The sequence below is a fragment of the Streptomyces sp. NPDC085944 genome (genome assembly GCF_040686295.1).
Taxonomy (GTDB): Bacteria; Actinomycetota; Actinomycetes; order Streptomycetales; family Streptomycetaceae; genus Streptomyces; species Streptomyces salinarius.
In genome coordinates, this window is the sequence record NZ_JBFBJX010000006.1 from 69,953 (window position 1) to 127,623 (window position 57,671).

The following is a 57,671-nucleotide window of genomic DNA, read 5'->3' on the forward strand; positions in this document are numbered from 1 at the left end:
CACGGCCCGAACGACGCCGTTCCCGGCAACGCGGCCCCGGCGCCCGACCTGTTCGGCAAGGCCCCGCACGCGGCCGCCGCGCCCGGCGCCGCCCACGGCCCGAACGACGCCGTTCCCGGCAACGCGGCCCCGGCGCCCGACCTGTTCGGCAAGGCCCCGCACGCGGCCGCCGCGCCCGGCGCCGCCCACCACGCCCACGGCGTCGGCCACGGCACCGGCGCCACCCAGGACCCCGACCGGACGGACATCCTCCCGTCGGCCGCTCCCACCCGCGCCTTCCCCGCGCCGACACCCGCAGCCGCACCCCCGTCCGGCCCCGCCACCGCCGCACTCCGCGACCCGTGGCAGGAGCTGCCGGACACGGACGGCGACGCGGGCACCGGCACCGGCGGTCACACCCACGATCCGCACGAGGTCACGGTCCAGCTCGACGCCGTCCACCTCGGCGACGGCCAACTCCTGCGCGCCGACGGCGGACACCGCAAGAGCGGCCCCGAGCCCTCCGAAGGCCCGGTGTTCGTCGACGCCTCGGGCCGCCGCAGCCGCCTGTACCGCCGCCTCGGCATCATCGTCGCCATCGCCTGCGCGGTCTACGCCGTCGTCATCGTCTCCACGCTGCTCTCCGGCAACTCCGACGCGCCCTGGATGCCCGTACCGGGCCAGGAGGAGGGCGCCCCGGCCGGCCAGGTCGACACCACCCCGCTGCCCTCGGAGTCGGCGCAGCCCTCCGGTGCCGCCGCCCCGCGGACCAGCCCCTCGGCCGACGCCGGCACGGCGACGGCACCGGGTGCCGAGGCGCCGGCGTCCGGTACGTCCGGTGTCGCCGGCGGCAGCGCGGAGCAGCCCGGTGCGAGCACCGGCCCGCAGTCCTCGGCGTCCGGCACGGGCGGGAACCCGGGCGGTTCCGGCGCGACCGGCCCCGACCCGGCACAGTCGACGCAGGCGTCGACCCCCGCCACCACCGGCGCGTCGACCCCGGCGGGCGGCAGCGACACCCCCGCCGGTCCGACCGAGCCCACCGGGGGCTCCACCACGGACGCCGGCCCGGGCGAGGGCGGCACCGACCCCAACGGCGCGGGCGGCGCGGACCCGGTCGCGGGTCCGGCCGGCGCACCCGTCGTGGCCGCCGGCCCAGCCGGCACCGCGTCGTCCTCTTCTGATTCCTCCGACTCCTCCGATTCCGCCGCTTCTTCCGATTCCCTTTCCCTGTCCCCGGAGAACACCCTCTGATGGCATCCCGCACCCGCCGTCACGGGGCCGCGCGCAGCGCCCGTGAGGGCTCCCGCCGTCGCCTGCCGTTGCGCCTGCTGCTTCCGCTGCTCGTCCTGGTCGCCCTCGTGGCGATGCTCATGCTGCGCGGATACGTGCACAGCGAGATCCTCGCCGACCACCGTGTCCAGCCGCCCGCCGCCACCACCGACGTACCCGAGAGGATCCTCGAGGGCGGTCCGGTCATCGACACGCGCGGCGGCCGCACCGAGAGCCTCAGCGTGCCCGACCACCGGCTCGTCCTCACCTTCGACGACGGCCCGGACCCGACCTGGACGCCGCGCGTCCTCGACGTGCTGAAGAAGCACGACGCGCACGCGGTCTTCTTCGTCACCGGCACCATGGCCTCCCGCTACCCCGACCTGGTCCAGCGCATGGTCGACGAGGGCCACGAGGTGGGCCTGCACACCTTCAACCACCCCGACCTCTCCTTCCAGTCCGACAAGCGCATCGACTGGGAGCTGTCGCAGAACCAGCTGGCCATCACCGGCGCGGCCGGCGTGCGCACCTCGCTGTTCCGTCCGCCGTACTCCTCCTTCGCCGACGCCATGGACAACAAGTCGTGGCCGGTCACCGAGTACATCGGCGGCCGCGGCTATCTCGTCGTCGTCAACAACACCGACAGCGAGGACTGGCAGCAGCCCGGCGTCGACGAGATCATCCGCCGGGCCACCCCGAAGCACGGCAAGGGCGCCATCGTCCTGATGCACGACTCCGGCGGCGACCGGCACCAGACCGTGCAGGCCCTGGACCGGTTCCTGCCCGACCTGAAGGAGAAGGGCTACGAGTTCGACAACCTCACCGAGGCCCTGGACGCGCCCAGCGCCATGACCCCGGTGACCGGCGCCGAACTGTGGAAGGGCAAGGCGTGGGTCTTCCTGGTCCAGGCCTCGGAGAAGGTCACCGACGGCCTGGTGGTGGGCCTGGCGGTCATCGGCACGCTGGTCATCGGGCGCTTCGGCCTGATGCTGTTCCTGTCCGGCGCCCACGCCCGCCGGGTGCGCCGCAGACGCTTCCGCTGGGGCCCGGCGGTCACCGAACCGGTGACGGTGCTGGTCCCGGCGTACAACGAGGCCAAGTGCATCGAGAACACGGTGCGTTCCCTGGTGGCCAGCGACCACCCGGTCGAGGTCATCGTCATCGACGACGGCTCCAGCGACGGCACCGCACGCATCGTGGAAGGGCTCGGCCTGCCGGGCGTCCGGGTGATCCGGCAGCTCAACGCGGGCAAGCCGGCCGCGCTCAACCGGGGCCTGGCCAACGCCCGGTACGACATCGTCGTGATGATGGACGGCGACACCGTCTTCGAGCCCTCCACCGTCCGCGAACTCGTCCAGCCCTTCGGCGACCCGAAGGTGGGCGCCGTGGCCGGCAACGCGAAGGTCGGCAACAAGGACAGCCTCATCGGCGCCTGGCAGCACATCGAGTACGTGATGGGCTTCAACCTGGACCGCCGGATGTACGACGTCCTCGGCTGCATGCCCACCATTCCCGGCGCGGTCGGTGCCTTCCGCCGTTCCGCCCTGGAACCCATCGGCGGCATGAGCGACGACACGCTCGCCGAGGACACCGACGTCACCATGGCGCTGCACCGGGCCGGCTGGCGGGTGGTCTACGCCGAGAACGCCCGCGCCTGGACCGAGGCCCCGGAATCCGTCAGCCAGCTGTGGTCCCAGCGCTACCGCTGGTCGTACGGCACGATGCAGGCCATCTGGAAGCACCGCCGCGCGGTGATCGAGAAGGGCCCTTCGGGCCGCTTCGGCCGGGTGGGCCTGCCCTTCGTCTCGCTGTTCATGGTCGTGGCCCCGCTGCTGGCCCCGCTGATCGACGTCTTCCTGCTCTACGGCCTCGTCTTCGGCCCGACCGACAAGACGATCGTGGCGTGGCTGGGCGTCCTCGCCATCCAGGCGGTGTGCGCGGCGTACGCCTTCCGGCTCGACCGGGAGAAGCTGACCCCGCTCATCTCGCTGCCCCTCCAGCAGATCCTGTACCGCCAGATCATGTACGTGGTGCTGCTCCAGTCCTGGATCACGGCGCTCACCGGCGGCCGGCTGCGCTGGCAGAAGCTGCGGCGCAGCGGCGGCGTGTCCGCGCCGCCGCCCGGTGCCGACGGCGTACCGCCCCAGCGGCGCTCCGGCGCCATGGACGGGAGGCGGCCGGTCGGATGACCACCCCGCCCTCCGACCCGACGCGGCCGTACCCCGCCGCGCCCGTCCCGCCCCCAGCACCCGTCCCGGCCGTCTCCGCGCCGGCCGCCACCCGGAGAGCCCCGCACGTGACCGCACCACCGTCCCCGTACCCGCCCGCCGGCGCGGACCCGGCCGCCCTGCCCGCCCAGTCCGCGTCCTCCGCTCCGGTGGACCCGGCCGCGCCCCGGCAGGAGCAGGCCCGGCGCGGTCCCGTCCGGGACCGGTACTTCGACCTGCTGCGGGCGGTGGCCCTCTTCCGCGTGGTCCTCTACCACCTGATGGGCTGGGCCTGGCTGCCGGTGGTGTTCCCGTCCATGGGTGTCATGTTCGCCCTCGCGGGCAACCTGATGGCCCGCAGCCTCAAGCGTCCGGCCGTCCAGGTCGTCCGCAGCCGCATGCGCCGCCTGCTGCCGCCGCTGTGGCTGCTGGGTGCCGTGGGCGTGACCGGCATGGTGCTCCAGGGCTGGGGACCCGGCGAGGACGGGCACCCGGGCTGGTGGTGGTTCCACCTCCTCTACTGGATCCTGCCGCTGAGCGACCCGCCGTTCGCCGAGAGCGTGCCGGGCATCCACGGCATCCTGGGCGAGGACTGGGCCGCGGAACTCGGCGGACCGCTCTGGTACATCCGCGCCTACCTCTGGTACGTCCTGCTCTCCCCGGTCCTGCTGCGCGCGCTGCGCGCCCTGCCCTGGCTGACGATCCTGGCGCCGCTCGCCCTGTCGGCCGCCTTCCAGTTCGGCTACCTCAACCTGCCGGGCGAGCGCTTCCCGTCCGCGCTCACCGACTTCAGCACCTTCGGCGCCTGCTGGATCCTCGGCATGGCCCACCAGGAAGGCGTCCTGAAACGGCTGCCGCGCTACGTGGTGCCCTCGGTGGCGCCGGTGATCGCCGCACTGGGCCTCTGGTACGCCTTCCGGGAGGGCTTCAAGACCGGGTACGACCTGGACTCCATCCCCTTCGCCCAGGCCGTCTGGTCCTTCGCGACGGTGCTGCTGCTCCTGCACGTCAGCCCGTCGTGGACCGAGTGGCCGCGCCGACTGCGCCGCTGGGACCGGCTGATCACCCTGCTCAACTCCCGCGCGGTGACGATCTACCTGTGGCACAACGTCTGCATCCTCGTCGCGGCCACGCTCTGGGACCAGCTGTGGGGCTTCGACGTCATGTACGAGAACGTCCCCTGGCTGCTGGAGAGCCCCTGGCCGGTCCTGGCCATCGCCTGGCTGCTCATCGGGAGCTGCATCGTCTGGTTCGGCTGGATGGAGGACGTGGCGGCCAAGCGCAGGCCCCAGCTGTGGCCGGACGGCGGCAAGCGCCCGGCACCGAAGCGGTCCGGCGCCCGCGCCGGGCACCGGGGCTGACGCGCACCGGGGCTGACGCGTGTCGGCCCTCCGTGCGAGACTGCCCCGGTTGCGGAAGTGAACAGGGTGGCGTGAGCCGGTCAGGGGGAGCAGCGCGATGAGCAAGCGGCAGACACAGAAGATGCTGCAGTTGATGGCGAGCGGGGAGCCGGTCCAGCTCACCAGCCGGATGTCGTCCGTGAAGAAGCTCGCCAAGCTGGCCTTCGTCGCCCAGCAGTTCGGGTACGAGTACGCCGACGTCCGCCAGAGCGGCGGGAACAACACCGCGCTCACCATGCTGCTCGTCCCCGACCCCAGTCCGCAGGCCCGCACCCGGGCCGCGCAGAACTGGGCGCAGTACCCGAACGCCGGCGACGGCGTGTCGCTGCCGCCGCTCGTGCCGGACGCCTTCGAACTCCTCAAGGCCCGCATCAACTTCGACCTCACCGGCAAGAACGCGCAGAAGAACATGGGCTACGGCGCGCTCGGTGGCACCGTGGCCTGTGTGGTCATCGCCTTCCGCGAGGGCGGCTCGTCCGACGACTTCCTCATCTCCGGGATCATCTGGCTGGTCCTCATGGCGGCCTTGGGCATCGGCTTCCTCGTCACCCGCAAGCGCAACGCCACGTTCGCGGCCCGGCTCCAGGCGGCCGGGTTCATGCCGATGACCGACGAGACGGGCCGGGTGCGGTACCTGCCGCCCGGCGGCCGGCTGCCGGGGCACGGCAACCCGTTCGCCGGCACCGCGCCCGGCGGCTACGGTCAGTCGGCCCCCGGCCAGTACGCTCCACAGCCGCAGCAGCAGCCGTACGGCGGGCCGCAGCAGGCCCCGCAGCCGTACGCGCCGCAGCAGGCGCCGCAGGCCCAGCAGCCCTACGTGCCCCCGCAGGGACAGCAGCCGTACGCGCCGCAGCAGGCGCCGCAGGCGTACGCCCAGCCGCAGCAGCAGCCCTACGCACCCCCGCAGCCGTACCCGCCGCAGGGCTACCCGCAGCAGAACCCGCACTGGCAGCCCCAGCCCCCGCAGGGCTGACCGCGATCTCTCACCGGCCACCGGCGCCGGGTGAGAGCGACGTTCCCTCCCGGTCATCCACAGCCCCACCGGCCCGAAACGCGTTCTGCCTAGCGTCGGCGCAACCGAGCTGTGGAGCACCGTGGAGGCGCGATGAAAGCCCGTGGCGGACACTGGATCGAGCACTGGGATCCGGAGAACGAGACCTTCTGGAAGGAGACGGGCCGGCGAACGGCCCGGCGGAACCTGCTCTTCTCCGTGCTCTCCGAGCACATCGGGTTCTCCGTCTGGACCCTGTGGTCCGTGCTGGTGCTCTTCATGGGCCCGGAGTACGGGCTGACACCGGCCGACAAGTTTCTGCTGACGTCCGTGGTGACCCTGGTCGGTGCCGTCGTGCGGGTGCCGTACACCTTCGCCGTCGCGGTCTTCGGCGGCCGCAACTGGACGATCGTCTCGGCGAGCCTGCTCCTCATCCCGACGGTCGCGGCCTTCGTGGTGATGGAGCCCGGGACATCCTTCTCGACCTTCCTGTTGGTCGGGCTGCTGGCCGGGATCGGAGGCGGCAACTTCGCCTCGTCCATGACCAACATCAACGCCTTCTTCCCGCTCAGGGAGAAGGGCTGGGCGCTGGGCCTCAACGCCGGCGGCGGGAACGTCGGTGTGCCGGTCATCCAACTCGTCGCCCTGGCGATCATCGGGGCGAGCGGCGGACCCCGGGTGCTGCTCGGCGTCTACATTCCGCTGATCCTCGTCGCCGTCGTCCTCGCCGCGCGCTTCATGGACAACCTCACCACGGTGAAGAACGACACCGGAGCCGCCAAGGACGCGGCCAAGGACGCCCACACCTGGATCATGTCGGTGCTGTACGTCGGTACCTTCGGCTCGTTCATCGGCTACAGCTTCGCCTTCGGACAGGTGCTGACCACCCAGTTCGGGCGGACGCCGCTCCAGGCCGCGTACCTCACGTTCATCGGCCCGCTGCTCGGCTCCCTCGTCCGGCCGCTGGGCGGCATGCTCGCCGACCGGTACGGCGGTTCGAGGATCACCCTGTGGAACTTCGTCGCCATGGCCGCCGCCACCGCGGTGCTCGTCCTGGCCAGTATGGAGAAGTCGCTGGCGCTGTTCGTGACCGTGTTCGTGGCCCTGTTCGTGCTCAGCGGGCTCGGCAACGGCTCCGCGTTCAAGATGATTCCCGGCATCTTCCACTCCAAGGCGCTGGCCCGTGGCCTGACGGGGGAGGAGGCCGTGCGGCACGGACGACGCCTGTCCGGTGCGTCGATGGGGCTGATCGGTGCGGTGGGCGGCCTCGGGGGCGTCGGGATCAACCTCGCCTTCCGCCAGTCCTTCCTGTCCTCCGGATCCGGAACCGGTGCCTTCGTCGCCTTCCTGGCCTTCTACGCCGTGTGCATCGTGGTGACGTGGGCGGTATACCTTCGTCGGCCCGCCGTGCGCGGTGGGACCGAGGCGTCAGCGGCGAAGACGGAAGCACAGCTCGGCTATGCCGAGGTGTGACGTAACACTGGTGACATGAAGCGGAACCGAGCCTGTTACGCACGGTTGACAGGCTCGGTCGTCCACGTGACTGAGCACGTGGGTGTGAACGGATCGGAGCGCGGCGAGCCATGGACGACGTAAGCGAGGTGGGCGGCGTGGGCGACGGGCCGCAGCGACCCGACCACGGCCCGCTGGCCGGGTTCACCGTGGGTGTGACCGCCGCCCGCCGGGCCGACGAACTGGGCGCGCTGCTCCAGCGGCGCGGAGCCGCCGTCCTGCACGCTCCGGCGCTGCGGATCGTGCCGCTCGCCGACGACGGCGAGCTGATGGCCGCGACCAAGCGGATCGTCGACCGGGCACCGGACGTCGTCGTCGCCACCACCGCCATCGGGTTCCGTGGCTGGGTCGAGGCCGCCGACGGCTGGGGCCTCGGGGACGCCCTGCTGGAGCGGCTGCGCACGGTGGAGCTGCTGGCCCGCGGGCCCAAGGTCAAGGGCGCGGTCCGGGCCGCGGGACTGACGGAGCGGTGGTCGCCCGCCTCGGAATCCATGGCCGAGGTCCTGGACCGGCTCCTGGAGCAGGGCGTGGCGGGCCGCCGGATCGCCGTACAGCTGCACGGAGAACCGCTGCCGGGGTTCGTGGAGGCGCTGCGGGAGGGCGGCGCCGAGGTGCTGGGCGTGCCCGTGTACCGGTGGCTGCCGCCGGAGGACCTCGGGCCCGTGGACCGGCTGCTGGACGCCGCCGTGTCGCGGGGCGTGGACGCCGTGACGTTCACCAGCGCGCCGGCCGCGGTGTCCCTGCTGGGGCGGGCCGAGGAGCGGGGCATGCTGCCGGAGCTGCTCGCCGCGTTCGGCCACGACGTGCTGCCCGCCTGCGTCGGACCGGTGACCGCGGTGCCGCTCCAGGCGCACGGCGTCGCCACGGTCCAGCCCGAACGCTTCCGGCTCGGGCCCCTCGTCCAGCTGCTGTGCCAGGAGCTGCCGGCCCGCGCCCGTGCCCTGCCGGTCGCCGGGCACCGCCTGGAGATCCGGGGGCACGCCGTACTGGTCGCCGGGGAGCTGCGGGCGGTGCCGCCCGCCGGCATGTCCCTGCTGCGCGCCCTCGCCCGGCGCCCCGGCTGGGTCGTGCCCCGTGCGGAGCTGCTGCGCGCCCTGCCGGGCACCGGCCGCGACGAGCACGCCGTCGAGACGGCCATGGCCCGCCTGCGCACCGCCCTCGGCACTCCGAAACTGATCCAGACGGTGGTGAAACGCGGCTACCGCCTCGCCCTGGACCCGACGACGACCACCAAGTACACGACCGACTGACCCGTCGGCCGCGTACGGCGGGAAGGGGTCGGGTCAGGGGTGTCCGCCCGCAGCGGTTGGCGCGTCCGCGCCGGGGGACATCTGTGGTCGACCGATTCCGCGCCGTTCCGAGGACGGACACCCCCCGGCCCGGCCCCGACCCACCACGCCCCCCGAGGCGCTACGCGCACCCCCACCCGACCCGCGCAGGCGCCGCAGGCGTCCCGCACCAACGTCGCAGGCACCCGCACAGGCCGCACCCGCGCACCGACGCTCGCCGCACCCGCGACCGGGACACCTTCCGCGGTGCTCACCGGGGCGTCCCGTGCGCGGCCTCCCGCCGTACCGCCGCCGGAGCGGTCCATGACGTGGTCCGTACCCGAGCCGCCGCCCCCGCCGCCAGGCAGCCCGTCGCCAGCGTCGACAGGACGGCGCGTACCGCGTTCCAGGCCAGCCACGGGTCCTCGAACCGCTCCCGCAGCGCCGCCGGATCGCCGGGTCGGGCCAGGGCGTCGTTCAGGGGGACGTTGCCGGCCACGGTGACCAGGAAGGCGAGCGCGTACGCCGTCGCGCCCGCCCAGACCCACCAGCGGCCCGGCGCCCGGCGCGACTGCCACCCCGCCAGGCCCGCGAGCACCAATGCGCCCAGGAAGACCGGCAGGAACACCGGGTTCTCGATCACCTCGTTGATGTCGCGCATCACGTCGACGTACACCCGGTCGTCGCTGCGCGCCAGCGCCGGCATCACGGCACAGGCGAAGACGTAGAAGGTCCCGGCCATCAGGCCCGTGGCGACCGTGGCCGCGACCAGTACTCCACCGGCGGTGCGCAGCCGCCGTACCCCGTTGATTTCTGCCATGCGTCCAGTCAACGGGCGCCGCGGTGCGCCGGACATGGCCCGGACGCGCGGGCGCATGCGCGAGCGTCCACGCGGGGGCGGTACGAGGGGTTCCGGGCGCGCGGGCGGGCAGGCACTGTAGAGGGAGCGGTCCCCCTGCTCCCCTCTCCGGCCCGCCCCACGTACGGGCAACCCAAGGCGGTGACAGGAACATGGCACTGGGTACGGCCACCGACCCGTACGAGCTGCGGTTCGACACCGGGCGGTCCTGTCTGGACCTCATCGCCACCACCCACCCCGTGGAACGCCTCGGCTCCCTGGACGCGCTGCGCGCCTGGATCACCGGCTCCGGCCTCGTCCCGCCCGGCACCCCGCTGACCCACGCCGACCCCACCTGGCTGACCGGCTTCCGCGAACTGCGCGCCGAGACCGCGAGGTTGGTGCGCACCCGGCCGGTACCCCGAACCACCGCGTACGACCTCGCACTCGCCCGCGTCAACGAATTCGCCCTCGCCGCACCCCCCGCACCCCGCGCCGTCCCCGGCGCGGACGGCGCGCTGGTGCGGGAGCTGACCGGGCCGCCGCCGTGCGCCGCGCTGCTCGGCGCCCTCGCCCGGGACGCCGTGGAACTCCTCACCGACCCCGTCGCGCGGGCGAGCCTCAGGCAGTGCGCGGGCGACAACTGCCCCATCGTGTACGTGGACACCTCCCGCGGCCGCCGCCGGCGCTGGTGCTCCAGCGAGATCTGCGGCAACCGCGAGCGCGTCGCCCGGCACCGCCGCCGCGCCGCCCTGGCCCGGTAAGTCCCCGTAGATTCCCCCGCGTCCCGTTCGTCACACCGCCCCCGGAAAATCTCTCATCTCCTTTTGAACACGCCGCACTTCGCGTCCGTACCGAATGGGCGAGCGACCGACTGGGGGAACCCCCGGACATCGGAGGTGGGCGTGCGCAAGGATTCCGTCGTGGCCAATGAACGTGGTGCGAGGGCCCGACATCGCATGTCGCAGTCGTCCTCGGAACCCGACGAGGAGCTGATGCGCGCGCTGTACCGCGAGCACGCCGGCCCCTTGCTCGCCTACGTGCTGCGGCTGGTCGCGGGGGACCGCCAGCGCGCCGAGGACGTCGTCCAGGAGACGCTCATCCGTGCCTGGAAGAACGCCGGTCAGCTCAACCGTGCGACCGGATCGGTACGCCCCTGGCTGGTGACGGTCGCCCGGCGCATCGTCATCGACGGCCACCGCAGCCGGCAGGCCCGGCCGCAGGAGGTCGATCCGTCGCCGCTGGAGGTCATCCCCGCGGAGGACGAGATCGACAAGGCGCTGTGGCTGATGACGCTGTCGGACGCGCTCGACGACCTGACCCCGGCCCACCGGGAGGTACTCGTCGAGACGTACTTCAAAGGGCGTACCGTCAATGAGGCGGCGCAGACACTGGGCATACCCAGCGGCACCGTTCGCTCCCGGGTGTTCTACGCCCTGCGTTCGATGAAGCTGGCACTGGAGGAGCGGGGGGTGACGGCGTGATGAGCGGGTACGGGGGAGTTCAGGGATTCGGCCCGGGGGACACGGGTAACTCTGTCCCCATGCAGGGATCACCGGCGCCGAACGAGCACGAGACCGTCGGCGCCTACGCCCTCGGGATCCTCGACGACGCCGAGGCGACGGCCTTCGAGGCCCACCTCGCCACCTGCGAGTGGTGCGCCCAGCAGCTCGACGAGCTGGCCGGCCTGGAGCCGATGATGGCCGCGCTCGCGGACCTGCCGGGCACCGGCACGCCCGCGATCGCCGAGTCGCTCACCGCGAAGCCCGGCCCGCGGCTCTCGGAGAAGCTCGTCGACGAGGTCGCCGAACGCCGCGCGAGCAAACGCCGCCGCAACTTCTACCTGGTGGGCACCGCCGCCGCGCTGATCATCGGCGGCCCGTTCGCCGCCGTGGCGACCACGGGCGGCGGGGGCGGCGGCGACGACGGCGGCCGCCGGACGGAGGCGACGCAGCAGGCCGCGAGCCCCGCCGAGTCCGCCTTCGCCGCCATGCCGGACCGGGTCACCGCCACCGACCCGGCCACGCAGGTCAGCGCCACCGTGGCGCTGGAGAAAAAGGCCTGGGGCACCGAGACGGTCCTGGAGCTGAAGAACCTCAAGGGCCCCCGGAAGTGCTCCCTGATCGCCGTCGGCAAGAACGGCGAGCGGGAGACGCTCAGCTCCTGGACGGTCCCCGACTGGGGCTACGGCATCCCGGACGCCACCACCGAGAAGGCCAAGAAGCCGCTCTACGTGCACGGCGGCGCCGCCTTCGAACCCAACCAGATCTCCCACTTCGAGGTCATGACCTTCGACGGGAAGCGACTGGTGGAGGTCGACGCGTAGCGCGGGCCACAGGCGCGCCGTAGCTTCCCGGGCCCCCTTCGCGTATTTTTGACGGCTGCCCAGCACGTCAGAAGGGGGCCCGGTGGCCGCACAGGCTCAACAGGAATCAGCGGTCGACTCGGAGCACGACCCCGTACGACTCGTACGAGGCGACTCCGCGCGGGAGGACTCCACACGCGAGGACTCCGTACGGGACCGAGAGATCGGCGTGGAACAGGCACACCTGGACCGGGTGTACCGACGTCTCGAGGAGAAGATCCACGAGGCGGAGTTCCTCATGCACGACGCCGCCCAGCGCGGCCACGTCGGCACGCCCGGCGCCCTCGCCGAGCGCGACGCCCAGGTCTTCCGGGCCGGTATCCACCTCAACCGCCTGAACAACGAGTTCGAGGACTTCCTCTTCGGCCGCATCGACCTGCTCCTCGGCAAGGACGGCAAGAAGGGCCCGGACGGCGCGTACACGGCCGTCGAGCCCGCCGAGGGCGCCCTCGGGCCCGACGGCACCGCGGACATCGCCGAGACCCTGCACATCGGCCGCATCGGCGTCCTCGACGAGGACTACGCGCCGCTGGTCATCGACTGGCGGGCGCCCGCCGCCGCCCCCTTCTACCGGTCCACGCCGGTCGACCCGGGCCGGGTCGTGCGCCGCCGGGTGATCCGCTCCAAGGGGCGGCGCGTCCTCGGCGTCGAGGACGACCTGATGCGGCCCGAGATCACGGCCCGCCTGGAAGGCGAGGAGCTGGCGGTCGTCGGCGACGGCGCCCTGATGGCCGCCCTCGGACAGGCCCGCACCCACTCCATGCGGGACATCGTGGCCTCCATCCAGGCCGAGCAGGACCAGGTGATCCGTGCCCCCGCCGCCTCCGTGACCTACGTCGAGGGCGGCCCCGGCACCGGCAAGACCGCCGTCGCCCTGCACCGGGCCGCCTACCTGCTCTACCAGGACCGGCGCCGGTACGCGGGCGGCATCCTCATCGTCTCGCCGACGCCGCTGCTCGTGGCGTACACCGAGGGCGTACTGCCCTCCCTCGGGGAAGAGGGCCAGGTCGCCATCCGCGCGATCGGCTCCCTGGTCGACGGCGCGGAGGCCACGCTGTACGACTCCCCGGCCACCGCCCGCGCCAAGGGCTCCGCCCGCATGCTGAGGGTGCTGCGCAAGGCCGCGCGCGGGACGCTGGAGCCCGCCGACTCGCCGACCCTGCTCAGGGTCGTCGCCTTCGGCCGCCGCCTCGAACTGGAGGCCGGGGAACTGGCCGGAATCCGCCGCACCGTCCTCGGCGGCACCGCCCCCGTCAACCTGCTGCGCCCCCGCGCCCGCCGGCTGCTCCTGGACGCCCTGTGGCAGAAGTCGGGCGCCGGGGCCCGGCACACCGACCCCGAGCTCGCCGCCGAGCTGCGCTCCTCCTTCGACGAGGACGTCAGCTCCGAGGACTCCTTCGTCGCCTTCCTCGACGCCTGGTGGCCCGAGCTGACCCCGGGCGCCGTGCTGGCCGCCATGGCGGACGAGCGGCGCCTGGGCCGCTGGGCCCGGCGCGTGCTGAACGCGGGGGAGGTCCGCAAGGTGGCCCGCTCGCTGCGGCGCGAGGGCCACTCCGTGCACGACATCGCCCTGCTCGACGAGCTCCAGGCGATCGTCGGCACCCCGGCCCGCCCCCGCAAGCGGCGCGAGCAGGACCCGCTGGACCAGCTCACCGGGCTGGAGGAGCTGATGCCGCAGCGCGAGGAGACCCAGTGGGAGCGCGCCGAGCGCCTCGCCCAGGAACGCACCGAGTACGCGCACGTCATCGTCGACGAGGCGCAGGACCTCACGCCCATGCAGTGGCGGATGGTCGGCCGCCGCGGCCGGCACGCCACCTGGACCGTCGTCGGCGACCCGGCCCAGTCCTCCTGGTCCGACCCCGACGAGGCCGCCGCCGCCCGTGACGATGCCCTCGGCACCCGCCCGCGCCGCCGCTTCGAGCTGACCGTGAACTACCGCAACCCGGCCGAGATCGCCGAGTTGGCGGCCAAGGTCCTCGCCCTCGCCATGCCCGGCTCGCAGTCCCCGTCGGCCGTGCGCTCGACCGGCGTGGAACCGCGCTTCGCGGTGGTGGAGGACTCCCTCGCCGAGACGGTCCGCGGGGAGGCGGCCCGGCTGCTCGGCCTCGTCGACGGCACCGTCGGCGTCGTCGTCGCCATGAACCGGCGCGAGGAGGCCCGGCGCTGGCTGGACGGGCTCGGCGACCGCGTGGTGCCGCTGGGCAGCCTGGAGGCCAAGGGCCTGGAGTACGACGCCACGGTCGTCGTCTCCCCGGCCGAGATCGCCGACGAGTCGCCCGCCGGGCTGCGCGTGCTGTACGTCGCCCTGACCCGGGCCACGCAGCAGCTGACGGTCGTCTCCTGCGAGCGGGACGAGCCGGACGCCTCGGGAGTGCCGGACCTGCTGCGAGACTGAGCGCGCGCGGACGCGGCCGGGAGGACGGGTCCGCGCACGCGAGAGGCCCGCGCCGTCGGACGGCGCGGGCCTCTCGCTCTTCGCTTCTTCGTTTAGGTGGCACCGACCCGCCATGCTCGCCTCGCGGCAAGTGGTCGCTCGTAGCGACGAAGGTTGGGCCCGGGGGCTTGGATCGAGCCGGTGCCACGTCCAAGGTAACAAACGATCCCCGCAAGACAATTCCCGTCCCGCGGGTTCCTTTCACCGCCCGGACCCGTCCGGGCCGCCACTTCCGCCGACCCCTTCCCCCGACGGGCTACTTCTCGTATGGTGGAAGTCGTTTTCCGAAATCGGTGCGAACAAAAAGTTCGCAATCCGGGGCGGCTACCGCGTACTCGGTGGTAGGTGCGACGATCGGACGGCACAACCCAGTTACACGGTGAAAGCAGAGGAAGTCGGCCATGGCAACGGCGCCCAGCGTCTCCTACTCGATGACGGTCCGGCTGGAGGTGCCCGCGGGCGGAACCGCCGTCTCGCAGCTCACCACCGCGGTGGAGTCCGCCGGCGGCTCGGTCACCGGCCTCGACGTCACGGCCTCCGGCCACGACAAGCTGCGTATCGACGTCACCATCGCGGCCGGCTCGACCTCCCACGCCGAAGAGATCGTGGAGCAGCTCCGCGGCATCGAGGGCGTCAGCCTGGGCAAGGTCTCCGACCGTACCTTCCTCATGCACCTCGGCGGCAAGATCGAGATGGCGTCCAAGCACCCCATCCGCAACCGCGACGACCTGTCCATGGTCTACACGCCCGGCGTGGCCCGCGTCTGCATGGCCATCGCCGAGAACCCCGAGGACGCCCGCCGCCTGACCATCAAGCGCAACTCCGTTGCGGTCGTGACGGACGGCTCCGCCGTCCTCGGCCTCGGCAACATCGGCCCGAAGGCCGCGCTGCCGGTGATGGAGGGCAAGGCGGCCCTGTTCAAGCGGTTCGCCGGCATCGACGCCTGGCCGCTCTGCCTCGACACCCAGGACACCGACGCGATCGTCGAGATCGTCAAGGCCATCGCCCCCGGGTTCGCCGGCATCAACCTCGAGGACATCTCCGCCCCCCGCTGCTTCGAGATCGAGGCCCGGCTGCGCGAGGCCCTCGACATCCCCGTCTTCCACGACGACCAGCACGGCACCGCCATCGTCGTCCTCGCCGCGCTGACCAACGCCCTGCGCGTGGTGGACAAGCCGATCGAGAACGTACGGGTCGTCATGTCCGGCGCCGGCGCGGCCGGTACGGCCATCCTGAAGCTGCTGCTGGCCGCGGGCGTCAAGAACGCCGTGGTCGCCGACATCCACGGCGTCGTGCACGCCGGCCGCGCCGACCTGGTCGACGCCGCCCCTCGGTCCGCGCTGCGCTGGATCGCCGACAACACCAACCCCGAGGGCCTCACCGGCACCCTCAAGGAGGCCGTGCACGGCGCCGACGTCTTCATCGGCGTCTCCGCCCCCAACGTCCTCGACGGCGACGACGTGGCCGCCATGGCCGACGGCGCGATCGTGTTCGCGCTCGCGAACCCGGACCCCGAGGTGGACCCGGCGGTCGCCCGCGAGACGGCCGCGGTCGTCGCCACGGGCCGCTCCGACTTCCCGAACCAGATCAACAACGTGCTGGTCTTCCCCGGTGTGTTCCGCGGTCTGCTGGACGCCCAGTCCCGCACCGTCAACACCGAGATGATGCTGGCCGCCGCGCACGCCCTCGCGGACGTGGTGAGCGAGGACGAGCTCAACCCGAACTACGTCATCCCCAGCGTCTTCAACGACAAGGTCGCCGGTGCCGTCGCGGGCGCCGTGCGGGAGGCGGCGAAGGCCGCCGGAGTGGTCGCCTAGGTCCCCTGGGCCCGGGCAGGCGGCCCGTACGTGGTGGCGAGGATCACCACGTACGGGCCGCCGCTCCGGCGCGTCGCGGGATGTCGGGCCTCGGATCGCCCTCTAGGGTTGCGCAAGGCTCAGGCCCTCTCGGCGTGTGACTCCCAAGGGTGCTCTCACGACCTCCTGGGGGTGCCGGATTGGCTTTACCGCCGCAGGTGGAGGCAGGATGCCTCCCTGGGCGCGAGGGTCTGACGACCGACCCGGGTCCGGGGAATGTCAGAGGGCCCTGGCAGCATCGGCATCGCTGTGCCCAACATGCGGCTCCGCCGCGTGGCACGCCTCAACGGCAAGAAGAACACGGGAGTAACAACATGAACCGCAGTGAGCTGGTGGCCGCGCTGGCCGACCGCGCCGAGGTGACCCGCAAGGACGCCGACGCCGTGCTGGCCGCGTTCGCCGAGGTTGTCGGCGACATCGTCTCCAAGGGCGACGAGAAGGTCACCATCCCCGGCTTCCTGACCTTCGAGCGCACCCACCGTGCCGCTCGCACCGCCCGCAACCCGCAGACCGGCGACCCGATCCAGATCCCGGCCGGCTACAGCGTCAAGGTGTCCGCGGGCTCCAAGCTCAAGGAAGCCGCCAAGGGTAAGTAGGCGCGTAGGCGCTCCGCTTTTGCGTGCAGGGGACTGCGCGGATCGTTCGTTCGGGGTGCGGTCGTTTCGCGGCTGCGGGCCCGTTGTGGCTGGTCGCGCAGTTCCCCGCGCCCCTTCGGGGCGCTCGTCTCAACGCCGGTGGGGCGGTCACCCGGACTCGGGTGACCGCCCCACCGGCGTGTCCATGGGTTGCTAGCCCAGCGCCTTGCCCGGGAGTTCCACCTTCGCGCCCAGCTCGACGAGCTTGTCCATGAAGTTCTCGTAGCCGCGGTTGATCAGGTCGATGCCGTGGACGCGGGACGTGCCCTGGGCCGCGAGGGCGGCGATCAGGTACGAGAAGCCGCCGCGCAGGTCGGGGATGACCAGGTCGGCGCCCTCCAGCTTGGTCGGCCCGGAGACCACGGCCGAGTGCAGGAAGTTGCGCTGGCCGAAGCGGCAGTCCGAGCCGCCGAGGCACTCGCGGTAGAGCTGGATGTGGGCGCCCATCTGGTTGAGCGCCGAGGTGAAGCCCAGCCGGGACTCGTACACCGTCTCGTGGACGATGGACAGGCCGGTGGCCTGCGTCAGGGCGACCACCAGGGGCTGCTGCCAGTCCGTCTGGAAGCCGGGGTGCACGTCCGTCTCCAGGGCGATGGACTTCAGCCGGCCGCCCGGGTGCCAGAAGCGGATGCCCTCGTCGTCGATCTCGAACGCGCCGCCCACCTTCCGGAAGGTGTTCAGGAACGTCATCATCGAGCGCTGCTGGGCCCCGCGGACATAGACGTTGCCCTCGGTGGCCAGCGCCGCGGAGGCCCAGGAGGCGGCCTCCAGGCGGTCCGAGAGGGCACGGTGGGTGTAGCCGCCCAGCTCGTCCACGCCGGTGACGCGGATCGTGCGGTCGGTGTCCATGGCGATGATCGCGCCCATTTTCTGCAGGACGCAGATCAGGTCCTCGATCTCCGGCTCCACGGCCGCGTTGGACAGCTCCGTGACGCCCTCGGCGAGCACGGCGGTCAGCAGCACCTGCTCGGTGGCGCCGACGGACGGGTACGGCAGCCGGATCTTCGTGCCGCGCAGCCGCTGCGGGGCTTCCAGGTACTGGCCGTCCGCCCGCTTCTCGATCTTCGCGCCGAACTGCCGCAGCACGTCGAAGTGGAAGTCGATGGGCCGGCCGCCGATGTCGCAGCCGCCCAGGCCCGGAATGAAGGCGTGCCCGAGACGGTGCAGCAGCGGGCCGCAGAACAGGATCGGGATGCGCGACGAGCCCGCGTGGGCATCGATGTCGGCGACGTTCGCGCTCTCCACATGGGTGGGGTCCATGACCAGCTCGCCGGGCTCCTCGCCCGGACGGACGGTCACCCCGTGCAGCTGCAGCAGTCCGCGTACGACCCGCACGTCGCGGATGTCCGGCACGTTGCGCAGCCGGCTCGGCGCACTGCCCAGCAGGGCGGCCACCATGGCCTTCGGCACGAGGTTCTTCGCACCGCGGACCCGGATCTCGCCCTCCAGCGGGGTTCCGCCGTGGACAAGCAGTACGTCATCAGCGCCGTTGACGGTCATGAATCTCGCGTTCCGTGGGGTTGGGCAGGGGCCAGAAGGGAAAGGGTAATCGTCTTGTACCCCCCTTCAGGGCGCCTCCGCACGGTCCGGCAACGTCATGGATTTGTCACAACACGTGGCGTTCACGGGCGCGTACAGGGGGTCACGGCCGAGGGGCGTGCGCGGGTGCGTGTTCACCCCCGTGCCTCCGATTGCCTCCCCACGGGAGGGGAACATGCGGGATCATGTCTGGCATGACCGAGGTGTCCTCGCTCACGGGGCGGCTGCTCGTGGCAACGCCCGCCCTGGCGGACCCGAACTTCGAGCGTGCGGTGGTGCTCCTCCTCGACCACGACGAGGAGGGCTCCCTCGGTGTCGTCCTCAACCGTCCCACCCCGGTCGACGTGGGCGACATCCTGGAGGACTGGGCGGACCTGGCCGGCGAGCCGGGCGTCGTCTTCCAGGGCGGTCCGGTCTCGCTGGACTCGGCCCTCGGCGTCGCCGTCGTCCCCGGCGGGGCGACCGGCGAGCGGGCGCCGCTGGGCTGGCGCCGGGTGCACGGCGCGATCGGCCTGGTCGACCTGGAGGCACCGCCGGAACTGCTGGCGCCGGCCGTGGGCGCCCTGCGGATCTTCGCCGGGTACGCGGGCTGGGGGCCCGGTCAGCTGGAGGACGAGCTGACCGAGGGCGCCTGGTACGTGGTCGAGTCCGAGCCCGGCGACGTCTCCTCGCCGTTCCCCGAGAGACTCTGGCGCGAGGTGCTGCGCCGCCAGCGGGGCGACCTGGCGATGGTGGCGACGTACCCGGACGACCCGTCGCTCAACTGAAGCGTGTGAGCTTCAGTACCCTTGGCGGTTATGAGCACTCTCGAGCCCGAGCGCGGGACAGGTACGGGAACCCTCGTCGAGCCGACGCCGCAGACGTCCCACGGCGACGGCGACCACGAGCGCTTCGCGCATTACGTCCAGAAGGACAAGATCATGGCGAGCGCCCTCGACGGCACCCCCGTCGTGGCGCTGTGCGGCAAGGTCTGGGTACCGGGCCGCGACCCGAAGAAGTATCCCGTCTGCCCCATGTGCAAGGAGATCTACGAGTCCATGAGCGGCGGCGGGGACGAGGGCAAGGGCGGCGACAAGAAGTAGCGCCCCTGCCCGTACGGACCTCTTGAGACTTCCCGAAGGCCCCCGGAGTGTGCCCGCGCGCACTCCGGGGGCCTTCGTGCGTCGTGGCCGGGGCGGGGCTCCGACGGTGCTGATCCACAAAGAGGTTTACGAACTGGTTCAGACCTCTTGTGGACAGGTTCATGTCTCCCTACGCTCCTGGGTGTTGTGCAGAGCGAAACCGTCATTGCATATGTTGCAACGCACGCCCGGAGGAAGACTCCATGAAGCTCGCCCCCCGCCTGGCCGTACTGCTGGCCGCGGCCGTCGTCGCCGCGACCGCCTGCGCCCCCCAGACGTCCGACAACTCCTCCTCCGGCAAGGACGAGAAGAGCGGCACGCTGCGCGTCTGGCTGTTCCAGGAGGTCAACAACAAGCCCAAGGAGAAGGTCGTCGACGCGGTCCTCGCCGACTTCGAGAAGGCGCACGACGACACGAAGGTCACCGTCGAGTACATCCCGGTCGAGACCCGCGCCCAGCGCATCAAGGCCGCCTTCAACGACCCGAAGAGCGCCCCCGACGTCATCGAGTACGGCAACACCGACACCGCCGGATACGTCAAGGACGGCGGACTCGCCGACATATCGAAGGAGTTCGCGGCCTGGGACGAGGCCAAGGACACCGACCCCACCGCCCGCCAGTCGGTCACCGTGGACGGCAAGGTCTACGGCGCCCCCTACTTCGTCGGCGTCCGAGCCCTCTACTACCGCACCGACGTCTTCGACGAACTCGGCCTCGAACCTCCCAAGTCGCTGGCGGAGCTGGCGTCCACCGCCAAGAAGGTGCACGCCGCCAAGCCCGACCTCTACGGCATCGCGGTCGGCGGCGCCTACACCTACGGCGCGATGCCGTTCATCTGGGCCAACGGCGGCGAACTCGCCACCGGCAAGGGCGGCTCGTACGCCGCCGCCGTCGACAGCGCCGCCGCCCGGAAGGGCATCGAGGCGTACACCGCACTGTTCGGCGACGACAACTGCCCCGCCGCCAAGTGCGCCGGCATGGGCGGCAACGACACCGTCACCGCCTTCGCCTCCGGCAAGGCGGCCATGGCCATCGGCGGCGACTTCAGCCACCAGGCCGTGGAGGCCGGCCAGGTCAAGGGCAAGTACGCGGTCGTGCCGCTGCCCGGGGCCGAGCCCGGCTCCATCGCCCCCGCCTTCGCGGGCGGCAACAACATCGGCGTCCTGAAGAGCACCTCGCACCGCACCCTCGCCGTCGACCTGACGAAGCGGCTCGCGTCGAAGAAGGCGCAGGGCGACCTGTTCGACGCGATGGGCTTCCTGCCGACCTTCGCGGACGTACGGCAGCAGGTCGCGGCGAAGGAGCCGTTCGTGAAGCCGTTCGTCGACACGCTCGCCGCGGGCACGAAGTTCGTGCCCGCCTCTCCCGCGTGGGCGACGATCGACTCCTCGCAGGTGCTGCCGACGATGTTCCAGGAGGTGGTGAGCGGCAAGAAGGACGTGGGGGCCGCGGCTGGGGATGCGGCTCGGAAGATGGACGACGCGTTCGGCTCCGCCGGATGACGGGTTCGCCTGTGAGCTCGGGGGGTGCGGTGCGTGTGCGAGTGCGGCGCCGTCGTGGCATGTCGCGCAGTTCCCCGCGCCCCTTTCGGGGCTCCTCCAGTACCCCTTGGATCTACCTCGCGCCTGCTCTTGTCGTCCTTGGTGGATTGCTCGTCTACCCCGTTTACCAGCTCGGGTTGATCTCCTTCCTGGAGTACACGCAGGCGCAGGTCAGTGGTGGGGAGCCGACGACCTTCCAAGGGTTCGGGAACTATGCCGAGCTGTTCGGGGACGGGGAGTTCTGGCGGGTGCTGCTCGCCACCGTCGTCTTCGCCGCCGCGTGCGTCGTGTCGACGTTGGCGGTCGGGTGCGCCCTCGCCGTGCTGCTCACGCGGGTGCGGGCCGTGCCGCGGCTGGCGCTGATGCTGGCGGGGCTGGGGGCGTGGGCGACGCCGGCGGTCACCGGGTCGACGGTGTGGCTGCTGCTGTTCGACCCGGACTTCGGGCCCGTCAACCGGATCCTGGGCCTCGGCGACCACTCCTGGACGTACGGGCGCTACAGCGCCTTCCTGCTCGTGCTGCTCGAAGTGGTCTGGTGCTCCTTCCCGTTCGTCATGGTGACCGTCTACGCCGGGATACGGGCCGTGCCGGCCGAGGTCCTGGAGGCGGCCGCGCTCGACGGGGCCTCGCAGTGGAGGATCTGGCGCTCGGTGCTCGCGCCGATGCTCCGGCCGATCCTGGTGGTCGTGACCATCCAGTCGGTCATCTGGGACTTCAAGGTCTTCACCCAGATCTACGTCATGACGAACGGCGGCGGCATCGCCGGCCAGAACCTCGTCCTCAACGTCTACGCCTACCAGAAGGCCTTCGCGTCCTCGCAGTACAGCCTCGGCTCCGCGATCGGGGTCGTCATGCTGCTGATGCTGCTGGCCGTGACGCTGGTCTACCTGCGCCTGCTGCGCCGCCAGGGGGAGGAGCTGTGAATCTTTCGCGCGCGCGTGTGCGCCGTCCGTGGCGGCTCGCGGCCGAGGCGTCCGCGCTGCTGATCGCCGTGGTGGTCGCCTTCCCGCTCTACTGGATGGTGCTGAGCGCCTTCAAACCGGCCGGGGAGATCGAGTCGAGCGAGCCCCGGCCCTGGACGCTGACCCCCTCGCTGGATTCCTTCCGGCGCGTCTTCGCACAGCAGGAATTCGGCCGCTACTTTCTCAACAGCCTGATCGTGGCGGGTTCCGTCGTGATCGCCTCGGCGCTGATCGCGTTCCTCGCGGCGACCGCCGTGACGCGTTTCCGGTTCCGTTTCCGGACCACCCTGCTGATCATGTTCCTGGTGGCCCAGATGGTGCCCGTGGAGGCACTCACGATCCCGCTGTTCTTCCTCATGCGGGACTTCGGCCAGCTGAACACGCTGGGTTCGCTGATCCTGCCCCACATCGCCTTCTCGCTGCCCTTCGCGATCTGGATGCTGCGGGGCTTCGTGAAAGCCGTGCCGGAGGCCCTGGAGGAGGCCGCCCACATCGACGGGGCGAGCCGGAGCCGCTTTCTCTGGCAGATCCTTTTCCCGCTGGTCTTCCCGGGGCTGGTGGCCACCAGCGTCTTCTCCTTCATCTCCACCTGGAACGACTTCCTGTTCGCCAAGTCGTTCATCATCAGCGACACCTCCCAGTCGACGCTGCCGATGGCGCTGCTGGTCTTCTACAAGCCGGACGATCCCGACTGGGGCGGCGTCATGGCCGCGTCCACGGTGATGACGATTCCGGTGCTGGTCTTCTTCATACTCGTGCAACGACGACTCGTCTCCGGCCTCGGCGGAGCGGTAAAGGACTGACGTGAGCGACGTTCTTCCCCAGCCACAGCAGGTCTCCCTTCAGGAGGACGACTTCTTCGACCTCGGCCCGGACACCGCTCTGGTGGCCGGCGAAGGCACCGGGCGCACCGAGCGCTGGCTGCGCGCCACGCTGGGCGCCGCCACCGGTCTGCCGCTGGCCCCCTCGGCGGGCGGCGGCGGCGCCATCCGCCTCGCCCTCGACGCCGGCCTGCCCGACGAGGGCTACCGCCTGGTCGTCGCCCCGGAGGGCGTGCACCTCACCGGCGGCGACGCGGCCGGCCTCTTCTGGGGCGCCCAGACCCTGCGCCAGCTGCTCGGCCCGGACGCCTTCCGGCGCGCCCCGCTGCCCGAGGGCCGCTGGCGGCTGCCGCTGGCCCGCATCGAGGACGCGCCCCGTTTCCGCTGGCGCGGACTGATGCTGGACGTCGCCCGGCACTTCATGCCCAAGGACGGCGTCCTGCGCTACCTGGACCTGATGGCCGCGCACAAACTCAACGTCCTGCACTTCCACCTGACGGACGACCAGGGCTGGCGCGTCGAGATCAAACGCCACCCGAAGCTCACCGAGACCGGCTCCTGGCGCGCGCGCACGAAATACGGCCACCGCGCCTCGCCGCTGTGGGAGGACAAACCCCACGGCGGTTACTACACCCAGGACGACATCCGGGAGATCGTCGCCTACGCCGCCGAACGGCACATCACCGTCGTCCCCGAAATCGACGTACCCGGGCACTCGCAGGCCGCCATCGCCGCGTATCCCGAACTCGGCAACACGGACGTGATCGACACCACGGCGCTCTCCGTGTGGGACACCTGGGGCGTCTCCCCGAACGTACTCGCGCCCACGGACGCCGTGCTGCGCTTCTACGAGGGCGTGTTCGAGGAACTGCTGGAGCTTTTTCCCTCGGAGTTCGTCCACATCGGCGGCGACGAATGCCCGAAGGAGCAGTGGCGGAGTTCGGCCACCGCACAGGCGCGCATCGAGGAACTCGCCCTCGCGAACGAGGACGAACTCCAGGCCTGGATCATCCAGCACTTCGACACCTGGCTCACCGAACGCGGGCGCCGGCTCATCGGCTGGGACGAAATCCTGGAGGGCGGCCTGGCCAAGGGCGCGGCCGTGGCGTCCTGGCGCGGTTACGCGGGCGGGGTCGCCGCCGCGCGCGCGGGGCACGACGTCGTGATGTGCCCCGAGCAGCAGGTGTACCTGGACCACCGGCAGGCCCCGGGCGAGGACGAACCGGTGCCGATCGGTTTCGTGCGCACCCTGGAGGACGTCTACCGGTTCGAACCGGTTCCCGCCGAACTGACACCGGACGAGTCCGGACACGTGATCGGCACCCAGGCCAACGTGTGGACCGAGGTGATGGAGAACCAGGGGCGCGTGGACTACCAGGTGTTCCCGAGGCTCGCCGCCTTCGCCGAGGTGGCCTGGAGCGCGCTGCCGGCCCCCGCCGAGCGGGACTACGCCGCCTTCGAGCGGCGGATGGCCGCCCACTACCGGCGCCTGGACGCCCTGGGCGTCGACTACCGGCCGCCCGCCGGCCCGCTGCCCTGGCAGCGGCGGCCCGGTGTGCTCGGCCGGCCGATCGACGGGCCGCCGCCGAACAAGTAGGAAGACTCCGCCACACAGCGACAACCAGACCGCGAAACGCTCCCAAACGTCACCGAAGGTTGGCAACTCGCGCGCATGGCGCCCAGCTCCGATCGTCGGAGATCCCGCACGAAAACGGTCCATCTCGCCGACGAGGCGGGCGAATGCCTCCTATGGGACCCCTGCGTTCGGGCCCTGCGAAGATGTGCCAGAGTTGCCACGTCCGCCCTGTGAGGTCGTACGGTACGGCCACATGGGCGGGACCAGGTGGGACAGCGGGAAGGGGCAGTCGGTTTGACCACGCACGCACCGCAGGCGGCGCAGGCCGTCACGCTGCCCACGACACTGGACGAGGCCGTGGCGGCGCTCGCCGCGATGCCCGCGGCCGTTCCGGTCGCGGGCGGCACCGACCTGATGGCGGCCGTCAACTCCGGCCTGCTCAGGCCCGCCGCGCTGGTGGGTCTCGGCCGGATCAGCGAGATCCGCGGCTGGCAGTACCAGGACGGCCACGCGCTGCTCGGCGCGGGCCTCACCCACGCCCGCATGGGCCGCCCCGACTTCGCGGCGCTCATCCCGGCGCTCGCCGCCGCCGCGCGCGCCGCCGGACCGCCGCAGATCCGCAACGCGGGCACCCTGGGCGGCAACATCGCCTCGGCCGCCCCCACCGGGGACGCGCTGCCGGTGCTGGCCGCCCTGGAGGCGACGCTGATCATCGCGGGCCAGGACGGCGCCCGGCGCGAGGTGCCGGTCTCGCACCTGCTGGCGGGCATGGAGATGCTCCGCGCGGGCGAGGTGATCGGCTACGTGCGCGTGCCGCTGCTGCACGCGCCGCAGGTCTTCCTGAAGGCGACCGGCCGCACCGGTCCCGGCCGCGCGACGGCCTCCGTGGCGCTGGTCCTCGACCCGGCGCGGCGCGGCGTACGGTGCGCCGTGGGCGCCATCGCGCCGATGCCGCTGCGGCCCCTGGAGGCCGAGCAGTGGGTGGCCTCGCTCATCGACTGGGACAACGGCCGCGCCATCGTCCCCGAGGCCCTGCACGGCTTCGGCGAGTACGTCGCCGCGGCCTGCATCCCCGACGAGGCCCCGGCCGAGGACGGCTCCGTGCCGCCGCTGCCGCCCGCCGTACTGCACCTGCGGCGCACCGTCGCCGCGCTGGCCCGACGAGCACTGGGGAGGGCGCTGTCGTGACCGACGACCGGCATGGCGACGAATACCGGGACGAGTACGGGGACGAGTACGGCGATCAGCACGCCGGGGGCACGCCGCCGAGCGGCGGACGCTGGGACCCGCTGCCCCAGGGCGACTACGACGACGGCGCCACCGCCTTCGTGAAACTCCCCGAGGGCGGCGTGGACGCGCTCCTCGCCTCCTCCGACAGTCCGCTCGCCGCACCCGGCCACGGCTACGTGCCGCCCCAGATCACGGTCGCGCCCGCCACCACCGCGGGAACCGACCCGGCCGCCACGGGCTCCTGGGCGATGCCCTCGACGCCGTCCGCACCCGTGGACGGCACCCAGTGGCAGGCGCCGGACGCCGGACAGGGGTACGGCGACTACGCCGCCCACCACGACCCGTACGGCGGGGCGGCGCCCTACGGCACGCACACCGGGCAGGGCGCCCCCGGGCAGGACGACCGGTTCGCCTACCAGCCCGGGCCCACCGGACAGTGGGACTTCTCGCAGGCCGCGCAGGCCGCGCAGGCCTCCGAGGCCGACCCGGAGGCCCCGGCGGCCGCGCCCGCGCCGGGCCAGGACGTGACCGGGCAGTGGTCCATCCCCGTCGCCGGCGGTGACCTGCCGGACGAGTCGGGCGAGTTCACCACGTCGTCCCTGGCCGAGCAGTGGGGCACCGGTGCGCCCGCCACCCTCCCCGGCGGCGCTCCCGCGCCCTGGGCGACGCAGCCCGCCGGGCAGCCGTGGGGCGAACGCCGGGAGGACAGCGGGCCGGACACCGATGAACGGTCCGCCGAGGACCGGCGCCCACCGTCGCCCCAGCCCGCCGGTCGGCCCTGGGGCGACAGGGGTCAATCCGCCTCGACCGGCGGGGAGCACCCCTCCGGACCCCCGCACGTCCCGGCCTCCGACGGCGGCGCGAACGGGCTCGGCCCGGACGGGGGCCGGTACGCGTCCGATTCCGCTTCCGCCGACGGCCCGCACGTCTCCGGTCCCGCCGGGGACTTGCGTGGGTCCGCTTCCGACGAGGGCCGGTACGCGTCCGGTTCCGCCCAGGGCTTGCGTGGGTCCGCTTCCGACGAGGGTGCGCCGGCCTCCGCTCCCGACGGGGGCCCGTACGCGTCCGGTCCGGCCGGGGACCTGCGTGGGTCCGCTTCCGACGAGGGTGTGCCGGCTTCCGGTCCCGTCGCCGGTGTGCACGGGGCCGGTCCCGACGGGGGCCCGTACGCGTCCGGTCCGGCCGGGGACCTGCGTGGGTCCGCTTCCGACGAGGGTGCGCCGGTCTCCGGTCCCGTCGAGGGCCCGTACGCGTCCGGTCCCGCCGCCGGTGTGCACGCGCCCGGTCCCGCCGAGGGTGCGCGGGGGCCCGCGTCCGCCGACGGCGTGCCCCGGCCCGGCCACGACGGGGGCCGGTACGCCGCCGAATCCGCCGACGACCCGCACGCCCTCGGCCACGCCGACGGACTGCACCGGGCCGGCGCCGCTGACGGTGTGCAGACCTCCGGCCCCGCGAACGCCATGCACGCGCCGGGTCACGACGACGGCGTGCGACGGTCCGATTCCGGCGCCGTCGCGTACCCGTCCGACCCCGCCGACGGGACGGTCGAGACGGCCACCGGGCCGGTCGGCGGGACCGAGACGGTGGCCAACGAGCCCGGTGGGGCCGAGGAGGCCCCTGAAGGCCGCGCAGAAGGCTCGGCAGGCTCCGGTGAGGAGACGAGGGGCGAACCCCGCCCGGAGGCCCCCGACGGCCCCCTGCCGGGCCCGGCATCGACCGCCGGGAGCGGGCCGACGCCCGAGGGCGCGCGGGAGCACGGGCGGGAGCCGGCGTCCGGGCCCGGGCAGGAGCCCGCGGGAGCGCCGCATCCGGAGCCCACGACCGGTCGTCCGACCGGCACGACGGGCCCGCAGAGTGTCGCCGCCGAGGTGTCCGGCACCGCGGACGCCGAGGCGGACGCGGCCGACGGCCGCACCGGCCCGGACGGGAGCCGGTCCGACGCCACCGATCCCGAAGCCGTCCCCGCCCCCACCGCCGCCGAGGAGCCCCCGGCCCCCTTCGGCCCGCAGGACGAACACCCCCTCGCCTCCTACGTGCTGCGCGTCAACGGCGCCGACCGGCCCGTCACCGACGCCTGGATCGGCGAGTCGCTGCTCTACGTCCTGCGCGAGCGGCTCGGCCTCGCGGGCGCCAAGGACGGCTGCTCGCAGGGCGAGTGCGGTGCCTGCAACGTGCAGGTCGACGGACGGCTCGTCGCCTCCTGCCTGGTCCCGGCCGTGACCTCGGCCGGCAGCGAGGTGCGTACCGTCGAGGGCCTGGCCACCGACGGACAGCCCTCGGACGTACAGCGGGCGCTCGCCCGGCGCGGCGCGGTGCAGTGCGGCTTCTGCGTGCCCGGCATGGCGATGACCGTGCACAACCTCCTCGAGGGCAACCCGGCGCCGACCGAGCTGGAGGCCCGCCAGGCCCTGTGCGGCAATCTGTGCCGCTGCTCCGGCTACCGGGGCGTCCTGGAGGCCGTCCAGGAGGTCGTCGCCGAACGCGAGGCGCACGGCGACGCCGAGGCACACGCGGGCGCGGACCCCGACGAGCCCCGCATCCCGCACCAGGCCGGTCCCGGCGCGGGCGGCGTCAACCCGTCGGCGTTCGAGTCCCAGCCGCCACCGGACGCGCAGGACGCGACGGGACCGCACGACAGCCACCCGCTCCACGGCGAGCACGGCAACCACGGCCAGGACGGAGGCCACGCGTGAGCAATGACGCCGCGACTGCGGAGGCCGAGGGAACCGCCGAGACGGCCACCCCCGTCCCCGAGCCGATCCCGCACGGCCTCGGCGCGTCCCTGCCGCCCGCCGACGCCCGCGCCAAGACCGAGGGCACCTTCCCGTACGCCGCCGACCTGTGGGCCGAGGGCCTGCTGTGGGCGGCCGTACTGCGCTCACCGCACCCGCACGCGCGCATCGTGTCCATCGACACCACCCACGCGCGCGAGATGCCCGGCGTACGGGCCGTCGTCACCCACGAGGACGTGCCCGGCACCCCGCTGCACGGCCGCGGCGGCCACGCCGACCGCCCGGTCTTCGCCTCCGACGTCGTACGCCACCACGGCGAGCCCCTCGCCGCCGTCGCCGCCGACCACCCGGACACCGCGCGGATGGCCGCCGCCGCCGTCATCGTCGAGTACGAGGTGCTCGATCCGGTCACCGACCCGGAGCAGGCCTTCGAGGCCGAGCCGCTGCATCCCGACGGCAACCTGATCCGGCACATCCCGCTGCGCCACGGCGACCCGGAGGCGGCCGGCGAGGTCGTCGTCGAGGGCCTGTACCGCATCGGCCGCCAGGACCCGGCCCCCATAGGAGCCGAGGCCGGTCTGGCCGTGCCGCGCCCCGACGGAGGCGTGGAGCTGTACCTGGCCTCCACCGACCCGCACGGCGACCGGGACATCGCCGCCGCCTGCTACGGCCTGTCGCCCGAACAGGTGAAGATCGTCGTCACCGGGGTGCCGGGCGCCACCGCGGACCGCGAGGACCAGGGCTTCCAACTGCCGCTCGGCCTGCTGGCGCTGAAGACCGGCTGCCCGGTGAAACTGACCGCCACGCGCGAGGAGTCCTTCCTCGGGCACACCCACCGCCACCCCACCCTCCTGCGCTACCGCCACCACGCGGACGTCGAGGGCCGGGTCGTGAAGGTCGAGGCGCAGATCCTCCTCGACGCGGGCGCCTACGCCGACACCTCCTCCGACGCCCTGGCCGCCGCGGTGGCCTTCGCCTGCGGTCCGTACGTCGTGCCCAACGCCTTCATCGAGGGCTGGGCGGTACGCACCAACAACCCGCCCTCCGGCCACGTGCGCGGAGAGGGTGCCATGCAGGTGTGCGCCGCGTACGAGGCGCAGATGGACAAGATCGCCAAGAAGCTCGGTCTGGACCCGGCCGAGGTGCGGCTGCGCAACGTCCTGGCCACCGGCGACGTCCTCCCCACCGGCCAGACCGTCACCTGCCCGGCCCCCGTGGCCGAACTCCTCCAGGCGGTCCGCGACTTCCCCCTCCCCGCCCTGCCCAAGGACACGCCCGAGGACGAGTGGCTGCTGCCCGGCGGCCCCGAGGGCGCGGGCGAACCGGGCGCGGTGCGCCGGGGCGTCGGCTACGGCATCGGCATGGTGCACATGCTCGGCGCCGAGGGCGCGGACGAGGTCTCCACGGCCACCGTGAAGGTCCAGGGCGGCGTGGCGACGGTGCTGTGCGCGGCCGTGGAGACCGGCCAGGGCTTCACGACCCTGGCCCGGCAGATCGTCCAGGAGACCCTGGGCGTGGACGAGGTCCACGTGGCCCCCGTGGACACCGACCAGCCCCCGGCCGGCGCGGGCTGCAGAGGCCGCCACACCTGGGTGTCGGGCGGCGCCGTGGAACGCGCGGCCAAGATGGTCCGCACCCAGCTCCTGCAGCCGCTGGCCCACCAGTTCGGCATGTCCACGGAGCTGCTGCAGATCGCCGACGGCAAGATCACCTCGTACGACGGCGTGCTGTCGACGACGGTCGCCGAGGCGCTGGACGGCAAGGAGCTGTGGGCCACCGCCCAGTGCCGCCCGCACCCGACCGAGCCGCTGGACGAGGCCGGGCAGGGCGACGCGTTCGTCGGCATGGCCTTCTGCGCGATCCGCGCGGTGGTGGACGTGGACATCGAGATCGGCTCGGTACGGGTCGTGGAACTGGCCGTCGCCCAGGACGTGGGCCGCGTCCTGAACCCGGCCCAGCTGACCGCGCGTATCGAGGCGGGCGTCACCCAGGGCGTCGGTATCGCGCTCACGGAGAACCTCCGCACCCCGCGCGGCCTGATCCGCCACCCCGACCTCACCGGCTACGCCCTGCCGACCGCGCTGGACGCTCCGGACATCCGGATCGTAAAGCTCGTGGAGGAGCGGGACGTGGTCGCCCCCTTCGGCGCCAAGGCCGTCAGCGCGGTCCCGGTGGTGGCGTCCCCGGCGGCCGTCGCCTCCGCGGTGCGCGCGGCCACCGGACGCCCGGTCAACCGGCTCCCGATCCGCCCGCAGGCGGCGGTGGCGACCGGTCACTGAGCGGACATCGCGCCGCTCACGCGCGTGAGGCAACGCGACACGGGCCGGACGCGTCCTACGGGGCGAACGGGGTCCGTGCGCAGGCGCGTTGTCAGTGGTGGCGCGTAGTCTCCGAAGGAGTGCGAACGGCAGCCGTCGGCACACGGACGGCTCTACAGCTCGGGGGAGACGATGCAGGCGGACACCGGCGGTACGACGACGATGCGGGACGCGGTGGCAGACGTCGGGGCACCGGCCCCCTCGCTGCTGACCCGGGTCCGCCTCGCGACGACGGTGGAGGACCCGGCGTGGACACGCGGCGCCGCCCGACGGGGGTCGGCAGGCTGCGACCGGCCGTCCCTGTGGAACACGTCGGCGTTGATGAGCTGCCTGCTCCTCGCGGTGAGCCACCGCACGGAGCCGGGGACCTCCCCGGAGCTGCCGCCCCGCTTCCTGGACCGCGAGTTCGGCCGCCACCGGGTGACGCGCTTCGAGGACATCGACTTCCCGAGCACCCTCACCCACGAGCCCACCCGCCGCTTCCTGCGCGACACGGGCCTGCCCGAGGACGCCCGCCCCTTCCGCCTCGACCCGGACGACCTGCCGCTGCCGACGCTGGCGGAGTACGGTGAGGACCACCCCGAGCACCCGCTCCCGCCCGACGCGGACCATCTCGTCCGCCTGGGACGGCTGACGGACGGCACCCACGTGGTCGTCAACGGCACGACGGGCGCCGTCCTCACCTGGAGAACCTCCGACGGCACCCTGCACCCCCTGGTGGCGGACGTGACCGCCCTCGCCCTCACCCTGTGGGCACTGCGCCGGGCGGGACGGTTGGAGACCGTGGTGGGAATCGAGCCCGCGTAACTCGCTGCGCACAGGACGGTCGTACGACCAAGGTCCCGGTCCCGGCCCGTCTCCCGACAGGGGTCAAGGCGGGCATTGGCCCTTACTCTGGCGACCATGACCGTCCCTGAGCCCCGCGACACCGACATCGCCGTCCCCGCCGAGCCCTTCCTCGCCACCGCCGTCCCGGACGAGACCGTGCTGAGCCGTGCCTACCGGGCGCTGAGCATCGGCATCGTCTCCGTCATCGTGCTGATCGCCTTCGAGGCGACGGCGGTCGGTACCGCGATGCCGGTGGCGGCGCGGGAGCTGGACGGGGTGTCGCTGTACGCGTTCGCGTTCTCGGGGTACTTCACGACCAGCCTGTTCGGGATGGTGCTGTCCGGTCAGTGGTCCGACCGGCGCGGGCCGCTGGCGCCGCTGACGACCGGGATCGCCGCCTTCGCGGCCGGACTGGTGCTGTCCGGGACGGCCGGGGCGATGTGGCTCTTCATCCTCGGCCGGGCCGTGCAGGGGCTCGGCGGCGGGCTCGTGATCGTCGCGCTGTACGTCGTCGTGGGGCGGGCCTACCCGGAGCGGCTGCGACCGGCGATCATGGCGGCCTTCGCGGCGGGCTGGGTCGTGCCGTCCGTCGTCGGGCCGCTGGCCGCCGGCGCGGTGACCGAGCACCTGGGCTGGCGCTGGGTGTTCGTCGGCATCCCCGTGCTGGTCGTCGTCCCGCTGGCCCTCGCGCTGCCGCAGATACGCAGCCGCGCGGCGGGTCCCGTCGGGGCAGGGGACGCGTCGGCCTCCTTCGACCGGCGCCGCATCCGTCTCGCCCTGGCCATCTCGCTGGGCGCGGGCCTGCTCCAGTACGCCGCCCAGGACCTGCGCCCGATCGCCCTGCTGCCCGCAGCGGTGGGCGTGGCGCTGCTCGTGCCCGCCGTGCTCGGGCTGCTGCCGCGCGGCACCTACCGGGCGGCGCGCGGGCTGCCCTCCGTGGTGCTGCTGCGCGGGGTGGCCGCGGGGTCGTTCATCGCCGCCGAGTCCTTCGTCCCGCTGATGCTGGTCACCCAGCGCGGGCTCAGCCCGACCCTCGCCGGACTCTCCCTGGCGGCGGGCGGCGCGACCTGGGCCGGGGGCTCGTGGCTGCAGTCCCGGCCGCGCCTGGAGCCGTACCGGGAGCGCCTGATGAGCCTCGGCATGGTGCTGGTCGCGGCGGCCGTCGCCACGGCGCCCAGCGTGCTGATCGACGCCGTACCGGCGTGGACGGTGGCCGTCGCCTGGGGCTTCGGCTGCTTCGGCATGGGGCTGGTGATCTCCTCCACCAGCGTGCTGCTGCTCAAGCTCTCCGCCCCCGAGGAGGCCGGCGCCAACTCCGCCGCCCTCCAGATCTCCGACGGGCTCTCCAACGTCGTCCTCCTGTCCGTCGGCGGCGCGGCCTTCGCGGCCCTCGGCGGCGGCACCGTCAGTCATGCGGCAGCCAAGGCCGGTGAGGCCACCGGCTCCCACCCGGCGGCGTTCGCGGCGGTGTTCCTGCCGATGGCGGCGGTGGCGCTGGCGGGGGCGTGGGTGGCGACACGGCTGCGGCAGAGGTGAGACGCGGGTGGCGAAGCGGCTGCGGGAGAGGTGAGCCGTGGGTGCGAAGCGGCTGCGGCGGGGGGTGAGCCGTGGGTGCACGCCCGGGGCGGTTGTGACGTCCGTCCCACCCGGGGGTGACCCGCCCCCGTGCGCGCGTTGATCGCGTCGGCCCGCCGGTAGGGTGGCCCGGTTGTCATACGTGGCCGAGCCGTTCTACCCCCTTCGGAGACCGTGACTACCACCGCCAGCTCCAGCACCTCGCACCACCTGTCCCCGGCCTTCCCCGGCCGTGCCCCCTGGGGCACCGCCGGCAAGCTGCGGGCCTGGCAGCAGGGGGCGATGGAGAAGTACCTCCAGGACCAGCCCCGGGACTTCCTGGCCGTCGCCACCCCCGGCGCCGGAAAGACGACCTTCGCGCTGACGCTGGCGTCCTGGCTGCTGCACCACCACGTCGTGCAGCAGGTGACCGTCGTCGCGCCGACCGAGCACCTGAAGAAGCAGTGGGCCGAGGCCGCCGCGCGGATAGGGATCAAGCTCGACCCCGAGTACAGCGCGGGCCCGCTCAGCCGCGAGTACCAGGGCATCGCCATCACCTACGCGGGCGTCGGCGTACGCCCCATGCTGCACCGCAACCGCGTCGAGCAGCGCAAGACCCTGGTCATCCTCGACGAGATCCACCACGCAGGTGACTCCAAGTCCTGGGGCGAGGCCTGCCTGGAGGCGTTCGAACCCGCCACCCGCCGCCTCGCGCTCACCGGCACGCCCTTCCGCTCGGACACCAACCCGATCCCCTTCGTCACGTACGAGGAGGGCAACGACGGCATCCGCCGCTCCGCCGCCGACTACACGTACGGGTACGGCTCCGCGCTCGGCGACGGCGTCGTGCGCCCCGTCATCTTCATGAGCTACAGCGGCAACATGCGCTGGCGCACGAAGGCGGGCGACGAGATCGCGGCGCGGCTCGGCGAGCCGATGACCAAGGACGCCGTCAGTCAGGCCTGGCGTACCGCGCTCGATCCGCGCGGCGAGTGGATGCCTGCCGTGCTGCGCGCCGCCGACCAGCGGCTGACCGAGGTCAGGAAGGCCGTCCCGGACGCCGGGGCGCTCGTCATCGCGGCCGACCAGGACTCGGCCCGCGCCTACGCCAAGCTGATCCGCGAGATCACCGGCGACAAGGCCACGGTCGTGCTGTCCGACGACGCGGGCGCCTCGAAGAACATCGACGCGTTCAGTCAGGGCACCGACCGGTGGATGGTCGCCGTGCGCATGGTGTCCGAGGGCGTCGACGTCCCCCGCCTCGCGGTCGGCGTCTACGCGACCACCATCTCCACCCCGCTCTTCTTCGCCCAGGCCGTCGGCCGTTTCGTACGGTCCCGGCGGCGCGGCGAGACCGCCTCCGTCTTCCTCCCCACCGTCCCGGACCTGCTCACCTTCGCCAACGAGATGGAGCGTGAGCGCGACCACGTCCTCGACAGGCCCAAGAAGGAGGGCGAGGAGGACCCCTACGCCGAGTCCGAGAAGGAGATGGAGGAGGCGAACCGGGAGCAGGACGAGGACACCGGCGAGCAGGAGCAGTTCGCCTTCGAGGCGCTGGAGTCCGAGGCCACCTTCGACCGGGTCATGTACAACGGCGCCGAGTTCGGCATGCAGGCCCACCCGGGGAGTGAGGAGGAGCAGGACTACCTCGGCATCCCGGGGCTGCTGGAGCCCGACCAGGTGCAGTTGCTGCTGCAGAAGCGGCAGGCCCGGCAGATCGCGCACAGCCGGAAGAAGCCCGACGAAGAGGCCGACCTGCTCGAACTGCCCGCCGACCGCCGCCCCGTCGTCTCCCACAAGGAGCTGATGGAGCTGCGCAAGCAGCTCAACACCATGGTCGGCGCCTATGTCCACCAGAGCGGCAAGCCGCACGGCGTCATCCACACCGAGCTGCGCCGCGTGTGCGGCGGCCCGCCCAGCGCCGAGGCGACCGGCGGACAGCTGCGCCAGCGCATCGCCAAGGTCCAGGAGTGGGCGACACGCATGAAGTGACGCCGTGCGGCGCCGGAGGCGTGTGCGGTACGTACCGGGACAAACACCGGCAGTCGATAACGGTTGGTGCCCGGATTCTGGACGGAGCCTTCCGCTGAGCGGACCTGGTCGTTACTGTCCCGCTACGCACACGCCCCGTGGCAGCGCCGCCGCGGAGCGCAGCCGTGAAAGCGACTGGGCCCGCGACAAAGCAGGGCCGTCAGCCGATCGGCGGCCTCTCCAGCGCGTCACTGACGGGACTCGGTGACGCATCCCCGCGAAGAGGGTCGCCGACCTCACCACTAAGGAGTGGGCGTCGTGACCGCGGAGACCTCTCAGACGCTCGACCGGGGACTGCGGGTCCTCAAACTGCTGGCCGATACGGACCACGGGCTGACCGTCACCGAGCTGTCCCACAAGCTGGGCGTGAACCGGACCGTCGTGTACCGGTTGCTCGCCACCTTGGAGCAGCACGCACTCGTACGCCGCGACCTGGGCGGCCGCGCCCGCGTCGGGCTCGGCGTACTGGGCCTGGGTCGCCAGGTCCATCCCCTCGTCCGCGAGGCGGCGATGCCGGCCCTGCGGGCCCTGGCGGAGGACATAGGGGCGACGGCCCACCTGACCCTGGTGGACGGCGCCGAGGCCCTGGCCGTCGCGGTCGTGGAGCCGACCTGGACCGACTACCACGTCGCCTACCGGGCGGGCTTCCGCCACCCCCTGGAGCGGGGCGCCGCAGGCAAGGCCATCCTGTCCGCCCGCCGTCCGCCCCGGCCCGCCGGCGAGGACGAGGACACCCCCGGCTACACCCTCACCCACGGCGAACTGGAGGCGGGCGCCTGCGGCGCGGCGGCCCCCCTGCTCGGCGTCACCGGCGTGGAGGGCAGCGTCGGCGTGGTCATGCTGGCGGACGTCGTCCCGGAGCGCGTCGGCGAACGCGTGATGCACGCGGCCCGCGAGGTGGCGGAGGCGCTGCGGTGACGTCCGGCGGCACGGGCCGTTGTCAGGCGCGTGTCGCGTAGAAGACGCAGGCAGGTCAGGCGCCGCTTGCCCGCCTGCGCTCCTCACGAGCCTTGCGCCGGTTCCGGCCGGCTTCTGCGGCGCGGTCCGTGGACCAGTGCCGGAACTTCCACAGGGCCACCACGAGGGGGGCCGCGACGAGACCGACGAGCAGGGAACTGCTCCACTCCTCTTCCTTGCCGAAGTGCAGGTACAGCACCCCTCCCACGAACGCCAAGAGGAACAACGACAGCAACCTGAGCGGTAACGGAAGGCTCATGTGCGCTCGGCTACCCGCGATGCCGTGTCGGTCACACCCGGAGTGCCGGCCGCGACGGGTGAGTGATGCCTGCGGCCCTCGCCGCTCCGGCCGGCCCGAGGACGCGCTCCTGATGCCGGGGCAGGCTCGCGTTAGATTGACTCCGTGCTCTCTCGTCTCACGCGTCCCCAGTTTCTCGCCGTCTGCGGTGTGCCCGTCGTGGCGCTGCTCGCGACCGCCGTGTTCGCGCCGTTGCCGTTCTCCGTGGCGCAGCCGGGGCTGACGGCCGACGTGCTGGGCAAGAACCGGGGGGACGAGGTGATCACGATCAGCGGCGCGCCGACGCACCACACCAGCGGGCAGTTGCGGATGACGACGATCGAGGCGACCGGGCCGGACGCCAGTATCCGTCTCGGGGACGTGCTCGGCAGCTGGTTCGACACCGACCGGGCCGTGATGCCGCGCGACGCCGTCTACCCGAGCGGCGACGACGTGAGCGAGATCGAGGAGTACAACCAGGAGCAGATGAAGCAGTCCCAGGACTCGGCGACCGCGGCCGCGCTCGGGTACCTCCGGATGGACCGGGACGACGTCGACGTGCGGCTGCGGCTGGAGGACGTCGGCGGGCCCAGCGCCGGGCTGCTGTTCTCGCTCGGCATCGTGGACAAGCTCGCCGCCGGGGATCTGACCGGGGGCAGGGTCGTCGCCGGGACCGGGACCATCACCGCCGACGGCAAGGTCGGCGCCGTCGGCGGGGTGCCGCTCAAGACGCAGGCCGCCCGGCGGGACGGGGCCACCGTCTTCCTGGTGCCCGAGGCGGAGTGCTCCGACGCGCAGGCCGAGCTGCCGAAGGGGCTGCGGCTGATCCCGGTCACCACCCTCAAGGGCGCGGTCGACTCGCTGAAGGCGCTGGAGAGCGGGAAGGGCGGTGTTCCCGCCTGCTGACGGCCGGGAACGCCCCTCTCACCCCTCCTTCACGAAGCCCTTCTCCTTCATCCAGTCCAGCGCCACCTGGTGCGGGTCCTCGCCGTCCACGTCGACCTTGGCGTTCAGGGTCTGCGCCACGTCGTTGGTCAGCGCCCTGGTGACCGGGTCGAGGACGGACGCGATGGCCGGCCACTTCTTCAGGGTGGCGGTGCGGACCATGGGCGCCGCGTTGTAGTTCGGGAAGAACTTCTTGTCGTCCGCCATCACCACCAGGTTCATGGACTTGATCCGCCCGTCGGTGGTGTACACCTCGCCGTACGTACAGGCGCCCTTCGCGGTCTGGGTGTAGATGATGCCGGTGTCCATCTGCGTGATGTTCCCCGCCGGGATGTCCATCCCGTACGCCTTCTCCAGGCCCGGCAGGCCGTCCGCGCGGTTGGCGAACTCGCCCTCCACGCACAGCGTCACCGCGCCGGGGTCGGACTTCGCCAGCTCGGCCACCTGCGACAGGGTCTTCGTGCCGTACCTCTTGTAGTTGGCCTGGTTCATCGCCAGCGCGTACGTGTTGTTCAGGCGGGCCGGCGGCAGCCACGTCAGCCCCTTCTTCGCGTCGGCCTCCTTCACCGCCTTCCACTGCTGCTCCGGGTCCGGGATCGGCTTGCTGTTGCCCAGGTACGTGATCCACGCGGTGCCCGTGTACTCGTAGGTGGCGTCGGCGTCGCCGTTCTCCACCGCCGCGCGGGTGCCGACCGAGCCCTGGATGCCGGTGCGGTCGAGCACCTCCGCGCCGGCCGCCTCGAAGGCGATGCCCATGATCGCGCCGAGGATCAGCTGCTCCGTGAACTCCTTGGAGGTGACCGTGAGACCGGCCCCTTCCAGCGGCTTCCCCCTGCCGATGGTGCCCGGCTCCACGTCGTCGACCATCGGGGAGCCGCTGGTCAGCCCGCAGCCGGCGGGAGCCGCCAGGAGTACCGCGGCCAGGGTCCAGCAGACGCGTCGCCTCATGTGCCCACCTCCAGCCCCCGCGGCCGCAGCAGCAGTTCCGCCAGCGAGGCCAGCCAGTCCACCAGCAGCGCCAGGGCCACGGTGAGGACCGAGCCCAGCACCAGCACCGGCATCCGCTGGCTGGTGATACCGGTGGTGATCAGCACCCCCAGGCCACCGCCGCCGCCGAAGGTCGCCAGCGTCGCCGTACCGACGTTCAGGACGAGCGCCGTGCGCACCCCGGCCAGGATGAGCGGGACGGCCAGGGGGAGTTCCACCCGGGTCAGGACGCCCAGGGGGGACATGCCGATGCCGCGGGCCGCCTCCAGGAGCGTCGGGTCGTTCGCCTTCAGGCCGGCGATGGTGTTGGAGAGCACGGGCAGGACGGCGTAGACGATGATGCCGATCAGGGCGGCCCGGCGGCCGATGCCCAGCCAGATCACCAGCAGCGCCAGCAGACCGATCGCCGGCGTCGCCTGGCCCATGTTGGCGAACGCCATCGCGAACGGGGTGGCCTTCCGGAACATCCGCCGGGTGAGCAGGATGCCCAGCGGGATCGCGATGATCAGCACGAAGAAGGTGGAGATCACCGTGAGCTGGACGTGCTGCCACAGCGCCTTGGTGACCTGGCCGTTGCCGAGGGCGTTGCGGGTGAGCGCGTCCAGGTCGGCCTGCCGGAACCACAGCCAGGTCGCCAGCAGTACGGCGATCAGGACGACGGGCAGGAAGGTCAGCTTGCGCCAGCCGACCCGGGAGCCCGCCGGCGCCGGGGGAGGCGGGGGAGTCTCGGTCTCCTCCTCGCCCGCCCCGGTGCCCTCGTCCCGGAAGGCGAGCCCCTTGACCTCGTGCTCGCCGTCGGGACGCCGCCCGGGCACGGGCCGGGAGGAGCCGCTCACGCGCGGCCTCCGACCCCGCCGAAGCCCTCCTGCTCGGTGTGCGTCTGGGCGGCCCGGGTCTCCTCGAGGTCGTGCTGGTGCTCCAGCGCGTCCAGCCGGTCGGCCTCCAGCATCTCGTGCACGGAGTTCATCAGCGTCTCCATGTCCACGACGCCCTCGTACGCGCCGCGCCGCCCGGTGACCGCGACCCGCCCCGCGTTGTCGGTGAGCACCGCCTCCAGCGCGTCCCGCAGCGTGGCGTCCCGGGTCACCGTGTCGTGGACCAGCGTCCCGGCCCGCGCCAGCGAGCCCTTGGCCCGCATCAGGTCGCCGCGCCGCAGCCACTTGTAGGGTCGCCCGCGCCGGTCCAGGAGCAGGATCTCGTTGGTGCCCGACTCCCGCAGCCGGTCGAAGATGTGCTGGAGCGGGTCCTCCACCGTCACCGTCGGGTAGTCGGTGATGCCGACGTCCCGCACCCGGGTCAGGTTCAGCCGCTTGAGGGCGGCGCCCGCGCCCACGAAGCCGGAGACGAAGTCGTCCGCCGGGTTGGTGAGGATCGCCTCCGGGGTGTCGAACTGCGCGATGTGCGAGCGCTCGCGCAGCACCGCGATCCGGTCGCCGATCTTGATCGCCTCGTCGAAGTCGTGGGTGACGAAGACGATCGTCTTGTGCAGCTCCCGCTGGAGGCGGATCAGCTCGTCCTGGAGGTGGTCCCGGGTGATCGGGTCGACCGCGCCGAACGGCTCGTCCATCAGCAGCACCGGCGGATCGGCCGCCAGGGCCCGCGCCACGCCCACCCGCTGCTGCTGGCCGCCGGACAGCTGGCGCGGATAGCGGCCGTGGAACTCCCCGGCGTCCAGGCCGACCAGGTCCAGCATCTCCTCCACCCGGGACCTGATCCGCGCCTTGGACCAGCCGATCATCCTCGGCACCAGCGCGATGTTCTGGGCGACGGTCATGTGCGGGAAGAGACCGGAGGACTGGATCGCGTAGCCGACCTTGCGGCGCAGCTTCACCGGGTCGATGTCGGTGACGTCCTCGCCGTTGATGCGGATGCGGCCGCCGCTGGGCTCGATCAGCCGGTTGATCATCTTCAGGGTGGTGGACTTCCCGCAGCCCGAGGGGCCGACGAAGATGACCGTCTCCCCGGCCTTGATCTCCATCGACACGTTCTCGACGGCGGGCTGCGGACTGCCCGGGTAGCGCTTGGTGAGCGCCTCCAGCTCGATGGTCGCGCCGGTGGCGCTGTCCGTCGCCGCACCGCGGCCGTCGTCAAAAGCGGAGCCGGACACGGATGTCTCAGACACGGATCCCCCTCGGAATGGTCAGCCGTCCCAGCAGCACGTACGCCGCGTCGAACAGCAGGGCCAGGACGATGATGCCGAGCGTGCCCGCGAGGACCTGGTTGAGCGCGTTCTTGCTGCCCAGCGAGGCGATCCCGCGAAAGATCTCGTTGCCGAGGCCCGGCCCGGAGGCGTAGGCGGCGATCGCCGCGATGCCCATCAGCATCTGCGTGGAGACCCGGATGCCGGTCAGGATCGGCGGCCAGGCCAGCGGCAGCTCCACCCGCAGCAGCCGCGCCGGACGCGACATCCCGATGCCCTTGGCCGCGTCCACCAGCGCCGGGTCGACCCCGCGCAGGCCCACGATCGAGTTCCGCACGATCGGCAGCAGCCCGTACAGGGTCAGCGCCGTCACCGTCGGCGGCACACCGAGGCCCACGATCGGGATGAGCAGACCGATCATGGCCAGCGACGGGATGGTGAGGATCGTCGACGTGGACAGGGTCGCCAGGTTCCCCGCCCACTCGCTGCGGTAGGTGACCACGCCGATCAGCACCCCGAGCAGGGTCGCCACCACCATGCACTGGAAGACGGCGCTGGCGTGCTGGGAGGCGTCGGCGAGCAGCTGCTGGTGGCGATCGCCCAGGTAGTCCCAGAAGTTCACATCCGCTCACCTCCGGGTTCGGGGCCGGCCCGGCCTCAGTCGTGTCCGCCGCTGTCCGCGGCCGCCTGCTCCACCAGCGGGATGATCCGCAGCGGAACCGGGTTCTCCATGACGATCGCCGTGGCGGCCCGGACGATGCCATCAAAACCGACAACCCGGTCGATCACCCGCTGGAGATCGGCGTTCGAGCGGGCCACCAGCCGGCACAGCATGTCCCCGGTGCCGGTCGTGGTGTGCAGCTCCAGGACCTCCGGCACCGTCGCCAAGTGCGCCCGTACGTCGGCCCCTTGACCCTGCCGGATCTCCAGCGTGGCGAACGCGGTCACCGGGTAGCCGAGGGCCGCCGGGTCCACTTCCGGACCGAAGCCGCGTATGACTCCGTTCGACTGAAGCCGGTCCAGCCGCGCCTGCGCGGTGCCGCGCGCCACCCCCAGCCGCCGGGACATCTCCAGCACTCCGATCCGCGGCTCCCGCGCCAGCAGGCCGATGATCCGCCCGTCCAGCCGGTCGATCCCGTCGCCCGTACCCGCCACGCCCCTCACCCCTCACTCTCCTGGCTGGTCATCCTGTACACATCGCCCGGCACAACCGCCGTATCACTGGTCAGGTTGCCCAGTGAAAACGCAAACTATTGCGCACCTTGCGGAGGCGGGAGAACCTGCGGCTATGACGCAGACCACACACCACACTCCCGACACCGCCCGGCAGGCCGATCCCTTCCCGGTCAAGGGAATGGACGCGGTCGTCTTCGCCGTGGGCAACGCCAAGCAGGCCGCGCACTACTACTCCACCGCCTTCGGCATGAAGCTGGTCGCCTACTCCGGACCGGAGAACGGCAGCCGCGAGACCGCGAGCTACGTCCTGGAGAGCGGCTCCGCCCGCTTCGTGTTCACCTCGGTGATCAAGCCCGCGACCGACTGGGGCACCTTCCTCGCCCAGCACGTGGCAGAGCACGGCGACGGCGTCGTCGACCTCGCCATCGAGGTCCCGGACGCGCGCGCCGCCCACGCCTACGCCGTCGAGCACGGCGCCCGCTCGCTCGCCGAGCCGCACGAGGTCAAGGACGAGCACGGCACCGTCGTCCTCGCCGCCATCGCCACCTACGGCGAGACCCGGCACACCCTCGTCGAGCGCACCGGCTACGACGGCCCCTACCTGCCCGGCTACGTCGCCGCCAAGCCGATGGTCGCCCCGCCCGAGCAGCGCGTCTTCCAGGCCGTGGACCACTGCGTCGGCAACGTCGAACTCGGCCGCATGAACGAGTGGGTCGGCTTCTACAACAAGGTCATGGGCTTCACGAACATGAAGGAGTTCGTGGGCGACGACATCGCCACCGAGTACAGCGCGCTGATGTCCAAGGTGGTCGCGGACGGCACCCTCAAGGTCAAGTTCCCGATCAACGAGCCCGCCATCGCCAAGAAGAAGTCCCAGATCGACGAGTACCTGGAGTTCTACGGCGGTGCCGGCGTCCAGCACATCGCGCTGAACACCAACGACATCGTGGCCACCGTCCGGGCGATGAGGGCGGCGGGCGTCGAGTTCCTGGACACCCCCGACTCGTACTACGACACGCTCGGCGAGTGGGCCGGCGAGACCCGGGTGCCGGTCGACGTCCTGCGCGAGCTGAAGATCCTCGTCGACCGCGACGAGGACGGCTACCTGCTGCAGATCTTCACCAAGCCGGTCCAGGACCGGCCGACCGTCTTCTTCGAGATGATCGAACGCCACGGCTCCATGGGCTTCGGCAAGGGCAACTTCAAGGCCCTGTTCGAGGCGATCGAGCGCGAGCAGGAGAAGCGCGGCAACCTCTGACCCGCACGGGCGTCAGTCGGGCGGGCCCTCCAGCGGGGGCTCGCCCAGCTCCGTCAGGGCCCGCTTCGCCTCCGGGGCCCGCAGCGGCGAGAAGTACGGGTTGATCGTCAGCGCCTCCCGCAGATGCCGCCGCGCCGGTCCCGGCTGCCCCAGCTCCCGCTCGATCACGCCCCGGTGGAACACGTACAGCGCGCTGCGCACCCCGCCGCCCTTGTCGCCGTCGGTCGCGATCGTCGCGAACTCCAGCGCCTCCTCGTCCTCACCCGTGCGGTGCAGCGCCCAGCCCAGCGCGTCGGCGACCGCGATCCCCGGCTGCCGCCCCCACTCCGCCCGCAGCAGGCGCACCGCCTCGGCCGGATCGCCGTGGTCCGCCTCCAGCCGCCCCAGCATCAGCGCCTCGTCCGCCCCGGCCTCCTCGGCGCCCCGCGCCCGCTTGCGCAGCAGGTCGTACTCCACCCGCGCCGCCTGCCCGAGGCCCAGCGATTCGTACAGCTCGCCCAGCTCCAGCGCGTACTCGGGACCGGGCCGCTTGGCCAGCGCCGCCTGGTACGCCGACAGCGCCTCCGTCGTGCGGCCCAGCGCCGCCAGCGCCCGGCCCTGGCCGGCCTGCGCGGCCCGCTGGTCGGGGTCGGTGCGCAGCGCCTCCTGGAAGAACCGCAGCGCCTCCTCGCGGTCCCCGCGCTCGAACGCCAGCCGCCCGGCCTGCTCCAGGTACGCCGCCCGCTCGGCCGGTGCCTCCGCCTTCGCCGCCGCGTCCGAGATCCGCGCCGCCGCGTCCTCCCGCCAGCCCCGGTTCCGGTAGACGGCGGCGGCCAGCGCGCCCACGGCGGGAGTCCTCGGCCGCAGCTCCATCACCTTGTCCAGGGCCCGGCCCACGCCCTTGTCGTCGCCGAGCCCGGTGTACGCGTCGATCAGTACGGCGTGCGCCGTCCACCGCTTGGGCGCCGCCTTCACCGCGCTCTCGCCCCACTTCTTCGCCGCCGGGAAGTCCCGGCGCGCCACCGCCAGCGCCGCCAGCCCCTCCAGGGCCTGCGGGTTGCGCTTCGGCCCCGTCTTCAGCGAGGTGCGCAGCGCCTTCTCGGCCTTCGGCCAGTTCGCGCCGTCCGCCGTCCGGCGGCCCTGCTCGACGTAGGCCGCGCCGAGCACCGCCCACGACGCCCCGTCCAGCGGATGCGCCCGCAGATGGGTCTCCCGGTCGCCGATCAGCGCCGCCAGGTCCGGCAGCGCGGCGGGCACACCCGTGGTCACCGCGCCCCGCGCGAGCGCCGCGGGCCCCGGTGCGGGCGGGGGAGCGTCACGCCCGTCCCAGGGCGCCGACAGCACCAGGACCCCGCCGAGTGCGGCGGCCCCGGCGACGCAGGCGATCAGCGCGCGGCGCCTGCGGCGCGGCGACCGGCCGCCTCCGGTCCGTCCCCGCGTGGCGTCCGTGGCGTCCATGGCGTTCGTGCCGTTCATGGCGCTCACTGTGCGCCAATACGACGATCACACTGGGCAGGCTACGGGTGCCGCCCACGGGGTTCACACCGATGGCCCCGGGTGCGACGCTGTGATCATGAGCCGTATCGAAGCGCCTCGCGACGAAGACGACGCAGCCGCGACGGTCGACAGCACGCCCGGCAGCCCCCTCGCCGACGGGAACACCCTCGTCGACCGGCTGCTGGCCGGGCTGCCCGCCGGGTCCGTCCTCACCGACCCCGACGTCACCGCCTCCTACGCCCACGACATGGCGAGCTTCTGCCCTGCCGGCGCCCCCGCCGTGGTCGTCCTGCCGCGCACCGTGGAGGACGTCCAGCACGTCATGCGCACCGCCACCGAGCTGCGCGTCCCGGTGGTCCCGCAGGGTGCCCGCACCGGCCTGTCCGGCGCGGCCAACGCCACCGACGGCTGCGTGGTCCTCTCCCTGACGAAGATGAACCGCATCCTGGAGATCAACCCGGTCGACCGCGTCGCCGTCGTCGAACCGGGCGTCGTCAACGCGGCGCTCTCCCGCGCGGTGAACGAACACGGCCTCTCCTACCCGCCGGACCCCTCCAGCTGGGAGATGTGCACCATCGGCGGCAACATCGGCACCGCCTCCGGCGGCCTGTGCTGCGTCAAGTACGGGGTGACCGCCGAGTACGTCCTCGGCCTCGACGTCGTCCTCGCCGACGGCCGCCTGATGTCCACCGGCCGCCGCACCGCCAAGGGCGTCGCCGGGTACGACCTCACCCGGCTCTTCGTGGGCTCCGAGGGCTCCCTCGGCATCGTCGTGAAGGCGGTCCTCGGGCTGCGCCCCAAGCCGCCCGAGCAGCTGGTGCTGGCCGCCGAGTTCGCCTCCGCGTCTGCCGCCTGCGACGCGATCTGCCGGATCATGGAGGGGGGACACGTCCCCTCCCTCCTCGAACTGATGGACCGTACGACCGTCAGGGCGGTCAACGACCTCGCCCACATGGGCCTGCCGGAGACCACCGAGGCGCTCCTGCTGGCCGCCTTCGACACCACCGACCCGGCCGCCGATCTCACCGCCGTCGGCGCGCTGTGCGAGGCCGCGGGCGCCACCCAGGTGGTCCCGGCCGAGGACGCCGCCGAGTCCGAACTCCTCCTCCAGGCCCGGCGCCTGGCCCTCACCGCCCTCGAAGCCGTCAAGGGCACCACGATGATCGACGACGTGTGCGTGCCGCGCTCCCGGCTCGGCGACATGCTGGAGGGCATCGACCGGATCGCAGAGAAGTACGGCCTCACCATCGGCGTCTGCGCCCACGCGGGCGACGGCAACACCCACCCCACCGTCTGCTTCGACGCCTCCGACCCCGACGAGTCCCGGCGGGCCCGGGAGTCCTTCGACGAGATCATGGCCCTCGGCCTGGAACTCGACGGCACCATCACCGGCGAGCACGGCGTGGGTGTCCTGAAGAAGGAGTGGCTGGCGCGGGAGATCGGCCCGGTGGGCCTGGAGATGCAGCGGGCCGTCAAACAGGTCTTCGACCCGCTGGGCATCCTCAACCCGGGCAAGCTGTTCTGACCGCGGGGGTTCCTCACCGGGCGAGCAGCTCGGCCAGCCCGTCGTCGATCCCGAGTCGCCGGCCCTCGGCCCCCGGCGGCACCGCCCGCAGGGTCCGCTCCAGCCAGGCCGACACCTGGGGCGTGGGCGCCTCCAGGAGGGCGTCGCCGTCCGGGCTGCTCAGCGCCATCAGCACGACGCTGCGGCCCTCCGCCTTCGACGGCCACACCCGCACGTCCCCGTGCCCGGACGGCCGGAAGACGCCCTCCACCAGCAGGTCGCGGGCGAAGGTCCAGTGCACCGGGTGGCCGGAGTCGATGTGGAAGGTGACGTGGACGGCGTAGGGGTCGTCGGTGTGGTAGGCGAGCCTGGCCGGTACCGGGACGCCGTGTTCGGGCGACAGGATGAGCCGCAGCTCCAGCTCGCGCTCCACGACGGAGGGTCGGGTGGGGCCGGTGGGGTCGGTGTGCATGGCGGGTTCCTCTCCCGTGTCTCGTACGGTCCTTGCCCAGACAGAGCGGCCGGCGGCCGGAGCATTACGCGGGTTCGCGGAACTTCTTTCCGAACCCCGGTTTGGTGGGAGCCCCGGTGAGCGGGTGCCCGGGCGTCCGGGTGTGAAGGTCCCCGCACGAGGTTGCCCGGAAAGGGGTGGGTACGGCGGGACCGGCGGTGCGCGATGCCCCCGTCTGATAGATGTTGGAGCCCCTCTATCAACCCCCGAGCAGATACGGGACGACGGACATGAGCGCCCCAACCCCGGCCCCCGGCGACGACAGGCCCCGCGAAGGGTATTACCCGGACCCGTCCATTCCCGGATACGTCCGGTACTGGAACGGCGCCTCCTGGGTGGCGGGCACGAGCAGGCCCGCCCCCAAGGACGGCGAGCCGCTCGCACCTCCGCCCGGCGCGCGGCCCTCCGTCGAGGAGACCGGACCGCACTTCTTCGACGAGGACCCGGTCGAGGACCCGCCGCCCGCCGCGTCCCAGCACGGCAGCCGTCCAAAGTCCGCCACGGCCTGGGGCGCCGACCGCTCCGGTCCGGCCGGTTCCGCCGACGCCCCGGACCAGCGCGTGGCCTGGCCGGGCCCGGCGCGGGGCGCGGACCCGAGGCTCCCGCACACCCGGCAGCCGGCACCGTCCGCGGAGGGTGCCGCGGAGGCGGGCGGGCAGGGTGACGCGGCCGCCGCGTCTGCCCCTGCGTCGGCTTCCCCGGCTGCCTCCGCGTCTGCGCCGGGGCCTGCCTCTGCACCTTCCCCTGCGCCTGGCCCCGCCTCGGCTTCCGCTTCCGGCGAGGCGGAGGGGGAGATCCAGGCCGGCAGCACGTTCGTCTTCCGCCGTCCCGCGGTGGGCCCGCAGGGCTCGCCGGCGCCGGGCGGCTCTCCCGCCCCCGCGGAGGACGAGGGCACCATGACCTTCCGCGCGGTCACCCCGCGCACGGGCCCGCAGTCCGGCGGACCAGCGCCCGCTTCCGGCTCCGGTTCCGGCCCCGGCTTCGGGGCCGGCAAGGCGGCCGCCGCCCGGGCCGCCGCGCCGCAGGCTCCCGCGCCGCAGGCGCCCGCCGCCCCTGCCACCCCTTCGGTTCCGCACCAGGCGTCCCCGCCGCAGCCCGCGCCAGTCGCGGCCGGCGGTCCCGGTGGGGGGCAGGCCTCCTGGGCCCAGCAGGTGCACCGGCTGGCCGGGTCGGGCGGGCAGGAGCCGCCCGTCGCTCCGTGGAAGCCGCCGGTCGAGGACGTGTTCCAGGCCGCCGCCCGGCGTCAGGCGGCCGCCCGGCCCGCCGGGCTCGGCAAACGGCTGGCCGCCCGGCTGATCGACACGGTCGTCCTCGCGGGCGTCACCGCCGTGGCCGCCGTACCGCTCGGCATGAAGGCCGCGGACCACGTCAACGACAAGATCGACCAGGCGAAGCTCTCCGGCGAGACCGTCACGGTCTGGCTGCTGGACGGCACGACGTCCACCTACCTGGGCATCGTGCTTGCCGTCCTGCTGCTCTTCGGCGTCGTCTACGAGGCGCTGCCCACCGCCAAGTGGGGCCGCACCCTGGGCAAGAAGCTGCTCGGCCTGGAGGTGCGGGACATCGAGGCCCACGAGCCGCCGTCCTTCGGCGCGGCCCTGCGCCGCTGGCTGGTCTACAGCGTCCCGGGCCTCCTGGCCGTCGGCGTGGTCGGCATCGTGTGGTGCCTGTTCGACCGCCCCTGGCACCAGTGCTGGCACGACAAGGCCGCGAGTACGTTTGTCGCGGGCTAGCTTGGCCGTGGGGTGAGGGGAGCGCGGGTCTCGTCTGCGGGTGCGGGTGCGGGTGCGTGGTGGGCTGGTCGCGCAGTTCCCCGCGCCCCCGAGGTACGTGCACTGGACGCCCCTGCAAGGGGCGCGGGGCTGTGTCGGACATGCGGCTCCGCCCAGTGGGCGCGAGCAACCACGACGCACCCGCGCCCGCCGACGAAACCCGCACCCCGCCCCCGAACGGCGCACCCCCGTCCACCGGACGGCCCTCGGCGGATGCGCCGTAGGAGACTCCGGGTTCGACTCGGGACATGAGCAGCGAACCGCCCCCCGGCGCCGGCGGGCAGCAGCCGCCGGACGACGACCCGCTGAGGAAGAACCCCTACGACAACCCGCCCCCGCCTCCCGGCGGCGGGGGTCCTCACGGCGGCGCCCCGCCCCCCGGCGGAGGAGGTCCCTACGATGCTCCTCCCCCCGGTGGTGGCGGCCCGTACGGTGCCCCGCCTCCCGGTGGTGGCGGCCCGTACGGTGCCCCGCCCCCCGGCGGTGGCGGCCCGTACGGCGGCGGCCCCTACGGCGGGGACCCGTACGGCGGTGGCGGTTACCCCACCGATCCGCTGGCCGGGATGCCCCCCCTCGCCGACAGCGGGCGGCGCACGCTCGCGCGGATCGTCGACATGATCCTCGTGGGCATCGTGGTCTGGCTGCTCAGCTGGGCGTTCAACGTCCAGGAGTACACGGTGAACGGCGACGACGTCTCCGTCGGCAAGTCCTTCGGGCAGTCCGTGATCGCCGCCGTGCTCTACATCGCGTACGACACCTACATGACCGCGAAGACGGGCCAGACCCTCGGCAAGAAGTGGCTCGGGATGCGGGTGGCGAACCTGGCCGACGGGGCGACGCCCACGGTGCAGACGTCGCTGATCCGGGCCCTGGTGCTGTGGATCCCGTTCGCCTTCTGCTGCGCCTGCGTGTGGACGATCATCGCGGGCGGCTGGAGCTTCTTCGACAAGCCCTACAAACAGGGCCTGCACGACAAGGCGGCCAAGACGGTCGTGGTCAGCGCCCGTTGACGGTCAGGCGGCCCGCCCGCGCGTCGACTCGCCCGCGCCCGCGGAGACGCGGGCCGGCGCGGGCACCCGTACCGGCTCCGTGTCGTCGGCGAGCCGCCGGGCCGGCGTGGCGGTCACCGTGCGGCTCCCGGGCAGCGGGACCGTCATGGCGACCAGCAGCCCGAGGGCGAGGGCCGCGACGGCGATGAGAGCGACTCCGGGACCCGAACTCGTCTGCGACAGCAGCAGCATGGCGAGTGTCGAGAAGATCACGGTGCACGAACCGTAGGCGAACTGTGCGGCAGTCGGACGGGGCATGGCCATCGTGTCCTCGGAAGGCGATCAGGGGCTGGACGTGCTGTCGGCCTGGCTTTCCGCCGGTCTCCGGGCGTTCCGCCAAGTGACTCTAACCCGCTGTGTGCCCGAGGGGGAACGGCGGTAAGCACGACCTAACCGGCACGGCCGATGCACGGGGGGCGCACGGATTCATGACGTACCGGAAGTGGGCGGTCCCGCGCGCCCGCCGGGTCCGGCCGGGGTCCGCCGGATCCCGCGAAGGTCACGATCCGGTGTCCGCAAAGCGAACCGCGGCTCCGCATAGTGCACTTGTTCTGCTCAAGTCAAGGTCTGTCTTTTCTGCCGAACCTCTAGTCAAATGTCGTCACTTGACAACACGCGTTGATCACGTGTGCGCGGACTTGCTCTGTCTTTGTCCCCCCTTCCGCGCGCGTGAACGCGGGGGAGGAAATCAAGTGACCAGAAGACCCTGGACGTTCAGAACGGCGGCGACCACCATCGCCCTCGCCACCGCGACCGCCACGCTCTCCGCGGCCGGCGTGGCGCAGGCGGACTCGCCGTCCCGGCCGGAGGCCGTGAACCGCCACGACCCCAGCCCGGACAAGACCTCGCGCTCCCACGACCTCAAGGGCCCCCTGAGCGACACTCAGGCCGCCCAGCGTGAGGAGGCCCTCAAGCAGGTCATCTCCGGCAACGCGTCGGTGAAGAAGAAGGACGGCTCCAACGTCGTCCAGCTGAAGAGCAAGAAGGGCGACGCCAAGTACGTCGAGCTGGGCCGGGAGAAGACCGACAAGATCTTCACCATCCTGGTCGAGTTCGGCGACCAGGTCGACAGCCGCTACGGCGGCACCCCCGGCCCGCTGCACAACGAGATAGCCAAGCCGAAGCGCAAGGAGGACAACTCCACGGCCTGGCAGGAGGACTACGACCGGGACCACTACCAGGACCTGTACTTCGGTTCCGGCAAGGGCGTCCACTCGGTCAAGACGTACTACGAGAAGCAGTCGTCCGGCCGCTACTCGGTCGACGGCGAGGTCGCCGACTGGGTCAAGGTCCCCTACAACGAGGCCCGCTACGGCTCCAACAAGTGCTCCCCGGACAACTGCGCCTGGTTCGCGGTGCAGGACGGTGTCACCGCCTGGGTCGCAGACCAGAAGGCGGCCGGCCGCACCGACGCCCAGATCAAGTCCCAGCTGACCCAGTACGACCAGTGGGACCGCTACGACTTCGACGGCGACGGCGACTTCAACGAGCCCGACGGCTACATCGACCACTTCCAGATCGTGCACGCCGGCGAGGACGAGTCCGCGGGCGGCGGCGCGCAGGGCGACGACGCCATCTGGGCCCACCGCTGGTACGCCTTCGGCACCGACGCCGGTGCCACCGGCCCGGCCGACAACAAGCTCGGCGGCACCCAGATCGGCGACACCGGCATCTGGGTCGGCGACTACACCATCCAGCCGGAGAACGGCGGACTCGGCGTCTACGCGCACGAGTACGGCCACGACCTCGGTCTGCCGGACCTCTACGACACCAACGGCGGCGACAACTCCACCGGGTTCTGGACGCTGATGTCGTCCGGTTCGTGGCTGGGCACCGGCCGCAACGAGATCGGCGACCTGCCCGGCGACATGACCGCCTGGGACAAGCTCCAGCTGGGCTGGCTGAACTACGACACCGCCAAGGCGGGCGTCAACTCGTGGCACAAGCTGGGCCTGGCCGAGTACAACACCAAGCACAAGCAGGGCCTGGTCGTGGAGCTGCCGAAGAAGGCGGTCACCACCGAGATCGTTCCCCCCGCGCAGGGCGAGACCCAGTGGTGGAGCGGCAGCGGCAACGACCTCAGCAACACGCTGACCCGCAGCGTCGACCTCACCGGCAAGTCGTCCGCCTCCCTCACCCTGGACGGCTGGTACGACATCGAGGCCGACTACGACTACCTCTACACCGAGGTGTCCACCGACGGCGGCGCCAACTGGACCGCGGTCGACGGCACGTTCGACGGCAAGCCGATCCAGCGCGACGGCAGTGACAAGCCCGCCCTGAGCGCCACCGTGGACGCCTACGGCAAGCTCGTCTACCCGCTGGACGCCTACGCGGGCAAGAAGATCGACCTGCGCTTCCGCTACCAGACCGACGGCGGGCTGGCCATGAAGGGCTTCGCCGCCGACGAGATCGCGGTGACGGCCGACGGCGAGACCCTCTTCTCCGACGACGCGGAGACCGAGGACGCCGCCTGGACGGCGGACGGCTTCACCCGCAAGGGCGCGTCCTTCACCAAGGACTACGCGCAGTACTACATCGCCGAGAACCGCCAGTACGTGTCGTACGACAAGACCCTCGAGGTCGGCCCGTACAACTTCGGCTTCTCGGAGCGCCCGAACTGGGTCGAGCACTACGCGTACCAGAACGGCCTGCTGATCTGGAAGTGGGACACCTCCCAGGCGGACAACAACACCAGCCAGCACCCCGGCACCGGTCTGGTCCTGCCGATCGACTCGCACCCGACCGCGCTGAAGTGGAAGGACGGCACGATCATGCGCAACCGCATGCAGTCGTACGACGCGCCGTTCAGCCGCTACCGCACGGACGGCATGACGCTGCACAAGGCGGACGTCGCGAAGTACGTCCCGGGCTCGAAGGGCGTCTCGGTCTTCAACGACCGCAAGAACGACTACTACGACCCGGCGAACCCGACCGGCGGTGTCAAGATCACTGACACCAACACGAAGATCAAGATCCTCAAGGAGGCCAAGAACGGCTCGACGATCGAGCTCGAGGTTGGCCCCGCGGGCAGGTAAATAGCATCTGCCCAGGTCAGAGCATGATCGGCGGTGACCCCCTGGCGGGTCGCCGCCGATCCGTGTTTAGGTGCGTCCTGTGGTTCTCTTATTGACACCGGGCCCGGTGCCCGGACCGACCCAGGCTGACTCGGGGGTATGACCGCATGGCCGCAGGAGGCTTCTGCAAGCTGCCGAACGGCACGGTGGTGGTGGCACTGAACCTGCCCAGCCCCGCCGGCCCGGAGGCCGGGGGAGTGCGCTTTCTCGTCCACGCCCAGAACCGGGCGCGCGCCCTGACCAGGCTGCGCAACCTGGGGCTGCGCAGCGTCTACCTGCGGGGCAACGCGGCTCCGCCCAACCCGGACGAGGTCACCGCGGTCCTGCACCACCCGGACGGGCTGATATGGCGCACGGCGCCGGTGGCGGGTGCCGTGGGCGGCCCGGACCTGGTCCAGGAGCTGTGGCACCCGATCCGGGCCCTGCTCAGACGCCCGACCGCCCAGACGTAGGGGCCCGGCCCTACTGCACGACCGGCTTCCCGGACAGCTCCACGCCGGCCTCCCGCAGCTCCTCCAGCGCCCGCTCCGTGGTCTCCACGGCCACCCCGGCGGTCAGGTCGAGCAGCACCTGCGTACGGAAGCCCTCGCGGGCGGCGTCCAGGGCGGTGGCCCGGACACAGTGGTCGGTGGCGATGCCCACGACGTCGACCTCGTCGATCTCCCGGGCGCGCAGCCACTCGGCGAGCGCCGTGCCGTTCTCGTCGGTGCCCTCGAAGCCGCTGTAGGCGGCCGCGTACGCGCCCTTGTCGAAGACGGCGTCTATCGCGCCGGAGGCGACGGCCGGGGCGAAGTTCGGGTGGAAGCCGACCCCCTCGGTGCCGGCGACGCAGTGCGCCGGCCAGGAGTGGACGTAGTCCGGGTGGTCGGCGAAGTGGCCGCCCGGCGCGACGTGGTGGTCGCGGGTGGCCACCACGTGGCGGTAGCCGGCGGGCGCCTGCCCGATCAGCTCGGTGATGGCGGCGGCCACGTCGGCACCGCCGGACACCGCGAGGCTGCCTCCCTCGCAGAAGTCGTTCTGCACGTCTACGACGATCAAGGCGCGGCGCATGGTCGGTGTCCTTCGACTGGGTCGACTGCGGGGTCGGTGCTGAACGGGCGGGACGGACGAGCGGGGCTGACGCGTGCGGTGGTACGGGGCTGATTCGGCCCTTGTGCCAGGGCCGCACCAGCTTTAGCTACCCGAGCCCCCGTGCGCGTACTCCGTCGGAATGACGGGTTCCCCTCGGGAGAGCTGGGTGGCGGACAGCGGCAGGTTGGCGCGGGCCGCCGCGTGCCGGTCCCGGGCGGCGTCCAGCGGCTCGCGGGCGACGACCTCGCCGCCCTTGACCAGCTCGACCAGGAGCTGCCGGTCGGCGAGAGCGTCGGGCACCGGACCGGTGCCGACCACCTCGGCCTCGGCGTGCCCGTGCGCGTCCAGGCGCCGCGCGGCCCACTTGCGGCCGCCGACGGACGTCTTGCCGCCGCTGGACTTCTTCGCCACCGGCACCAGCGGCGCCCCCTCCTCGCCGGACTCGGCGCGGGCCACCAGCTTGTAGACCATCGAGGCGGTCGGGTGCCCGGAGCCGGTCACCAGCTGGGTGCCGACGCCGTACGCGTCCACGGGCGCCGCCGCCAGCGAGGCGATGGCGTACTCGTCCAGGTCCGAGGTCACGACGATCTTCGTCTCGGTCGCGCCCAGCTCGTCCAGCTGCTGGCGCACCCGGTGCGCGACCAGCAGCAGGTCGCCGGAGTCGATGCGCACGGCGCCCAGCTCGGGCCCGGCGGTCTCCACCGCCGTGCGGACGGCCTCGGCGACGTCGTAGGTGTCCACCAGGAGCGTGGTGTCCCGGCCCAGCGACTCCACCTGGGCGCGGAAGGCGTCGCGCTCGTTGTCGTGCAGCAGGGTGAAGGCGTGGGCGGAGGTGCCGACGGTGGGGATGTTGTAGCGGAAGCCGGCGGCCAGGTCGGAGGTGGTCGCGAAACCGCCGACGTAGGCGGAGCGGGCGGCGGCGACGGCGGCCAGCTCGTGGGTGCGGCGGGCGCCCATCTCGATCAGCGGGCGGTCTCCGGCGGCGGACGACATCCGGGAGGCGGCGGCCGCGATCGCCGAGTCGTGGTTGAGGATGGAGAGGATCACCGTCTCCAGCAGCACGCACTCGCCGAAAGTGCCCTCGACCCGCATGATCGGCGATCCGGGGAAGTACACCTCGCCCTCGGGGTAGCCCCAGATGTCCCCGCCGAAGCGGTACTCGGCGAGCCAGTCCAGGGTCTCCTCGTCGACGATGTCCTTCTCGCGCAGGAAGCGCAGCACGCCCGCGTCGAAGCGGAAGTTCTCCACCGCGTCCAGCACCCGCCCGGTGCCCGCCACGACGCCGTAGCGGCGGCCGTCCGGCAGCCGCCGGGTGAAGACCTCGAACACGCTGCGCCGCCCGGCCGTACCGGCCTTCAGGGCGGCCCGCAGCATGGTCAGCTCGTACTGGTCCGTGAAGAGCGCCGTCGAGGGGACGTCCACCGGCAGCCCAAGGTCCGCTGTGTTCATAGGAGGGATCGTACCCCCATTTCGTCACTCTGACGATTTCCAGGCCCGCCCGGTTCGCGTGGCGCCCGCCACACGCCCGTTTGCGCGGGTGCCCCCCTGTGGTGGCAGCATGGGCTGTGTGACGGCAGCCGCACCCATGGAGATCGAGAAGACCGAGTCGGCGGAGGAGGTCTTCGCCGTACCCGAGCCCGACGTGCCCTGGGTGACGATCGTGCACAACGACCCCGTCAACCTCATGAGCTACGTGACGTACGTCTTCCAGACGTACTTCGGCTACTCGAAGGACAAGGCCACCAAGCTCATGATGGACGTTCACCACAAGGGCCGGGCGGTCGTCTCCAGCGGCAGCCGGGAGGAGATGGAACGGGACGTACAGGCCATGCACGGCTACGGCCTGTGGGCCACCCTCCAGCAGGACCGGAAATGACCCACGCCCGCCCGCAGGACGGAAGCAGCTGAATCGCCTTCATGCCCGGACAATTCGAACCGCTCCCCGGCGGCGGCGCGGCCGTCGCGCTCGACGACGTCGAGATCTCCATCATCCGCTCCCTGGCCGTGCAGCTCCTGGAGCTGATCGGTCCCGGACCCGCCGAGGACGCCTCCGACGACCCGCTCGCCGAGCTGTTCGCCGAGGGTCCGAGCGAACCGCCCTCCGACCCGGTGCTGCGCCGCCTGTTCCCGGACGCCTACGGCGACCCCGAGGGCGCCCCGCAGGCCCAGGAGGCCGAGGAGCAGCGGGCGCACTCCGCGGAGTTCCGCCGCTACACCGAGAACGACCTGCGGGCCGGCAAGCGGGACAACGCCTTGGCGGTGGTCCGCAACCTGGACGCCCTCTCCTCGGCGTCGGCGGGCGAGGAGGGCGCGGTGCTGAAGCTGTCGCCCGAGGAGTCCCAGCAGTGGCTGCGCGCCCTGAACGACCTGCGCCTGGCGATCGGCTCCCGCCTGGAGATCGCCGACGAGGACGACACCGACCTGCTCTACCGGCTCCCCGACGAGGATCCGCGCAAGCCGATGGTGATGGCCTATCTGTGGCTCGGCGGGCTCCAGGAGTCGCTGGTCGCCACCCTTATGCCCTGAAGGGGACCCTTTCCCCGCTCTCCATGTCCGCTCGGCGGAGCCTCAAGACTCTCCGTGTCCGCTCAGCGGAGCCTCAAATCCGGATAAAGATCCCGTCAAAGCTGCGGCCCCTTTTTATGAAAAGGGGCGCGTTTTGTCTGCTTTTCCTTGTGTGACACGTCACCATCCGCCCCTGTGGTCAGCCTCGCGATCGTGGTAGATCTTCACGACCGCCCGGCGAACACCACCCGAATGTTCGGCCGGGTGCGCCACCGAGCCGGCAGACCGCCGGCCAGGCACCGAGCGGGATGTGAGGCCCGCTCAGCTCCATCATCCGGGGGGATCGAGACCCGATCCGCGGCCGAGTCAAGGCCCGGGTCGGCATGGAGAAAGGCGCACCACACATGACCTCTGCGCAGGTCGACACGGACAAGGCCCCCGAAGAGGGATACGAGCGCGGTCTGGGCAGCCGCCAGGTCCAGATGATCGCGATCGGCGGCGCCATCGGCGTCGGCCTCTTCCTGGGCGCCGGGGCCAACATCGCCAAGGCCGGCCCCAGCATCATCCTCATGTACGCCCTCGCGGGCGTGATCATCTTCTTCATCATGCGGGCGCTCGGCGAGCTGCTCCTCTACCGTCCCGTCTCCGGCTCCTTCGCCGAGTACTCGCGTGAGTTCCTCGGTCCCTTCTTCGGTTACTTCACCGGCTGGACGTACTGGCTGATGTGGGTGGTCACGGGCATGGCGGAACTCACCGCCGCCGCCATCTACATCCACTACTGGTTCCCGGACATCCCGCAGTGGGTCTCGGCCCTGGTCTTCCTGGTGCTGCTGTTCGTGGCCAACCTGATCTCGGTGAAGCTGTTCGGCGAGATCGAGTTCTGGTTCTCGATGGTCAAGGTCACCGCGATCATCGGCATGATCGTGATCGGCATCGGCGTCATCACCTTCGGCTTCAGCCAGGCCGGCGACACGGCCGCCGTCTCCAACCTGTGGGAGTTCGACGGCTTCTTCCCCAAGGGCATCGGCTCGTCCCTGATGACCCTCCAGGGCGTCATGTTCGCCTACCTCGCCGTCGAGCTGGTCGGCGTCACCGCGGGCGAGTCCGAGAACCCGGAGAAGACCCTGCCCAAGGCGATCAACACCCTGCCCTGGCGCATCGCCCTCTTCTACGTCGGCGCCCTCACCGTCATCCTGGCCGTGGTCAAGTGGACCGAGTTCGCCGAGGGCGTCAGCCCCTTCGTGGAGGCCTTCGCGGTCATCGGCATCCCGGCCGGCGCCGGCATCGTCAACTTCGTCGTGCTCACCGCCGCCCTGTCCTCCTGCAACTCCGGGATGTACTCCACGGGCCGCATGCTGCGCACCCTCGCGGACAACGGCGAGGCCCCCGGGGTCTTCAGCAAGCTGTCCTCGACGAAGACCCCGGCCATCGGAATCTCCGTCTCGGTCGTCTTCATGGCCATCGGCGTGGTGCTGAACTACCTCGTCCCGGAGAAGGCCTTCGGCTACGTCACCTCCGTCGCCACCGCCGCCGGCATCTGGACCTGGCTGATGATCCTGGTCAGCCACGTGCGGTACCGCCGCCAGGTCGTCGCGGGCCGTCTGCCCGCCTCCTCCTTCCCGGCGCCCGGCGGCTCGGTCTGCTCCTACATCGCCATCGCCTTCCTCCTCTTCGTCACCTGCCTGATCGCCTACGACGCCGACTCCCGCATCTGCCTGTACGTGATGGCCGGCTGGGCCGTCGCCCTCGGTATCGGCTGGGCGGTGCTCAAGAGCCGCAACCCGAAGATCACCGAGCGTCCCGGCGAGCCGGAGTTCGAGAAGATCGGCTGATCCGAGCAGCCGGCCCCGGCCGGCGCCTTCGCGCGCACTCCAGGACGTCCGGCCACCGGGGACGCTCGTGGCATCCTCACGGCCACCGCTCAGGATGTCCGGCATGCGGGCTCCTCCGTACCACCCA

General features: G+C 72.2%; 47 protein-coding genes and 1 pseudogene. 35 read left to right on the forward strand and 13 right to left on the reverse strand.

The window, feature by feature from the left end:
• From AB0P07_RS13445 to AB0P07_RS13470, 6 genes and pseudogenes are all read left to right on the forward strand, one after another.
• Positions 1-1,230, forward strand: a pseudogene (locus tag AB0P07_RS13445) (hypothetical protein); the annotation flags it as partial.
• Positions 1,230-3,437: a glycosyltransferase gene (locus AB0P07_RS13450; RefSeq protein ID WP_365549415.1), complete on the forward strand. Its 2,208-nt coding sequence runs from the start codon at positions 1,230-1,232 to the stop codon at positions 3,435-3,437. The pseudogene AB0P07_RS13445 and the gene AB0P07_RS13450, both read left to right, overlap by 1 nt.
• A gap of 107 nt (positions 3,438-3,544) precedes the next feature.
• Positions 3,545-4,816, forward strand: a complete 1,272-nt coding sequence (locus AB0P07_RS13455) for an acyltransferase (RefSeq protein WP_365549418.1) — start codon at positions 3,545-3,547, stop codon at positions 4,814-4,816.
• A gap of 97 nt (positions 4,817-4,913) precedes the next feature.
• The gene (locus AB0P07_RS13460; protein WP_365549421.1) at positions 4,914-5,828 is read left to right on the forward strand and encodes a hypothetical protein; all 915 of its coding nucleotides are present in this window, start codon (positions 4,914-4,916) and stop codon (positions 5,826-5,828) included.
• A 132-nt stretch (positions 5,829-5,960) separates the two neighbouring features.
• Positions 5,961-7,319 (forward strand): nitrate/nitrite transporter, encoded by a 1,359-nt coding sequence (locus tag AB0P07_RS13465; protein ID WP_365549423.1) that lies wholly within the window; start codon positions 5,961-5,963, stop codon positions 7,317-7,319.
• Between the two features lie 110 nt (positions 7,320-7,429).
• On the forward strand, positions 7,430-8,608 hold the full coding sequence (locus AB0P07_RS13470) for a uroporphyrinogen-III synthase (protein WP_365549426.1): 1,179 nt from the start codon (positions 7,430-7,432) through the stop codon (positions 8,606-8,608).
• Positions 8,609-8,897: 289 nt separating this feature from the next.
• Here AB0P07_RS13470 and AB0P07_RS13475 read toward each other — a convergent pair whose 3' ends face one another.
• Positions 8,898-9,446, reverse strand: coding sequence for an anthrone oxygenase family protein (locus tag AB0P07_RS13475; protein ID WP_365549429.1), 549 nt, complete (start codon positions 9,444-9,446; stop codon positions 8,898-8,900).
• Positions 9,447-9,637: 191 nt separating this feature from the next.
• Between AB0P07_RS13475 and AB0P07_RS13480 the strand changes: the two genes are divergently transcribed.
• The 6 genes from AB0P07_RS13480 to AB0P07_RS13505 all read left to right on the forward strand — a co-directional run bounded on the left by AB0P07_RS13480 (position 9,638) and on the right by AB0P07_RS13505 (position 16,715).
• Complete coding sequence (locus AB0P07_RS13480; protein ID WP_365549432.1) at positions 9,638-10,228, forward strand: CGNR zinc finger domain-containing protein; 591 nt, start codon at positions 9,638-9,640, stop codon at positions 10,226-10,228.
• A 195-nt stretch (positions 10,229-10,423) separates the two neighbouring features.
• Positions 10,424-10,948, forward strand: a complete 525-nt coding sequence (locus AB0P07_RS13485) for a sigma-70 family RNA polymerase sigma factor (RefSeq protein WP_007450155.1) — start codon at positions 10,424-10,426, stop codon at positions 10,946-10,948.
• Between the two features lie 59 nt (positions 10,949-11,007).
• On the forward strand, positions 11,008-11,790 hold the full coding sequence (gene rsuA, locus AB0P07_RS13490) for an anti-sigma U factor RsuA (protein ID WP_365549435.1): 783 nt from the start codon (positions 11,008-11,010) through the stop codon (positions 11,788-11,790).
• 82 nt (positions 11,791-11,872) lie between these two features.
• Complete coding sequence (locus AB0P07_RS13495; RefSeq protein ID WP_365549438.1) at positions 11,873-14,224, forward strand: UvrD-helicase domain-containing protein; 2,352 nt, start codon at positions 11,873-11,875, stop codon at positions 14,222-14,224.
• A 440-nt stretch (positions 14,225-14,664) separates the two neighbouring features.
• Positions 14,665-16,080 (forward strand): NAD-dependent malic enzyme, encoded by a 1,416-nt coding sequence (locus AB0P07_RS13500; RefSeq protein ID WP_365549441.1) that lies wholly within the window; start codon positions 14,665-14,667, stop codon positions 16,078-16,080.
• 353 nt (positions 16,081-16,433) lie between these two features.
• Positions 16,434-16,715, forward strand: coding sequence for an HU family DNA-binding protein (locus AB0P07_RS13505; protein WP_004000874.1), 282 nt, complete (start codon positions 16,434-16,436; stop codon positions 16,713-16,715).
• 192 nt (positions 16,716-16,907) lie between these two features.
• On the opposite strand, the gene murA is transcribed toward AB0P07_RS13505, so the two are convergent.
• The gene (gene murA / locus AB0P07_RS13510; RefSeq protein WP_061444436.1) at positions 16,908-18,254 is read right to left on the reverse strand and encodes a UDP-N-acetylglucosamine 1-carboxyvinyltransferase; all 1,347 of its coding nucleotides are present in this window, start codon (positions 18,252-18,254) and stop codon (positions 16,908-16,910) included.
• A 233-nt stretch (positions 18,255-18,487) separates the two neighbouring features.
• Here murA and AB0P07_RS13515 point away from each other — a divergent pair, with 233 nt between their 5' ends.
• The 13 genes from AB0P07_RS13515 to AB0P07_RS13575 all read left to right on the forward strand — a co-directional run bounded on the left by AB0P07_RS13515 (position 18,488) and on the right by AB0P07_RS13575 (position 35,925).
• Positions 18,488-19,060: a YqgE/AlgH family protein gene (locus tag AB0P07_RS13515; RefSeq protein WP_328560781.1), complete on the forward strand. Its 573-nt coding sequence runs from the start codon at positions 18,488-18,490 to the stop codon at positions 19,058-19,060.
• A 30-nt stretch (positions 19,061-19,090) separates the two neighbouring features.
• Complete coding sequence (locus AB0P07_RS13520; protein ID WP_030402030.1) at positions 19,091-19,375, forward strand: DUF3039 domain-containing protein; 285 nt, start codon at positions 19,091-19,093, stop codon at positions 19,373-19,375.
• A 242-nt stretch (positions 19,376-19,617) separates the two neighbouring features.
• On the forward strand, positions 19,618-20,916 hold the full coding sequence (locus AB0P07_RS13525; protein WP_365549446.1) for an extracellular solute-binding protein: 1,299 nt from the start codon (positions 19,618-19,620) through the stop codon (positions 20,914-20,916).
• Positions 20,917-20,975: 59 nt separating this feature from the next.
• Entirely contained in the window at positions 20,976-21,878 is a 903-nt protein-coding gene (locus AB0P07_RS13530) for a sugar ABC transporter permease (RefSeq protein ID WP_365549449.1), read from the forward strand.
• Complete coding sequence (locus AB0P07_RS13535; RefSeq protein WP_365549452.1) at positions 21,875-22,720, forward strand: carbohydrate ABC transporter permease; 846 nt, start codon at positions 21,875-21,877, stop codon at positions 22,718-22,720. The genes AB0P07_RS13530 and AB0P07_RS13535 overlap by 4 nt, the downstream gene beginning before the upstream one ends.
• Before the next feature lies 1 nt (position 22,721).
• Positions 22,722-24,335, forward strand: coding sequence for a beta-N-acetylhexosaminidase (locus AB0P07_RS13540; protein WP_365549455.1), 1,614 nt, complete (start codon positions 22,722-22,724; stop codon positions 24,333-24,335).
• 273 nt (positions 24,336-24,608) lie between these two features.
• On the forward strand, positions 24,609-25,502 hold the full coding sequence (locus tag AB0P07_RS13545) for an FAD binding domain-containing protein (RefSeq protein WP_365549458.1): 894 nt from the start codon (positions 24,609-24,611) through the stop codon (positions 25,500-25,502).
• 290 nt (positions 25,503-25,792) lie between these two features.
• Positions 25,793-28,237 (forward strand): 2Fe-2S iron-sulfur cluster-binding protein, encoded by a 2,445-nt coding sequence (locus AB0P07_RS13550; RefSeq protein WP_365550301.1) that lies wholly within the window; start codon positions 25,793-25,795, stop codon positions 28,235-28,237.
• Positions 28,234-30,555 (forward strand): molybdopterin cofactor-binding domain-containing protein, encoded by a 2,322-nt coding sequence (locus tag AB0P07_RS13555; protein WP_365549460.1) that lies wholly within the window; start codon positions 28,234-28,236, stop codon positions 30,553-30,555. The genes AB0P07_RS13550 and AB0P07_RS13555 overlap by 4 nt, the downstream gene beginning before the upstream one ends.
• 171 nt (positions 30,556-30,726) lie before the next feature.
• Positions 30,727-31,401, forward strand: a complete 675-nt coding sequence (locus tag AB0P07_RS13560; RefSeq protein ID WP_365549463.1) for an SUKH-4 family immunity protein — start codon at positions 30,727-30,729, stop codon at positions 31,399-31,401.
• A gap of 96 nt (positions 31,402-31,497) precedes the next feature.
• Entirely contained in the window at positions 31,498-32,958 is a 1,461-nt protein-coding gene (locus AB0P07_RS13565; protein ID WP_365549466.1) for an MFS transporter, read from the forward strand.
• 213 nt (positions 32,959-33,171) lie between these two features.
• Positions 33,172-34,968, forward strand: coding sequence for a DEAD/DEAH box helicase (locus AB0P07_RS13570; protein WP_365549469.1), 1,797 nt, complete (start codon positions 33,172-33,174; stop codon positions 34,966-34,968).
• Between the two features lie 297 nt (positions 34,969-35,265).
• The gene (locus AB0P07_RS13575) at positions 35,266-35,925 is read left to right on the forward strand and encodes a helix-turn-helix domain-containing protein (protein WP_365549472.1); all 660 of its coding nucleotides are present in this window, start codon (positions 35,266-35,268) and stop codon (positions 35,923-35,925) included.
• A gap of 55 nt (positions 35,926-35,980) precedes the next feature.
• Here the strand turns inward: AB0P07_RS13575 and AB0P07_RS13580 are convergent, their stop codons facing one another.
• Positions 35,981-36,223 (reverse strand): hypothetical protein, encoded by a 243-nt coding sequence (locus AB0P07_RS13580; protein ID WP_365549475.1) that lies wholly within the window; start codon positions 36,221-36,223, stop codon positions 35,981-35,983.
• Positions 36,224-36,367: 144 nt separating this feature from the next.
• On the opposite strand from AB0P07_RS13580, the gene AB0P07_RS13585 reads away from it, so the two are divergent.
• Entirely contained in the window at positions 36,368-37,147 is a 780-nt protein-coding gene (locus AB0P07_RS13585; RefSeq protein WP_365549478.1) for a S16 family serine protease, read from the forward strand.
• A gap of 18 nt (positions 37,148-37,165) precedes the next feature.
• Here the strand turns inward: AB0P07_RS13585 and AB0P07_RS13590 are convergent, their stop codons facing one another.
• From AB0P07_RS13590 to AB0P07_RS13610, 5 genes are read right to left on the reverse strand one after another with little or no spacing between them, the layout of a single operon-like run.
• Positions 37,166-38,134 (reverse strand): glycine betaine ABC transporter substrate-binding protein, encoded by a 969-nt coding sequence (locus tag AB0P07_RS13590; RefSeq protein WP_365549480.1) that lies wholly within the window; start codon positions 38,132-38,134, stop codon positions 37,166-37,168.
• The gene (locus tag AB0P07_RS13595; RefSeq protein WP_365549483.1) at positions 38,131-39,009 is read right to left on the reverse strand and encodes an ABC transporter permease; all 879 of its coding nucleotides are present in this window, start codon (positions 39,007-39,009) and stop codon (positions 38,131-38,133) included. The genes AB0P07_RS13590 and AB0P07_RS13595 overlap by 4 nt, the downstream gene beginning before the upstream one ends.
• On the reverse strand, positions 39,006-40,280 hold the full coding sequence (locus AB0P07_RS13600; RefSeq protein ID WP_365550303.1) for a betaine/proline/choline family ABC transporter ATP-binding protein: 1,275 nt from the start codon (positions 40,278-40,280) through the stop codon (positions 39,006-39,008). Before AB0P07_RS13600 ends, AB0P07_RS13595 begins: the two co-directional genes overlap by 4 nt.
• A 7-nt stretch (positions 40,281-40,287) precedes the next feature.
• Positions 40,288-40,935: an ABC transporter permease gene (locus AB0P07_RS13605; RefSeq protein WP_061444455.1), complete on the reverse strand. Its 648-nt coding sequence runs from the start codon at positions 40,933-40,935 to the stop codon at positions 40,288-40,290.
• Positions 40,936-40,970: 35 nt separating this feature from the next.
• The gene (locus AB0P07_RS13610; RefSeq protein WP_365549487.1) at positions 40,971-41,468 is read right to left on the reverse strand and encodes an Lrp/AsnC family transcriptional regulator; all 498 of its coding nucleotides are present in this window, start codon (positions 41,466-41,468) and stop codon (positions 40,971-40,973) included.
• 133 nt (positions 41,469-41,601) lie between these two features.
• Here AB0P07_RS13610 and hppD point away from each other — a divergent pair, with 133 nt between their 5' ends.
• Positions 41,602-42,747 carry a 4-hydroxyphenylpyruvate dioxygenase gene (hppD, locus tag AB0P07_RS13615; RefSeq protein WP_061444457.1) on the forward strand — a complete coding sequence of 382 codons (1,146 nt, stop codon included), beginning with the start codon at positions 41,602-41,604 and terminating at the stop codon, positions 42,745-42,747.
• A 12-nt stretch (positions 42,748-42,759) separates the two neighbouring features.
• Here hppD and AB0P07_RS13620 read toward each other — a convergent pair whose 3' ends face one another.
• A complete protein-coding gene (locus AB0P07_RS13620) occupies positions 42,760-44,184 on the reverse strand; it encodes a tetratricopeptide repeat protein (protein WP_365550306.1) in 1,425 nt (474 codons plus the stop codon).
• 115 nt (positions 44,185-44,299) lie between these two features.
• Here AB0P07_RS13620 and AB0P07_RS13625 point away from each other — a divergent pair, with 115 nt between their 5' ends.
• Complete coding sequence (locus AB0P07_RS13625; protein WP_365549490.1) at positions 44,300-45,748, forward strand: FAD-linked oxidase C-terminal domain-containing protein; 1,449 nt, start codon at positions 44,300-44,302, stop codon at positions 45,746-45,748.
• A 13-nt stretch (positions 45,749-45,761) separates the two neighbouring features.
• Here the strand turns inward: AB0P07_RS13625 and AB0P07_RS13630 are convergent, their stop codons facing one another.
• A complete protein-coding gene (locus AB0P07_RS13630; protein ID WP_365549493.1) occupies positions 45,762-46,199 on the reverse strand; it encodes an SsgA family sporulation/cell division regulator in 438 nt (145 codons plus the stop codon).
• A 269-nt stretch (positions 46,200-46,468) separates the two neighbouring features.
• On the opposite strand from AB0P07_RS13630, the gene AB0P07_RS13635 reads away from it, so the two are divergent.
• Together AB0P07_RS13635 and AB0P07_RS13640 are read left to right on the forward strand one after the other, a co-directional pair.
• A complete protein-coding gene (locus AB0P07_RS13635) occupies positions 46,469-47,971 on the forward strand; it encodes an RDD family protein (protein WP_365549495.1) in 1,503 nt (500 codons plus the stop codon).
• 287 nt (positions 47,972-48,258) lie between these two features.
• Positions 48,259-49,020, forward strand: coding sequence for an RDD family protein (locus AB0P07_RS13640; protein ID WP_365549498.1), 762 nt, complete (start codon positions 48,259-48,261; stop codon positions 49,018-49,020).
• Positions 49,021-49,023: 3 nt separating this feature from the next.
• Here the strand turns inward: AB0P07_RS13640 and AB0P07_RS13645 are convergent, their stop codons facing one another.
• Positions 49,024-49,317, reverse strand: a complete 294-nt coding sequence (locus AB0P07_RS13645) for a hypothetical protein (protein ID WP_365549501.1) — start codon at positions 49,315-49,317, stop codon at positions 49,024-49,026.
• A gap of 434 nt (positions 49,318-49,751) precedes the next feature.
• On the opposite strand from AB0P07_RS13645, the gene AB0P07_RS13650 reads away from it, so the two are divergent.
• On the forward strand, positions 49,752-52,097 hold the full coding sequence (locus AB0P07_RS13650; protein WP_365549503.1) for an immune inhibitor A domain-containing protein: 2,346 nt from the start codon (positions 49,752-49,754) through the stop codon (positions 52,095-52,097).
• Positions 52,098-52,243: 146 nt separating this feature from the next.
• A complete protein-coding gene (locus tag AB0P07_RS13655) occupies positions 52,244-52,588 on the forward strand; it encodes a hypothetical protein (protein ID WP_365549506.1) in 345 nt (114 codons plus the stop codon).
• Between the two features lie 10 nt (positions 52,589-52,598).
• On the opposite strand, the gene AB0P07_RS13660 is transcribed toward AB0P07_RS13655, so the two are convergent.
• On the reverse strand, positions 52,599-53,186 hold the full coding sequence (locus AB0P07_RS13660) for a nicotinamidase (protein ID WP_365549509.1): 588 nt from the start codon (positions 53,184-53,186) through the stop codon (positions 52,599-52,601).
• Positions 53,187-53,309: 123 nt separating this feature from the next.
• Positions 53,310-54,656 carry a nicotinate phosphoribosyltransferase gene (locus AB0P07_RS13665; RefSeq protein WP_365549512.1) on the reverse strand — a complete coding sequence of 449 codons (1,347 nt, stop codon included), beginning with the start codon at positions 54,654-54,656 and terminating at the stop codon, positions 53,310-53,312.
• Positions 54,657-54,765: 109 nt separating this feature from the next.
• Between AB0P07_RS13665 and clpS the strand changes: the two genes are divergently transcribed.
• The 3 genes from clpS to AB0P07_RS13680 all read left to right on the forward strand — a co-directional run bounded on the left by clpS (position 54,766) and on the right by AB0P07_RS13680 (position 57,544).
• Complete coding sequence (gene clpS, locus AB0P07_RS13670) at positions 54,766-55,083, forward strand: ATP-dependent Clp protease adapter ClpS (protein ID WP_102930550.1); 318 nt, start codon at positions 54,766-54,768, stop codon at positions 55,081-55,083.
• A gap of 41 nt (positions 55,084-55,124) precedes the next feature.
• Positions 55,125-55,733 carry a DUF2017 domain-containing protein gene (locus AB0P07_RS13675; protein ID WP_365549515.1) on the forward strand — a complete coding sequence of 203 codons (609 nt, stop codon included), beginning with the start codon at positions 55,125-55,127 and terminating at the stop codon, positions 55,731-55,733.
• A gap of 383 nt (positions 55,734-56,116) precedes the next feature.
• The gene (locus AB0P07_RS13680) at positions 56,117-57,544 is read left to right on the forward strand and encodes an amino acid permease (protein ID WP_365549518.1); all 1,428 of its coding nucleotides are present in this window, start codon (positions 56,117-56,119) and stop codon (positions 57,542-57,544) included.
• Positions 57,545-57,671: the final 127 nt, after the last annotated feature.

What these genes read in the sequence shown, in the direction of transcription:
- AB0P07_RS13450 (WP_365549415.1), top strand. Translation starts at nt 1,230, where the DNA reads ATGGCATCCCGCACCCGCCGTCACGGGGCCGCGCGCAGCGCCCGTGAG.
- AB0P07_RS13460 (WP_365549421.1), top strand. Translation starts at nt 4,914, where the DNA reads ATGAGCAAGCGGCAGACACAGAAGATGCTGCAGTTGATGGCGAGCGGG.
- AB0P07_RS13465 (WP_365549423.1), top strand. Translation starts at nt 5,961, where the DNA reads ATGAAAGCCCGTGGCGGACACTGGATCGAGCACTGGGATCCGGAGAAC.
- AB0P07_RS13470 (WP_365549426.1), top strand. Translation starts at nt 7,430, where the DNA reads ATGGACGACGTAAGCGAGGTGGGCGGCGTGGGCGACGGGCCGCAGCGA.
- AB0P07_RS13475 (WP_365549429.1), bottom strand. Translation starts at nt 9,446, where the DNA reads ATGGCAGAAATCAACGGGGTACGGCGGCTGCGCACCGCCGGTGGAGTA.
- AB0P07_RS13480 (WP_365549432.1), top strand. Translation starts at nt 9,638, where the DNA reads ATGGCACTGGGTACGGCCACCGACCCGTACGAGCTGCGGTTCGACACC.
- AB0P07_RS13485 (WP_007450155.1), top strand. Translation starts at nt 10,424, where the DNA reads ATGTCGCAGTCGTCCTCGGAACCCGACGAGGAGCTGATGCGCGCGCTG.
- rsuA (WP_365549435.1), top strand. Translation starts at nt 11,008, where the DNA reads ATGCAGGGATCACCGGCGCCGAACGAGCACGAGACCGTCGGCGCCTAC.
- AB0P07_RS13500 (WP_365549441.1), top strand. Translation starts at nt 14,665, where the DNA reads ATGGCAACGGCGCCCAGCGTCTCCTACTCGATGACGGTCCGGCTGGAG.
- AB0P07_RS13505 (WP_004000874.1), top strand. Translation starts at nt 16,434, where the DNA reads ATGAACCGCAGTGAGCTGGTGGCCGCGCTGGCCGACCGCGCCGAGGTG.
- murA (WP_061444436.1), bottom strand. Translation starts at nt 18,254, where the DNA reads ATGACCGTCAACGGCGCTGATGACGTACTGCTTGTCCACGGCGGAACC.
- AB0P07_RS13515 (WP_328560781.1), top strand. Translation starts at nt 18,488, where the DNA reads ATGACCGAGGTGTCCTCGCTCACGGGGCGGCTGCTCGTGGCAACGCCC.
- AB0P07_RS13520 (WP_030402030.1), top strand. Translation starts at nt 19,091, where the DNA reads ATGAGCACTCTCGAGCCCGAGCGCGGGACAGGTACGGGAACCCTCGTC.
- AB0P07_RS13525 (WP_365549446.1), top strand. Translation starts at nt 19,618, where the DNA reads ATGAAGCTCGCCCCCCGCCTGGCCGTACTGCTGGCCGCGGCCGTCGTC.
- AB0P07_RS13530 (WP_365549449.1), top strand. Translation starts at nt 20,976, where the DNA reads ATGTCGCGCAGTTCCCCGCGCCCCTTTCGGGGCTCCTCCAGTACCCCT.
- AB0P07_RS13550 (WP_365550301.1), top strand. Translation starts at nt 25,793, where the DNA reads ATGCCCTCGACGCCGTCCGCACCCGTGGACGGCACCCAGTGGCAGGCG.
- AB0P07_RS13560 (WP_365549463.1), top strand. Translation starts at nt 30,727, where the DNA reads ATGCAGGCGGACACCGGCGGTACGACGACGATGCGGGACGCGGTGGCA.
- AB0P07_RS13565 (WP_365549466.1), top strand. Translation starts at nt 31,498, where the DNA reads ATGACCGTCCCTGAGCCCCGCGACACCGACATCGCCGTCCCCGCCGAG.
- AB0P07_RS13580 (WP_365549475.1), bottom strand. Translation starts at nt 36,223, where the DNA reads ATGAGCCTTCCGTTACCGCTCAGGTTGCTGTCGTTGTTCCTCTTGGCG.
- AB0P07_RS13590 (WP_365549480.1), bottom strand. Translation starts at nt 38,134, where the DNA reads ATGAGGCGACGCGTCTGCTGGACCCTGGCCGCGGTACTCCTGGCGGCT.
- hppD (WP_061444457.1), top strand. Translation starts at nt 41,602, where the DNA reads ATGACGCAGACCACACACCACACTCCCGACACCGCCCGGCAGGCCGAT.
- AB0P07_RS13620 (WP_365550306.1), bottom strand. Translation starts at nt 44,184, where the DNA reads ATGGACGCCACGGACGCCACGCGGGGACGGACCGGAGGCGGCCGGTCG.
- AB0P07_RS13625 (WP_365549490.1), top strand. Translation starts at nt 44,300, where the DNA reads ATGAGCCGTATCGAAGCGCCTCGCGACGAAGACGACGCAGCCGCGACG.
- AB0P07_RS13630 (WP_365549493.1), bottom strand. Translation starts at nt 46,199, where the DNA reads ATGCACACCGACCCCACCGGCCCCACCCGACCCTCCGTCGTGGAGCGC.
- AB0P07_RS13635 (WP_365549495.1), top strand. Translation starts at nt 46,469, where the DNA reads ATGAGCGCCCCAACCCCGGCCCCCGGCGACGACAGGCCCCGCGAAGGG.
- AB0P07_RS13640 (WP_365549498.1), top strand. Translation starts at nt 48,259, where the DNA reads ATGAGCAGCGAACCGCCCCCCGGCGCCGGCGGGCAGCAGCCGCCGGAC.
- AB0P07_RS13645 (WP_365549501.1), bottom strand. Translation starts at nt 49,317, where the DNA reads ATGCCCCGTCCGACTGCCGCACAGTTCGCCTACGGTTCGTGCACCGTG.
- AB0P07_RS13655 (WP_365549506.1), top strand. Translation starts at nt 52,244, where the DNA reads ATGGCCGCAGGAGGCTTCTGCAAGCTGCCGAACGGCACGGTGGTGGTG.
- AB0P07_RS13660 (WP_365549509.1), bottom strand. Translation starts at nt 53,186, where the DNA reads ATGCGCCGCGCCTTGATCGTCGTAGACGTGCAGAACGACTTCTGCGAG.
- AB0P07_RS13665 (WP_365549512.1), bottom strand. Translation starts at nt 54,656, where the DNA reads ATGAACACAGCGGACCTTGGGCTGCCGGTGGACGTCCCCTCGACGGCG.
- clpS (WP_102930550.1), top strand. Translation starts at nt 54,766, where the DNA reads ATGGGCTGTGTGACGGCAGCCGCACCCATGGAGATCGAGAAGACCGAG.
- AB0P07_RS13675 (WP_365549515.1), top strand. Translation starts at nt 55,125, where the DNA reads ATGCCCGGACAATTCGAACCGCTCCCCGGCGGCGGCGCGGCCGTCGCG.
- AB0P07_RS13680 (WP_365549518.1), top strand. Translation starts at nt 56,117, where the DNA reads ATGACCTCTGCGCAGGTCGACACGGACAAGGCCCCCGAAGAGGGATAC.